57 protein-coding genes, 1 tRNA gene and 4 pseudogenes (2 of these 62 running past the window's edge) are annotated in these 57,671 nt (G+C 39.9%); 12 read left to right on the top strand and 50 right to left on the bottom strand.

The window, feature by feature from the left end; all coding sequences use genetic code 11:
- The 5 genes from HMPREF9708_RS05460 to HMPREF9708_RS05440 all read right to left on the bottom strand — a co-directional run.
- A protein-coding gene (locus tag HMPREF9708_RS05460) for a GNAT family N-acetyltransferase (protein WP_006309259.1) crosses the window boundary here: on the bottom strand, nt 1-402 show its 5' portion. 123 nt of this gene lie to the left of the window's left edge; only the first 402 of its 525 coding nucleotides appear in the window; its start codon is at nt 400-402; the stop codon falls past the left edge of the window.
- Between the two features lie 405 nt (nt 403-807).
- Nucleotides 808-1,956 carry a Fic family protein gene (locus HMPREF9708_RS05455; RefSeq protein WP_006309258.1) on the bottom strand — a complete coding sequence of 383 codons (1,149 nt, stop codon included), beginning with the start codon at nt 1,954-1,956 and terminating at the stop codon, nt 808-810.
- A 1,009-nt stretch (nt 1,957-2,965) separates the two neighbouring features.
- Nucleotides 2,966-4,579: an ABC transporter permease gene (locus HMPREF9708_RS05450; protein ID WP_006309257.1), complete on the bottom strand. Its 1,614-nt coding sequence runs from the start codon at nt 4,577-4,579 to the stop codon at nt 2,966-2,968.
- A gap of 25 nt (nt 4,580-4,604) precedes the next feature.
- Entirely contained in the window at nt 4,605-5,486 is an 882-nt protein-coding gene (locus HMPREF9708_RS05445; protein ID WP_006309256.1) for an ABC transporter ATP-binding protein, read from the bottom strand.
- A gap of 84 nt (nt 5,487-5,570) precedes the next feature.
- Entirely contained in the window at nt 5,571-6,203 is a 633-nt protein-coding gene (locus HMPREF9708_RS05440) for a TetR/AcrR family transcriptional regulator (protein ID WP_232215548.1), read from the bottom strand.
- A 349-nt stretch (nt 6,204-6,552) separates the two neighbouring features.
- Between HMPREF9708_RS05440 and HMPREF9708_RS08540 the strand changes: the two genes are divergently transcribed.
- The gene (locus HMPREF9708_RS08540) at nt 6,553-6,666 is read left to right on the top strand and encodes a hypothetical protein (RefSeq protein ID WP_332244885.1); all 114 of its coding nucleotides are present in this window, start codon (nt 6,553-6,555) and stop codon (nt 6,664-6,666) included.
- A 222-nt stretch (nt 6,667-6,888) separates the two neighbouring features.
- Here HMPREF9708_RS08540 and HMPREF9708_RS08640 read toward each other — a convergent pair.
- The 8 genes and pseudogenes from HMPREF9708_RS08640 to HMPREF9708_RS05405 all read right to left on the bottom strand — a co-directional run.
- A pseudogene (locus tag HMPREF9708_RS08640) lies at nt 6,889-7,115 on the bottom strand (nucleotidyl transferase AbiEii/AbiGii toxin family protein); the annotation flags it as partial.
- A gap of 181 nt (nt 7,116-7,296) precedes the next feature.
- Entirely contained in the window at nt 7,297-8,355 is a 1,059-nt protein-coding gene (gene arsB, locus HMPREF9708_RS05435) for an ACR3 family arsenite efflux transporter (RefSeq protein ID WP_006309254.1), read from the bottom strand.
- A 144-nt stretch (nt 8,356-8,499) separates the two neighbouring features.
- Nucleotides 8,500-8,820: an ArsR/SmtB family transcription factor gene (locus HMPREF9708_RS05430; protein WP_006309253.1), complete on the bottom strand. Its 321-nt coding sequence runs from the start codon at nt 8,818-8,820 to the stop codon at nt 8,500-8,502.
- Nucleotides 8,821-9,380: 560 nt separating this feature from the next.
- Entirely contained in the window at nt 9,381-9,986 is a 606-nt protein-coding gene (locus HMPREF9708_RS05425; RefSeq protein WP_006309252.1) for a CadD family cadmium resistance transporter, read from the bottom strand.
- Nucleotides 9,987-10,415: 429 nt separating this feature from the next.
- Nucleotides 10,416-10,730, bottom strand: a complete 315-nt coding sequence (locus HMPREF9708_RS05420) for a hypothetical protein (RefSeq protein WP_006309251.1) — start codon at nt 10,728-10,730, stop codon at nt 10,416-10,418.
- Between the two features lie 750 nt (nt 10,731-11,480).
- Entirely contained in the window at nt 11,481-12,095 is a 615-nt protein-coding gene (locus HMPREF9708_RS05415) for an ABC-2 transporter permease (RefSeq protein WP_006309250.1), read from the bottom strand.
- Nucleotides 12,096-12,956, bottom strand: a complete 861-nt coding sequence (locus HMPREF9708_RS05410) for an ABC transporter ATP-binding protein (protein ID WP_006309249.1) — start codon at nt 12,954-12,956, stop codon at nt 12,096-12,098.
- A gap of 3 nt (nt 12,957-12,959) precedes the next feature.
- Nucleotides 12,960-13,334: a GntR family transcriptional regulator gene (locus tag HMPREF9708_RS05405; RefSeq protein ID WP_006309247.1), complete on the bottom strand. Its 375-nt coding sequence runs from the start codon at nt 13,332-13,334 to the stop codon at nt 12,960-12,962.
- A 348-nt stretch (nt 13,335-13,682) separates the two neighbouring features.
- Here HMPREF9708_RS05405 and HMPREF9708_RS08635 point away from each other — a divergent pair, with 348 nt between their 5' ends.
- The 3 genes from HMPREF9708_RS08635 (at nt 13,683) to HMPREF9708_RS08175 (ending at nt 15,108) form a co-directional block, all read left to right on the top strand.
- The gene (locus HMPREF9708_RS08635) at nt 13,683-13,967 is read left to right on the top strand and encodes a transposase (protein ID WP_006309246.1); all 285 of its coding nucleotides are present in this window, start codon (nt 13,683-13,685) and stop codon (nt 13,965-13,967) included.
- A 71-nt stretch (nt 13,968-14,038) separates the two neighbouring features.
- Nucleotides 14,039-14,269, top strand: coding sequence for a hypothetical protein (locus HMPREF9708_RS08630; RefSeq protein ID WP_006309245.1), 231 nt, complete (start codon nt 14,039-14,041; stop codon nt 14,267-14,269).
- Entirely contained in the window at nt 14,173-15,108 is a 936-nt protein-coding gene (locus HMPREF9708_RS08175) for an IS3 family transposase (RefSeq protein WP_332244884.1), read from the top strand. The genes HMPREF9708_RS08630 and HMPREF9708_RS08175 overlap by 97 nt, the downstream gene beginning before the upstream one ends.
- A 306-nt stretch (nt 15,109-15,414) precedes the next feature.
- Here the strand turns inward: HMPREF9708_RS08175 and HMPREF9708_RS05390 are convergent, their stop codons facing one another.
- From HMPREF9708_RS05390 to HMPREF9708_RS08535, 12 genes and pseudogenes are all read right to left on the bottom strand, one after another.
- The gene (locus HMPREF9708_RS05390; RefSeq protein ID WP_006309243.1) at nt 15,415-15,582 is read right to left on the bottom strand and encodes a hypothetical protein; all 168 of its coding nucleotides are present in this window, start codon (nt 15,580-15,582) and stop codon (nt 15,415-15,417) included.
- Nucleotides 15,583-15,676: 94 nt separating this feature from the next.
- A complete protein-coding gene (locus HMPREF9708_RS05385) occupies nt 15,677-16,795 on the bottom strand; it encodes an alpha/beta fold hydrolase (RefSeq protein ID WP_006309242.1) in 1,119 nt (372 codons plus the stop codon).
- The gene (locus HMPREF9708_RS05380) at nt 16,792-17,049 is read right to left on the bottom strand and encodes an AbrB/MazE/SpoVT family DNA-binding domain-containing protein (RefSeq protein ID WP_006309241.1); all 258 of its coding nucleotides are present in this window, start codon (nt 17,047-17,049) and stop codon (nt 16,792-16,794) included. The genes HMPREF9708_RS05385 and HMPREF9708_RS05380 overlap by 4 nt, the downstream gene beginning before the upstream one ends.
- Before the next feature lie 1,165 nt (nt 17,050-18,214).
- Entirely contained in the window at nt 18,215-18,802 is a 588-nt protein-coding gene (locus tag HMPREF9708_RS05375) for a DJ-1/PfpI family protein (protein WP_006309116.1), read from the bottom strand.
- Nucleotides 18,803-19,504: 702 nt separating this feature from the next.
- Nucleotides 19,505-19,663, bottom strand: coding sequence for a class I SAM-dependent methyltransferase (locus HMPREF9708_RS08695; RefSeq protein ID WP_408610319.1), 159 nt, complete (start codon nt 19,661-19,663; stop codon nt 19,505-19,507).
- A 134-nt stretch (nt 19,664-19,797) separates the two neighbouring features.
- Nucleotides 19,798-20,535 (bottom strand): class I SAM-dependent methyltransferase, encoded by a 738-nt coding sequence (locus tag HMPREF9708_RS05370; RefSeq protein ID WP_006309240.1) that lies wholly within the window; start codon nt 20,533-20,535, stop codon nt 19,798-19,800.
- Complete coding sequence (locus HMPREF9708_RS05365; protein WP_006309239.1) at nt 20,516-21,385, bottom strand: nucleotidyltransferase domain-containing protein; 870 nt, start codon at nt 21,383-21,385, stop codon at nt 20,516-20,518. Before HMPREF9708_RS05365 ends, HMPREF9708_RS05370 begins: the two co-directional genes overlap by 20 nt.
- Before the next feature lie 15 nt (nt 21,386-21,400).
- Nucleotides 21,401-21,742 carry a hypothetical protein gene (locus HMPREF9708_RS05360; RefSeq protein ID WP_006309238.1) on the bottom strand — a complete coding sequence of 114 codons (342 nt, stop codon included), beginning with the start codon at nt 21,740-21,742 and terminating at the stop codon, nt 21,401-21,403.
- 474 nt (nt 21,743-22,216) lie between these two features.
- Nucleotides 22,217-22,627 (bottom strand): hypothetical protein, encoded by a 411-nt coding sequence (locus tag HMPREF9708_RS05355; protein ID WP_156798783.1) that lies wholly within the window; start codon nt 22,625-22,627, stop codon nt 22,217-22,219.
- A gap of 239 nt (nt 22,628-22,866) precedes the next feature.
- Nucleotides 22,867-23,838 (bottom strand): hypothetical protein, encoded by a 972-nt coding sequence (locus tag HMPREF9708_RS05350; RefSeq protein ID WP_006309225.1) that lies wholly within the window; start codon nt 23,836-23,838, stop codon nt 22,867-22,869.
- 231 nt (nt 23,839-24,069) lie between these two features.
- Nucleotides 24,070-25,971: a purple acid phosphatase family protein gene (locus HMPREF9708_RS05345; protein WP_006309223.1), complete on the bottom strand. Its 1,902-nt coding sequence runs from the start codon at nt 25,969-25,971 to the stop codon at nt 24,070-24,072.
- 215 nt (nt 25,972-26,186) lie between these two features.
- Nucleotides 26,187-26,381 (bottom strand): annotated as a pseudogene (locus HMPREF9708_RS08535) (hypothetical protein); the annotation flags it as partial.
- A 340-nt stretch (nt 26,382-26,721) separates the two neighbouring features.
- Here HMPREF9708_RS08535 and HMPREF9708_RS08425 point away from each other — a divergent pair.
- Nucleotides 26,722-26,868 carry a hypothetical protein gene (locus HMPREF9708_RS08425; RefSeq protein WP_198004256.1) on the top strand — a complete coding sequence of 49 codons (147 nt, stop codon included), beginning with the start codon at nt 26,722-26,724 and terminating at the stop codon, nt 26,866-26,868.
- A 336-nt stretch (nt 26,869-27,204) separates the two neighbouring features.
- Here the strand turns inward: HMPREF9708_RS08425 and rlmD are convergent, their stop codons facing one another.
- The 10 genes and pseudogenes from rlmD to HMPREF9708_RS05290 form a co-directional block, all read right to left on the bottom strand.
- Nucleotides 27,205-28,611 (bottom strand): 23S rRNA (uracil(1939)-C(5))-methyltransferase RlmD, encoded by a 1,407-nt coding sequence (gene rlmD / locus HMPREF9708_RS05335; RefSeq protein WP_006309221.1) that lies wholly within the window; start codon nt 28,609-28,611, stop codon nt 27,205-27,207.
- A 1,352-nt stretch (nt 28,612-29,963) separates the two neighbouring features.
- A pseudogene (locus HMPREF9708_RS08160) lies at nt 29,964-30,125 on the bottom strand (transposase); the annotation flags it as partial.
- Nucleotides 30,126-30,486: 361 nt separating this feature from the next.
- Nucleotides 30,487-31,485 carry a linear amide C-N hydrolase gene (locus HMPREF9708_RS05325; protein ID WP_232215547.1) on the bottom strand — a complete coding sequence of 333 codons (999 nt, stop codon included), beginning with the start codon at nt 31,483-31,485 and terminating at the stop codon, nt 30,487-30,489.
- A 22-nt stretch (nt 31,486-31,507) separates the two neighbouring features.
- The gene (locus HMPREF9708_RS05320) at nt 31,508-32,428 is read right to left on the bottom strand and encodes an alpha/beta hydrolase (RefSeq protein WP_232215546.1); all 921 of its coding nucleotides are present in this window, start codon (nt 32,426-32,428) and stop codon (nt 31,508-31,510) included.
- Nucleotides 32,429-32,559: 131 nt separating this feature from the next.
- Nucleotides 32,560-33,204 carry an HAD hydrolase-like protein gene (locus HMPREF9708_RS05315; RefSeq protein WP_006309217.1) on the bottom strand — a complete coding sequence of 215 codons (645 nt, stop codon included), beginning with the start codon at nt 33,202-33,204 and terminating at the stop codon, nt 32,560-32,562.
- Between the two features lie 8 nt (nt 33,205-33,212).
- Nucleotides 33,213-34,103 (bottom strand): nucleoside hydrolase, encoded by an 891-nt coding sequence (locus HMPREF9708_RS05310; RefSeq protein ID WP_006309216.1) that lies wholly within the window; start codon nt 34,101-34,103, stop codon nt 33,213-33,215.
- A 76-nt stretch (nt 34,104-34,179) separates the two neighbouring features.
- Entirely contained in the window at nt 34,180-34,707 is a 528-nt protein-coding gene (locus tag HMPREF9708_RS05305) for an ECF transporter S component (protein WP_006309215.1), read from the bottom strand.
- Between the two features lie 12 nt (nt 34,708-34,719).
- On the bottom strand, nt 34,720-35,205 hold the full coding sequence (locus tag HMPREF9708_RS05300) for a DUF1893 domain-containing protein (RefSeq protein ID WP_083826864.1): 486 nt from the start codon (nt 35,203-35,205) through the stop codon (nt 34,720-34,722).
- A gap of 299 nt (nt 35,206-35,504) precedes the next feature.
- Nucleotides 35,505-36,071 (bottom strand): hypothetical protein, encoded by a 567-nt coding sequence (locus HMPREF9708_RS05295; RefSeq protein ID WP_040447798.1) that lies wholly within the window; start codon nt 36,069-36,071, stop codon nt 35,505-35,507.
- A gap of 126 nt (nt 36,072-36,197) precedes the next feature.
- A complete protein-coding gene (locus HMPREF9708_RS05290; RefSeq protein WP_006309212.1) occupies nt 36,198-36,566 on the bottom strand; it encodes a DUF3021 family protein in 369 nt (122 codons plus the stop codon).
- Between the two features lie 345 nt (nt 36,567-36,911).
- On the opposite strand from HMPREF9708_RS05290, the gene HMPREF9708_RS05285 reads away from it, so the two are divergent.
- Nucleotides 36,912-38,252, top strand: a complete 1,341-nt coding sequence (locus HMPREF9708_RS05285; protein ID WP_006309211.1) for an MATE family efflux transporter — start codon at nt 36,912-36,914, stop codon at nt 38,250-38,252.
- A gap of 199 nt (nt 38,253-38,451) precedes the next feature.
- On the opposite strand, the pseudogene HMPREF9708_RS05280 reads toward HMPREF9708_RS05285, so the two are convergent.
- The 3 genes and pseudogenes from HMPREF9708_RS05280 to HMPREF9708_RS05270 all read right to left on the bottom strand — a co-directional run.
- A pseudogene (locus tag HMPREF9708_RS05280) lies at nt 38,452-39,057 on the bottom strand (CadD family cadmium resistance transporter); the annotation flags it as partial.
- A 90-nt stretch (nt 39,058-39,147) separates the two neighbouring features.
- Entirely contained in the window at nt 39,148-40,374 is a 1,227-nt protein-coding gene (locus HMPREF9708_RS05275; RefSeq protein WP_006309208.1) for a helix-hairpin-helix domain-containing protein, read from the bottom strand.
- A 65-nt stretch (nt 40,375-40,439) separates the two neighbouring features.
- On the bottom strand, nt 40,440-40,973 hold the full coding sequence (locus HMPREF9708_RS05270; RefSeq protein ID WP_006309195.1) for a TetR/AcrR family transcriptional regulator: 534 nt from the start codon (nt 40,971-40,973) through the stop codon (nt 40,440-40,442).
- Nucleotides 40,974-41,084: 111 nt separating this feature from the next.
- Between HMPREF9708_RS05270 and HMPREF9708_RS05265 the strand changes: the two genes are divergently transcribed.
- Together HMPREF9708_RS05265 and HMPREF9708_RS05260 are read left to right on the top strand one after the other, a co-directional pair.
- A complete protein-coding gene (locus HMPREF9708_RS05265; RefSeq protein ID WP_006309193.1) occupies nt 41,085-41,786 on the top strand; it encodes an ABC transporter ATP-binding protein in 702 nt (233 codons plus the stop codon).
- A 16-nt stretch (nt 41,787-41,802) separates the two neighbouring features.
- Entirely contained in the window at nt 41,803-45,393 is a 3,591-nt protein-coding gene (locus HMPREF9708_RS05260) for an FtsX-like permease family protein (protein WP_006309180.1), read from the top strand.
- A gap of 88 nt (nt 45,394-45,481) precedes the next feature.
- Here the strand turns inward: HMPREF9708_RS05260 and alr are convergent, their stop codons facing one another.
- Complete coding sequence (gene alr, locus HMPREF9708_RS05255) at nt 45,482-46,654, bottom strand: alanine racemase (RefSeq protein WP_006309179.1); 1,173 nt, start codon at nt 46,652-46,654, stop codon at nt 45,482-45,484.
- Nucleotides 46,655-46,780: 126 nt separating this feature from the next.
- Between alr and HMPREF9708_RS05250 the strand changes: the two genes are divergently transcribed.
- Nucleotides 46,781-47,905: an HAD family hydrolase gene (locus tag HMPREF9708_RS05250; protein ID WP_006309178.1), complete on the top strand. Its 1,125-nt coding sequence runs from the start codon at nt 46,781-46,783 to the stop codon at nt 47,903-47,905.
- 151 nt (nt 47,906-48,056) lie between these two features.
- Here HMPREF9708_RS05250 and HMPREF9708_RS05245 read toward each other — a convergent pair whose 3' ends face one another.
- Nucleotides 48,057-48,479, bottom strand: a complete 423-nt coding sequence (locus HMPREF9708_RS05245; protein WP_006309177.1) for a cupin domain-containing protein — start codon at nt 48,477-48,479, stop codon at nt 48,057-48,059.
- A gap of 435 nt (nt 48,480-48,914) precedes the next feature.
- Between HMPREF9708_RS05245 and HMPREF9708_RS05240 the strand changes: the two genes are divergently transcribed.
- The 3 genes from HMPREF9708_RS05240 (at nt 48,915) to HMPREF9708_RS05235 (ending at nt 50,112) form a co-directional block, all read left to right on the top strand.
- Nucleotides 48,915-49,238: a hypothetical protein gene (locus tag HMPREF9708_RS05240; protein WP_006309175.1), complete on the top strand. Its 324-nt coding sequence runs from the start codon at nt 48,915-48,917 to the stop codon at nt 49,236-49,238.
- Between the two features lie 129 nt (nt 49,239-49,367).
- A complete protein-coding gene (locus tag HMPREF9708_RS08690; protein ID WP_198004233.1) occupies nt 49,368-49,667 on the top strand; it encodes a S24 family peptidase in 300 nt (99 codons plus the stop codon).
- Nucleotides 49,597-50,112 carry a hypothetical protein gene (locus HMPREF9708_RS05235; RefSeq protein ID WP_006309174.1) on the top strand — a complete coding sequence of 172 codons (516 nt, stop codon included), beginning with the start codon at nt 49,597-49,599 and terminating at the stop codon, nt 50,110-50,112. The genes HMPREF9708_RS08690 and HMPREF9708_RS05235 overlap by 71 nt, the downstream gene beginning before the upstream one ends.
- A 335-nt stretch (nt 50,113-50,447) precedes the next feature.
- Here HMPREF9708_RS05235 and HMPREF9708_RS05230 read toward each other — a convergent pair.
- The 10 genes from HMPREF9708_RS05230 to HMPREF9708_RS05190 form a co-directional block, all read right to left on the bottom strand.
- A tRNA-Lys gene (locus tag HMPREF9708_RS05230) sits at nt 50,448-50,520 on the bottom strand.
- Between the two features lie 148 nt (nt 50,521-50,668).
- A complete protein-coding gene (locus HMPREF9708_RS08300) occupies nt 50,669-50,839 on the bottom strand; it encodes a hypothetical protein (RefSeq protein WP_156798781.1) in 171 nt (56 codons plus the stop codon).
- Between the two features lie 160 nt (nt 50,840-50,999).
- Nucleotides 51,000-51,446 carry a hypothetical protein gene (locus tag HMPREF9708_RS05225; protein ID WP_232215545.1) on the bottom strand — a complete coding sequence of 149 codons (447 nt, stop codon included), beginning with the start codon at nt 51,444-51,446 and terminating at the stop codon, nt 51,000-51,002.
- Nucleotides 51,447-51,668: 222 nt separating this feature from the next.
- Nucleotides 51,669-52,865, bottom strand: coding sequence for a metallophosphoesterase (locus HMPREF9708_RS05220; RefSeq protein ID WP_006309172.1), 1,197 nt, complete (start codon nt 52,863-52,865; stop codon nt 51,669-51,671).
- Nucleotides 52,866-52,873: 8 nt separating this feature from the next.
- Nucleotides 52,874-53,659 (bottom strand): phosphonate ABC transporter, permease protein PhnE, encoded by a 786-nt coding sequence (gene phnE, locus HMPREF9708_RS05215; RefSeq protein WP_006309171.1) that lies wholly within the window; start codon nt 53,657-53,659, stop codon nt 52,874-52,876.
- Nucleotides 53,659-54,438 (bottom strand): phosphonate ABC transporter, permease protein PhnE, encoded by a 780-nt coding sequence (gene phnE / locus HMPREF9708_RS05210; protein WP_006309170.1) that lies wholly within the window; start codon nt 54,436-54,438, stop codon nt 53,659-53,661. The genes phnE (HMPREF9708_RS05215) and phnE (HMPREF9708_RS05210) overlap by 1 nt, the downstream gene beginning before the upstream one ends.
- 4 nt (nt 54,439-54,442) lie before the next feature.
- The gene (gene phnC / locus HMPREF9708_RS05205) at nt 54,443-55,261 is read right to left on the bottom strand and encodes a phosphonate ABC transporter ATP-binding protein (protein ID WP_006309169.1); all 819 of its coding nucleotides are present in this window, start codon (nt 55,259-55,261) and stop codon (nt 54,443-54,445) included.
- An 86-nt stretch (nt 55,262-55,347) separates the two neighbouring features.
- Nucleotides 55,348-56,265 (bottom strand): phosphate/phosphite/phosphonate ABC transporter substrate-binding protein, encoded by a 918-nt coding sequence (locus tag HMPREF9708_RS05200; RefSeq protein WP_006309168.1) that lies wholly within the window; start codon nt 56,263-56,265, stop codon nt 55,348-55,350.
- A gap of 488 nt (nt 56,266-56,753) precedes the next feature.
- A complete protein-coding gene (locus tag HMPREF9708_RS05195) occupies nt 56,754-57,521 on the bottom strand; it encodes an ABC transporter permease (RefSeq protein ID WP_006309167.1) in 768 nt (255 codons plus the stop codon).
- A 1-nt stretch (nt 57,522) separates the two neighbouring features.
- Nucleotides 57,523-57,671: the end of an ABC transporter ATP-binding protein gene (locus HMPREF9708_RS05190; RefSeq protein ID WP_006309166.1), read on the bottom strand. The gene runs 649 nt beyond the window's last position; 149 of the gene's 798 nt are visible here — the last part of the coding sequence; its start codon lies off the right edge, out of view — the gene reads right to left on this strand; its stop codon occupies nt 57,523-57,525.

Genomic DNA, 57,671 nt, shown 5'->3' with positions numbered 1-57,671 from the left:
CGAGGTATTTCGAGCATCCAGATTTGCTTGAATTCTATGAACTTTATATTCATCAAACAGATTTTTTATGACAGCTTGAACTGATTCTTTTGCATAACCTTTCTTAGCATATTCTGGATTAAAAACAAATCCAATCTCTACTGTCTCTTTCATATCTGTGTACCAAACAGAAATATCTCCTATTACCTTCTCATTTAAGACAATAGCTAAATTGAGGGGGGAATCTTCGTTTAGTTTGTTGTTATCTAGTTTTTTACTGAATTCAATTTGTTTATTACCAGTATCCCAAGCATCTTCTAACAAATACTTACATACATCATCATTTGAGTAAATTTCATAAGTGTCGTCAAGATCATTTTTATTAAATGGACGAATATATAGGCGTTCTGTTTGTAATTCCATTTTTCTCTCCCCTTACGCTATTGCATCTAATAAATAAACGTTCTAAATTTTAGTACTCAATACCACCGCCTCAGCAGTTCGCTGTTACCGCTTCTCTTCATCGCTACCTTCCTTGATCAACGACAGCTTCTACGCTTTGCTTGGCATGTCATCTCTGTAATTCCCTTCACTCAAAGAGGTTTGAAATATTGCATAGGTCTCCGTAATGACTTTTTTCCTTACTTTAAACGACGCTACCTTCCGAATAATTTACCTGCAACTCAATTCATTCAAACAGCTACAGCACCGTAATTTTTGGGCAATTCGTACATGGGCAGGACACTCTATCCTTAATGTTAGAAACTAAATGATAAAATCTTTCAGCTCTAAAGAAAGCCCTCCACTCATTTAATTATCTTCATTAAGTTATAGAGAAGTTCCTTCAGAAAGTATATCTACATATTCCCTGTACACATATTGTCTATATCTTTGTTTTTCTTCTACCAGTTCTAATATTCCGATTTCTATTAGTGATGCAATCAGCTTATTGACTGTCGGTGTGCTGAGATCTAATAAATTTTGAATATCTTTAGCTTCCACAAATGGATGTTTTAACAAATAATCATAAATAGTTAAAAGAGAGGATACATTAGCTTTTGTAACGCTACGGATTTTTTCTGTATCTTTGGATTTTAACTGAACTATCGCTTGAATTGATTTAATTGAATCCTCTGATATTTCACACATTCCTTCTATGAAAAATTTGATCCAACCCTCAAACTCGCCCTTAAATCGCACATTGTTTAGTAATTCATAATACTTGCTTCGATTCTTTTTGAAGAAATAGCTTAGATAGAGTATCGGGTATTCAATAAGCCCTTTCTCTTGCAAATACAGGATTATTAATAGTCTTCCCATTCTTCCATTTCCATCTAAGAATGGGTGAATCGTTTCAAATTGATAATGCACTAGTGCAATTTTAATTAAGTCATCAATTCCATTCTCACCATGGATATATTTTTCTAAATCACTCAAACTTCTATCCATTTCATGGGGGGCTGGTGGTATAAAACTTGCAGTTTTTATTGTTGAACCAGAGGGACCAATCCAGTTTTGAGACTTTCTAAGTTCCCCTGGCATTTTCTCTTCACCTCTAACATTAGATAATAGGACTTTATGAGTTTCTCGGATTAACCGCATACTTAATGGTATGTCTTTTAATCTATCAAAGGCGTAATTTGTCGCCTTAATATAATTTACAATTTCTTCTGTTTCCTTCATTTTTTCATTCGCTCTATCTTTTTGAAGTACGTCAACAAGAGAGGCTTGTGTACCCTCTATTTGAGAACTTATTACAGCCTCCTTCTGTACATACATAGATACAAACAAATCAATATCTGGTAAAGTAATGGCCATTCCATCTAATCTACCCAAAAATAAATAGGCTTTTTTAATTAGCCTATTTGTGTCTTCATCAATATTTATATCAATATCTTTCAAATTATTGGGGATAAAGCATTCATAATCACTTGGCATTCTTATTAATTTTCCCGCTCTATTATTTTCTAATCGCATATAAAATTGCTCCTAAGTTAAATAATTTTTACTCATTGAAATTATATCTGTTTTAAGTTAAAAATACAACGTTTTATTTTAATTAAAATGCCTTTAAGTTTCTAAGTAAATATTTTCCCTTATTTAGATGGTTTAGAATGAGTCTTCCTTAAAATATCTTTTACCTCCAAGCCACACCCTCCAAATAAAACGAGTGCTGACGAAGTCAATCAAGTCGTTCTGTCTGCATGCAAGAATATATATACCTTTTGTTTGAGGGATCCTTTTCGAGGAAGACTTAGGGGTTACACAAGATATTTTACGCTATGTTGTACGATATAAAGTTACATCATTCAATCTATTTAGAAACAATTCCACAACGGACATGCTTTGAAGTTGGTTTTACATCGTTAAAATTAATTTTTAATGTCATTAAAGTGTTTGTCATTTTTTATAAAATGATATTTATGGAATAATTCCTTACCATTCGGAAGCTCTGCTCCTACCGTCGCAGACCAACTGTGCGTCTAAACTTAGTCTTCACTTGCGTTTGTTTCGATTAGAGGACACGGCCTTGGCAGCCGAACTCAACCAATCACTTCCTCACTTTGTTCGTCGTTCTTGGGAATTCCGTGCATGGTCGGAACGTCGATTGTCTGCGTCGCTTCGCTCCTTGATAAGTGAGACATAAGGAAGCTCTGCTCCTATCGTCGCAGACCGACTGCGCGTCTAAACTTAGTCTTCGCTTGCGCTCGACTTCGTTAAGACAGCGCATGTCTCAACATGGGACGAGTTGATAGAATTGATGTATTTATGATTTTTAGCGAAACTGTTGTATATGGGAACATAACGACTAGCTTTCTAATGGTCGCCAAAAGAATCGAAATATAATTCTAGTTTAGAATACTTCTATCCTTATCAAATATATGAAACTGTAATAATAAAATTTAATTGCTTTCATCGACTAATGTTAAAACCTACAACACAAGAATTTAAATCATTAGATTACACTATTTACTATTCAATCAATTTAAGCTCCTTCATTCATATCCCTTCTACTATACCCCAAGAAACCTATTACTATTAAAGCAATGCTAATTATAGTAACTGTAAGAAAAACTGATGCTTCAAAATCATCCATTGGCATTTGAGGCATCCAACTTTGTATAGCAGTATTTAAAAACCATTCCGGGAGGTCTATTAAGCCGCTAAAATAATTTAATAAAAAAGAGAATGTAAGATAAATATACACTATTTTACCTAGTTTCGGTGCCCATCCAAGAGCTAACGCTGCCAGACCTATAAAGAATAAAACAGTAGGGAAAAGGTTAAAGCCAGCAGCAAAAAAGTCAACTATATCCATCTCTCCGCTATTCCCCATCGCAGAGATAGCAGTACCTCCAAGACTACCTGCTGCTAATAAAACTCCTAATAATCCGCTTAATATCGATAATCCTATACTAGTCCAATATAATTGACTGCGGGTTACTTTTGTTGCATAAATCTGACTTAAGTGTAATCGTCTTTCTTCAGAAAAGAGTTTATTTACAATCGCAATTGGTAGAATGGAAACTAAACCAATCAAAACCATCATAACTGTGCCTGTGAATGATTCTTCAATAGAAAATCCTGTATGAGAAAACATTTGTTTCATCATTTCATTACTTTCTAGGAATGTCTGCATATCTCCATAAATCGAACCATAGGCAGCACCCATAACAATATATGCGATTAACCAACTAATAATGACACCTTTATTAATATTTATAAATAATCCTCGGACGGACAGCAAAGACTGCTTTGCACTTTCACGCCCTTCTCTTTGCGGTAAATATCCAGCCCCCATATCGCGGCCACCTTCAAGTGAAAAAGCTATGAACACCACTATTATACTGAAAATTAAAGCGAAAATAAGTGGAAACCAATTATTATCTGTAAAAGGAAAAGTTAAATATGTCCAGCCCAAAGGATTCATCATAGATAAGTCAACATTGGAGACATCTGTTCCAGCACGAACAATGTATAGTAATCCTACAATTCCTAATGATGATCCTGTTGCAGCCGATGACGTGGGCATAATTTGTGCCATTATTAGAGCAATCGCAGCACCAATAATCCCTGCCATTCCAATTGATGCCCCGTATAACACGGAACCAAAAATAGAAATCGTATCGGCACCGAAACTTATCATTACTCCTGCAATAAAAAGTGCTAGTATACCATTGATAAAGACTATCTCTGCTATTGCTGCAAGAGAATTTGCTTGACGACCTATTTGAAAGGAACGCAGTAGCTCAGTAAGGCCAAGATCTTCTTCTTTACGAGTATGACCTATCACGTGTAAAATAGACATTATCATCGCAAACAAACCACAAAACAACAACATTTCATGTGCATACATTGCTCCTAAGGTATAATCAGCTCCTGTTTCAACTGGAGTCGGCCCTACCATAGATATCATTGCAGGGTTTTGCAAAGTTTCGAACATTCCGACTAAACCTTGCCCTTTTGCTATTTCTTTGAAAGCTGGAACAAATCCAGCCGAAAACATGCCAAGTCCCAATACCCATATAATATTTTTTTTCCAATCTCGTTTTAAATACTGTAAAAATAATGTGTCCCAACGAGCAAATTTTTCTTTCATAATAATTTTTCCACCTTCCCACGGTTTAGCTTTCATAATGACGCATAAACAAATCTTCAAGTGTTGGCGGTATAGATTCAAACCTTGTGACACCTAATTTGCTAGCTTCAATTAAAATACTATTGAGATATTGATTATCGACAGAGAATGTTGCTTGGCTATCATTTTGAACAAAATCATGTACTCCATCTACAAAAGCCATTTTTGATACGTCTCCACTTGTCACTAAAGTGACAGTAGACCTAGTTAAATGTCGTAATTCATCAAGGGTTCCAGTTTCAACAATTTCACCTTGGCGTATAATTACAACCTTATCTGCTAATCGTTCTACCTCACTTAAAATATGGGAGGACAATAAAATAGCTTTACCAGATGCTTTAATTTTTTCAACTTCTTCTTGGAAAACTTGTTCCATTAGAGGATCAAGACCAGATGTTGGTTCATCAAAAATATATAAATCAGAATCAACAGATAATGCTGCAATCAATCCAACTTTTTGACGATTTCCTTTTGAATACCCTTTGGCTTTTTTCTTAGGGTCTAATTCAAAACGTTTAATTAAATAATCGCGCTTTTCTTTATCTCCACTACCATGTAATTTAATGAAGAGATCGATAATTTCTCCTCCCGTTAAAGATTCCCAAAGGGCAACATCTCCAGGGACATAAGAAATTCGCTTATGAATTTCAAGGCTATCCTTCCAAACATCCTTACCGAATATCTCGGCAATACCAGCATCACGTTTTATAATTCCTAATAGGGCACGAATAGTTGTAGATTTTCCAGCACCATTAGGACCAATAAACCCAACCACTTCCCCCGATTTTATCGTGAACGAAACGTCACGCAATGCTTGAAATTTACCAAACTTTTTTTGTAATCCTTGTACTTTTACTATATCGGTCATAATATAGACACACTCCTTTAAAATTTTTTTAGATAAAAATCTAAAGCTATTATATTTTCATTTCAATACACCTTTAATTTAGTTTTATTTATAAAAGCTGTATTTCAGTAATTCGGCATAAACGTTCCACTCTTCTAGATATTTCTCTCCAAATCTACCAATATCATCAAAGGTAAACAATTCCTTTAGTCCTTTCTCTCCTACACCAAACATCGTCCAATTCAAAATCTCAATTGCTTTTTCAATATCAACTCCTTCTCTGAATTTAGAGTAATCAATGTCTTTATATAATTTAATTATGGCTTGATTATAGATTGGATTGAGCCTTTGTTTAATGATATCCTTTACTTCTACAGACTCCTCTTGTTTAGTTGATGCCAAGAATTCAAATGCCTGTGGGTACTTTTGTTGAACATAGAACTTTTGTAAAGCAACTCTTTCGATTCTTTTAAATAAATCAGTTTCAGACAAATCAATTTCTTCATTTAGATTCACGATTGCTTTACTACTATACTCAATCAAGTACAAGTAAAGATCCTTTTTACTGTTAAAATAGTTAAACAGCGAGCCTTTTGAAATATTAGCTCTTTTTACAATTTCGTTAGTAGATGCTTTTTCAAAACCATTTCGAACAAATTCTTTTATAGCTGCGTTAATAATTTGCTTTTGTTTTTCTGGTTTTAAGTTATTAAATTTTGAATAAATGATCAAAACCACCTTTCTTTATAAACCGATGACCCAACTGGTCATTTAGAGTATATTAAAATTGACCGATCCAGTCAATATGAAATGAAGCAATTAAAAATAACATATACTTAAAAATAATATTCATTTACATCCATCTACATAATATGATAAAAATAAAAATTCACCTTTGTTAGATAGGTATTTTTTAAGCTTTAGCATTGCTCTTCACGTAAATTCACCTCAAAGCCTGATTATGTTTCATTTGATAAGATAGGATGTGAGATTCCTTAAACTCTTATCATCTATAATTGATAAGGAATCAATAATTTTAACAATGAATTTGAACTTTGAAAGATGGGAGTAGGTTTTTAAAGATTCTATTCTTACTGGGGCTATCGTTGATAGACTTGCTCATAGGGCCCATATTATGGATATGTCTAGGGAGAAAAGTTATCGGATGGAAGATACAGTAAAGTGGTCAAAAAATATATAAAATATATTTAAAACGCCTTTTCCCTAGGGGGAAAGGCGATGTGGATTAATTTTTTACTATATGTGGACCACTTTTCGATAATAAATGTGGACCATTTTTCGGTTGACATTTACATATTTTGATTGTTTTTTATATAATTGACATTAAAAAAAGAAGTAGAATGATTCCACTTCTCATACTTAATATTTCTTGTCTATGATTTCCCAGACAGTGTCTGTTAAATTACATCTCATTAATCTTATTTGATAAAATTGATACCACATCAATAACCTTATCAAAAGTCAAATCTCCAATATACTTATTTTCGCTGAGATATATTCCCCAAAAGGATCTTAGTTATGAATCTTCTTTTATGTCTCGATTATTTCCTTATAGTCTTTCGTTATCTCCTGACTTCCTCTTTTGTTTGAAGTTCTTTCTATTGCTTCTTTTAAAACTTCATTGTTAATCTAATAATCAATTTTATAATTACGTAAATTTCAAGTATAAGTTAGCCACCTGGCTAACTTATACTTAAAATTTACGCTTTTTTTATTTAATTGTTCTCACATCAATTGTAACGCTACAGTACAATAAAACACAAAAAGTGCAACTAATTTTATAGTCGCACTTTTTCCTAATGTTTTAACTTTATTTAGTTCTTTCAAGGCTTGGGAAGGAGCTTTTTGTATTATTAACTATCCTTACTAAAAGTAGCATTACGGGAACTTCTGTAAGAACCCCGACAGTTGATGCAAGAACAACAGGAGAATCTACACCAAATAGGGCTATGCCTACAGCCACTGAAAGTTCAAAAAAGTCAGATGCTGCTATTAAAGAACAAGGCGCTGCTATCTCATGAGGTAGTTTCCTTAATTTACTTACAAAATATGTTAGAGAGAATGAAATCACATTTTGAAGTATTAGTGGAACTGCTATTAAAGCTACATAAAGTGGGTGTTCTACTATCATATCTCCTTGGAAAGTAAATATAATAATGAGGGTAAGAAGAAGTCCTATAGTAGTTACTCCGTCAAACTTTTTAATAAAGTTATTTTCCAGGTATTCTTCTCCCTTATTTTTTATTATGAAGTATCTTGATAAAAAGCCGGCCACTAAAGGAATAAGAACAAAAAGTATTAATGACATTAAGAGAACATCTGCTGGTAGACTTATTCCCTTTAAACCTAAAAGGATCTGTACAAGTGGTACAAATAGGAAGAGTATCAAGATGTCATTTACCGATACCTGTACAAGGGTTTGCGCTGGGTCTCCATTGGTAAGACTGCTCCACACAAAGACCATGGCTGTACATGGGGCTGTACCTAAGAGTACTGCACCTATAACAAAATCATTGGCAAGATCAACAGGTATTAACTGGCTAAATACATAATGGAAGAAAAGTGTAGCCAGACCAAACATTAAAAATGGTTTGATTGCCCAGCTTGCTATTGTAGAAATAATTATACCTTGGGGATTTTTTCCTACATTTTTTAGTGAATTAAAGTCTATTTTAACCATCATAGGGTATATCATAAGCCACATTAAAACTGTTAAGATTATGTTTTGACCCTTAAATTCCATTGACTGTAAGAAAGATTGGACAGATGGCATAAATTTAGCAATAAAAATACCTGCAGCCATACAGAGCAAAACCCATATACTTAAATATCTTTCAAAAAAACTAATTTTATCGTTTGTTTCTTTCACCAATTTCACCTCTTTATTTATCTGCCTATTCTTATAATAGGTCTTTTAAATTGTCTTCTTTTAAATCCTCTGGCATCCACTCAACAAGAGCTGTGTTAGATTGAGATGTTTCATCTATTGTCTTAATCCACTGCTTTTCTTGTTCTACTCTAACTTTTCCTTACATTTTTTACAAATACAGTCTTCTTTATCTTCAGTAATATAATCTAGGAAGTCTTTAACCTCTCCTATTCTTTCAAGGTTTAGAGTATATCTCACCCAAGCCCCATCTCTTCTTCCGTTAACAAGGCCTGAATCCGTTAAGTTTTTCATGTGATAGCTTAGGGTTGATTGAGAAATACTCAAACCATCCAAAATATCACAGGCACAAATCTCGCCACATGAGAGCATATCAATTATTTTTAGCCTGGTTTCATCAGACAAAACCTTGAATATAGGCGTGAACACTGCATATGATCTTTTCATAATTCCCTCCTTTCTTTATTTGATATATAGATACACTTCAATGATATCGATAAGTTTCGATTTCGTATTTAGTATACACCCCATATCGATGCTTGTCAATGTTGTTAAAAAACTAATTTTAAATTTAATGCTCAGAATTAAATACTCATTATTTAAATTTACCTAATTTAATTAGGCTTGTTTGCCATACTTATTATTATTTAATTGTCATTTGTTATTTTACTGTTGACTTCATATAATTAGTCTATTGCATTTAGCTAATCTGCAAACGTGTTTATGTTTTATAACTTATTAATTAATGTGTCAAATACTAATAACTTTTCACTCTCAACATCGATTCGTTTTATACGCTCTAAAAATCTGGAGAAAAATGTATATTAGGGTCTTTTATATTAAGGAGACGTCTTATATCATTAGTCATGCACAGAGTCTTTTCTGTTTTTTGTTAGCACTTTAGATATATCGGACTTCTGTGTTTTTGTGTATTCAAAAATAGGGTTGATAGAAGAATTTTTCTTCCATCAACCCTATAAATTATAGAACCATATAAAAATAGATTATTAGCTTGTTATTAGAGATATGAGAAAATTTATCGTTCCATTTTCAATCAATATATATAGACCGAGTCCAATAAACACGACTGGTACAATTATTTTTTCGTACTTTTCTACAATCTCTCCGATAGCAGAAATTGAGGCGAGTCTTTGAGATAATTTGCATAGAACTAAAATTCCTAACGCAAATATTACTAGACTTATACTAATCTCAATCAAACTCTTTCCTGTAAAATAGGGAATATAAATTCCTAAATTATCTCCACCCATTGCCACTGTTAAACTTGTAAATGCTATGATTTTTGATCCATCTCCGGTAATTTTTCCCTCGATGTCTTCTTCATCAATATCTTCATCCACAAAAATTGCTCTTATACCAAGACCTAGTGGAATTAGACCAAGGAGTCCGATCATCCAATCTTGTGGAATAAAATTTAAAAAGTAAGCGGCAATAAGACTAACCAGTACAAGCAGTCCTGTACCAAAATACTGTCCTGCATAAATTGATTTCAAACCTTCCTTGCCTTGACTGGCGAATAAAATAGTCAAAACAACTAGGTAGTCAATTGATGTAGAGACAAAAACTAATAAAGCGGATACTATTGTTTCCATTATTTCTCCCTTCAAAATATTTAATTTTTATAGCCAACTAAAAATTGACTGCAAATACATTGTGCCTTGGCAATTGCCAATGGAGACATATGAAGAAATAATTTCACAATTTTCCCACCTTTCTTTAAAATACTACTAAAATTTTACTTACATTATCGGATTTTGTCAATTATGCTGACAAATATCCACGCAAATGATAGAGATTGAAATTATATAAAATTAGATATACCAAATATTATTTATCTAATATTGAATCATCTCATTCACTCTTTTCTGAACTGCGAAGTAATCACATCCAGCTTGTAGATTAAGTCCGTGACCAGCAGATGCTAGATGGGTAATGGCTACAGGAATTTCACCTTGATTCCATTCTTTAAAGTCTTCATTTGTTTTAAGACCTCTTACATCAAATTTATCTTTTATTCTTTTTTAATCTGACTTATACCAATAAGCTATTAAGACTGGTTTTACATTTGCACCTTCTATTAAATCTTCTAAAGCATCAAGCTTTCTATCATGAATATAAATCATATTTTTATCTTCATCATAAACAGAATCTGATGCCATTTGCAATAACTTATTAGTAAGGGCTGCAGCATTGACTGCATCTATATCTTTATCCTTAATACTAACTACCAAGTCTTTCTTTAATATATCGTAATTATCTCTTTCTGTATCTGATAGGTATACAGAGACTGCATTGTTTATTTTCTCTGGCATTCTTAGGTAATCTTCAGCTTTCATAAAAGCTGTGGTCTTTGATATTTTTACTAATTATTTCACTGGTCAAGTCCTAATATCTATCCTGTCTACATACCCTTACAAATTTTACTATTAATATGTTCCCACAAGGTGCTCTTTCAATAAAAAATAGCTTTTAAGTTTTCTTTAAAATCCTAAAAGCTATTAATTTCAACACTTTTATAGCTTATTATTCTATTTTCTTGACATCAATACTACAGTCTCGGCGGTTCGCTGTTACCGCATCTTTACCTCACTGCCTTCCTCAACAAGTGAGACATAAAGAAGCTCTGCTCCTATCGTCGCAGACCAACTGTGTCTTTAAACTCAACTGACGCTTACGCTTGTTTCGTTAAGAGGATACAGTCTTGGCAGCCGAACTCAACCAATCACTTCCTCACTTTGTTCGTCGTTCTTGGGAGTTCCGTGCATGGGCGGAACCTCTACTTGTCTGCGTCGCTTCGCTCCTTGTAAGCAATACTACGGCCTTGTCAGTAGCTATCATCGAATCATTTCCTCACTTTGTTCGTCATTCTTCGGATAGCCTTGACGGGGCAGGACATCTACTTATACTTCGACGACATGTCGTCTCGTACAAGTAGTGTCACTGCCTCCACATGTGTCGATTAGAAGCTATGAATTGATTTTGATAGGGTGGTAGGGTGGTTTTACTGATATTAACTACTCTCATCAGTCTACTGAAAAGTCACTCCAAACCACTCTGAAGGATACATAAGATTCCAATTAAATGTATTATAAATCCTTGCTCTCATAGACCTTAACAGTCAAGAACAATAATAAAGCAGATACCACTAGAACGATTAAAGCAGAAGATAGGATTAGAGTAGCTGGTTTTATTGATGAAAGCCACCTTAATGCTCCTTGAATAAATGCGCTATTTGCTAATGTCCACCCAAACATTATTATTACTAGGAAAATTATGATAGTAACATAACTCATGAATACAGGGCCAAAAATAATGTACAACAATTGATAACCTAAAATTAACAGGATAGCCATGACTACAGTTAAGAAAACTTCTTTGATGCTGTTGCCTTTTAAACTTGGAAGTATGCTGTTTAACAATATTATAAGTGATAAGTTAATACCGACTTGTAAGAAATGAAAAATAGTTTTACTTACTACTACTTCAAAGCGGCTCACTGGCATACTTTGAATGAGGGCGTGATATTCATTTTTGTCTTCCAGACCATCGATATTTCGCATATTAAACATGGACAGCAGTAAGCCTAAAATTAAAGGTAATTGATCATTACTCACTACAAAGGAGACTAAGATAAGAATAATCAATGATAAAATTAATAGTTTTCGACTTACTATCCAATCTTTAACTAGTAATGCTCGCATTTAATTGTCTCCCTTCAAGTGATAAATCATAATATCTTCCAATGACGCTGGTTCAATTAGAACCTTGTCACCATAAATTTCTTGAAAAATTTTTGCATCTTCGCTCAAACCAGCAAAGCCAAACTCTCTCTCTGTATAACCTATTAATAAGTTTCGCATCTCTGAATCCAGCAATTGAAGTGGACCCTTGATGAGATTGTAATTTTCAAGCAAATAATTTTTAGAATCCTGAATTAATAATCTTCCATCATTAATAAAGATAATATAATCCGCAATTTTTTCCAAATCGGCTAGGATATGGGTGGAGAATAATATCGTCTTTTCTTGATCTTGGATAATATCATACAGTAAGTCTAGAATCTCCAACCTTACGACTGGATCTAATCCAGATGTTGGCTCATCCAAGATGATCAGATCCGCATTATGGCTTAAAGCAACGGCTAATGAAAGTTTAACCTTCATACCTGTAGATAAATCTTTTACTTTTTTCTGCAAAGGCAGCTCAAAATCACGACAGAGAGAGTCAAATTTATCTTTATCCCATTTAGGATAAAAACCGTTAACTAAGTTGCCAATAGAACAAACATTCAAATTTTCATAATAAATATTTTCAGCATAAACAAAACCTATTCGCTCACGTGCGGCTTTTCCTTCATTTTCATGATCATAGCCTAAAAGATCTATTTGTCCTGTATCCGCCTTAATCAAATCCATTATCAATTTAACGGTTGTTGATTTCCCAGCTCCATTGGGCCCTATAAATCCCGTAATATAGCCTTTTGGTATCCGTAAATTCTTTAAATCAATTTTAAAGTCACCAAGTGTTTTGGTAACATCTTTCATTTTTATCGCATATTGCATTTTTTATTCCTCCACTTTTTCACTGAACCGTTGAACTATTTCTTCAGAACTTAGGCCTATACTTTTTGCTTTTATAATAACTTGTTCGATACCCGCATCTATTTCTGCTAGAATTTTTCTTTCAATCAAATCAATATCCAAATCGGCTACATACGTTCCTTGACTTGGGATGGACATCAGAAATTTTTCTTGTTCTAAATTTTCGTATGCTTTTTTAACAGTAATAACACTGACTTCTAAATCTTTAGCCAACTGTCTAATAGATGGTAAACGTTCTTTTTCCTTTAATTCACCAGATATAATGTTACGCTTAATTTCTTTTATTATCTGTTCGTACAATGGGACTTTAGAAAATTTCGAAAGATTAATATTAATCATTTAACTTCTTTCCTTCACACTTTGTGTATATACTATATATACAAAGTGTACAGGTTTGAGTTTCTTGTGTCAAGCATTTTATTAACAAATAACAGAATCAAAGGGCACCTTCCGCCTGAAAGAAAATTTACTAAAAGTTTAATACCTATTTGTCCTCGAATTACACAAATGATTTTATTATTTTTGTTCAATTTATTCATATAAAAATGCTCGATGTAGGTTTACACCAAATAAATTCAAAAAAGACTATTTATGCATATCATAAAAAGAGAGACACAGAACTACACCATTCCCATGTACTGACCCCCTAAAGTTGGACCGAATTATCCAACCTTAGGGGGTATTTGTATGGCTAAATATAGTTTAGAATTTAAAATGAATATTGTTTCCGAATATCTTTCTGGAACCATGGGGATTAAGGCATTGACGAAAAAATATAAGATTAAATCCTCCCAACAATTAATAACCTGGGTGAACGCTTATAAAACTCTAGGAATAAAAGGGTTAATGCGCTCTCGAAAAAATAAGACATACAGTGTAATCTTTAAGTTAAAAGCAATAATTATGTATGAAGTCAGTGAGAAATCCTATCAAACCGTGGCGAATGAATTGGGATTGATAATCCTTCACTGATTGCTAGATGGCGTCAAGAGTACAATAACCATGGGATTGAAGATCTTTCACGCAAACAGGGGAGGCCACCAATGTCTAAGAAGAAACGAATGAGCACAGAAAAACGAACTTCTTCTATTCCATTAAAGTTAACGGATCTAGGGCGGGCAAACAAACGAATTGAAGAACTTGAGTATGAATTAAAGATGCAAACTATAAAAAATGAATACTTGGAAATGCTAAGGAGCTTGCGGCAACAGAAAGCAATGAAGACAAAGCAAGAATCATCCACAAGCTCCGACAACAAGAAAGATTTACTTTAGCTGAGATTCTTGCGGCGATTGATTTTCCTAAATCCACTTATATGTATTGGCAAGCTCATTGGAAAAAGCCAGATCCGGACCAAAAAGTCAAAGACGCCATCTTGTTGATTCGTAAGAAACATCCAAACTACGGCTATCGTCGGATTCATGCGACCCTTGTTAACCAAGGGTGGGCCATTAATAAAAAGAAAGTCCAACGTCTCTGTCAAGTACTAAAGATTCAGGTTAAAAGCTTCGGACGTAAATATCGAAAATACAATAGTTACAAGGGGGTCGTGGGACGGATTGCTCCTAATCGGGTAAATCGAAGATTTGAGATGTCCATCCCTAGACAAAAAATTACTACGGATACGACCGAATTCAAATATTATGAAGAAGATCATTCTGGTAAACTTCAAGTTAAGAAAATGTATTTAGACCCTTTTATGGATTTGTATAATCTAGAAATCCTTAGTTTTAAAGTATCGTCTCAACCTAATCGGATCACCATGATTGAGGCGTTGAAAGAAGCTTTAGAAGCATCGAAAGAATGCGCCTATCGAAGAACCTTCCACTCAGATCGTGGCTGGGCTTATCAAATGAAGGAATATCAGGCGTTACTAGTAGAACATCGAGTATTCCAAAGTATGTCGCGTAAAGGGAATTGTTATGATAATGCTCCAATTGAAAATTTCTTTAGTATGATGAAACAGGAGATGTATTATGGAAAAAAATATCGAAGTTATAAAGCGCTAGAGACTGCAATCACAGATTACATTCATTACTATAACGAAGAACGAATTAAAGAAAAATTGAATTGGCTAAGTCCTGTTGCCTATAGAAAAGCACAGGTGGCTTAAGGATTTCTCTTTAAGTCAAAAAAGAGACAAACACAAAATTGTGTTCATCTCTTTGGTCCAACTATTTGGGGTCACTCTATTCTATATTCTCTTTTATTATTTCTTTTAATTCACTGCTCTCAGAAATAAGCTGATTGATGACTTCACAACTGCTTCTTGTAGATCTTGGCTCTATATTTTTAAGTGTGGGATGTAAAGAAAAACAGAATAAACAAAAAGAGCAGCCTTTTAAGCTACTCTTGTAGAAAGTACAAAATGAGTTAATTATATTTTTTGTGTTTCCTCATACCAGCCTAAAAACTACTCTTACATCCATGTAGTTTTTTGAGTCTTTTTGACGTATCCTTCTTCATCTTTTTCAAAGACAAAATGCTTATAAAACTGCTTAAAATGCAGGATTTCTAAATTTACATCTTTTGTATCAACGCTATAGTCTCCACATGTACCAAGACCACCCTGACGATAACGATACATTTGGAAGAGAGCCTCCACGCTCGTTGCACGATAGAAGTTGGCAAAAAATGATGTTACCGGGTAAATGTCAATGCCCGTTCAATGGGCATATCCGCTACTTCTGCTGCTTCATCTCCATCATTGCATCAACGAACTGTTCCGGTAAGTCAGCATGAATATCGTGACTTGATTCATAACCAGATTTAAGCGTACTGTTTTTGATTAAAGTATGAACTTCTTCTGCATCTTTTTCGTCCATGGCAGATAGTAATATTCCTTTTTCATCATAATAGCTCGGCGCAGTTTCCTTTGAAGGCGCAACATGAAGAATGATCGTCGGGCATTCTATTTCGCTCAACATCTTTTTCTGGTCAACTCCATAAAACCAGGAAAAATCGTAAAAAGTCTCCCCAAATCTTAAATCATAGTTTCCTGTTCCGTCCTGCATATTACGCGTTAAGAATATCATTCCATTCAGGCCGATTTCAGGAGGATAATACCAAACAATCGGCATTTTACCACTATTTTCCCTGATTCTCTCGGAAAAAGGATTTTTGATTATAAAGTCCCAATTATCTTTTCCATCTTTATTGAAAAGTGATTTCATGTAAGTATGATCAAGATAATATCTCGTATAATTCTTCTCCTTTTGCTGCGAAAAAAAATCATGGATCGTCTTAAACTCAAGATATGAAAAGGTGTTTTCAGCTCTAGCTGGCTCCGTAGAAAAGAAAGGTCCATCTTCTAGTAGAAGTCCTTTCACCTGTTCTTTGTCTTTTGATGCTACGGCCGCACATATTAACGCTCCAGAAGAATGCCCCGAAAGAAATGTTTTTTCACGGATTACATCTCTCATAAAATCAATCAAATCATCACGAATGGAAATAAGTTGATACTTGTCTGGATTTTTAGATGATTTCCCATGTCCGTAACAGTCTACTGCAAAGATGTGAAAATGATTTGAGAGTTTCGGTAAAACTTTTGCATAATCTTCTTTCGATACCATCTGACCGTGAATTAGTAAAAGCGGCTCCCCATTATTAGGACCTTCTAAGTATGATATCTCACTGCCATCGGTCGTTTTGTATACTTTTTCTGTAAATCCTAATTGCTTCCCTGTTTTCTTCATAAACAGATCGTTTCCATAGTCAAAGTAAATCGTTCGATATGCAAAGCCCACTAAAATTATAACTATCACTATCAAAACAACCATAATGATTTTTAATCGTTTCATAATATTTGCCCCTTAATTGCCTGTAGCATCTCCGCCATTTTATCACCGCTTATCAATGCTATTCCTTGATCTTGATCACCCAGCAGGAGGATTGTATCACCGCTTTCGATATGGAACAATTGCCTTGCCTCTTTTGGAATTACAATCTGTCCTTTAGTGCCAACTTTTGCAGTCCATGCATAAAACCCCTGTTCGTTTTTCTCAGTTTTATTCTCATATTCCAAGTTGGCATGACTCTGTTTGCTTTTTTTCATATCTTTATCTCCTTGACATTCAGTATTCTTTGTTATACATTTCATACAAATTATATCATGCATCATTGCTTTTTCAAGAAAAAATTAGTAAATATCAACTCGACAATTTCGTAGCAATTTCAAATGCTTTCTATTTTTTACAGATAAATCACCCCGTCATTTTCTGACGAGGTGATTTATCTTGATATATTCTTTTTATGCATCGACTTCTATCGCAAGTCCTGATTTGAATTCCACTCTCCAGTAGTCAGAACTGTTTTTTAACAATATAAAAACGGGATCAGAATAATGCTCCTTTTCTTGACAATACCATCACCCCCCTTTTTTTATTTCAAGGCTTTTCTATACCGTTTCGTCCTTCACTCTTGACATCAATACTACACTCTCAACATGTCTTAGGTATAAAATTTACATTGTTCTGCCCTGTCCTTCCATTCGTTGAAAAAAATAGGACTTAGGAAGTGATAATTCATAGCGTTTATTTTATAATGTGTGGACTGTATATATAGAAAAGGAGACGAGTTTTATGTGATTTATAGGTATTTTAGTGACACAAGTGGTCATCTCGTATTTATGGATATATTTTAGTGCTTTTTTCGATCTAAGTTTTGGTAGGTTTATTTTCTTATTACCTCAGGTGGCACTTATATCAACCATCATTCTATGGTGGCTGGACAGAAATATAAGAAGACGGGGAATCTTTAACATAATCTTTATTTGAACCCACCTCTTGTCTTAAGTGGTGTCCTTCTTGTCCTTAGATAGTCTGGACAATTTTAAAACTTCGTTGGATTTCATATTTTGTTCCCTTTCAAACCTAAATCTATTTATTTATTCAACCCCTTAAATTATGAGCCTGAGACTCCTGCAGATATCATCCATTTCGAACCACTAAGCCATCAAAGTGACAATTAGATTCGTCGAAAAAGAGTCTTTCAATTTATGATTATTATATAGAAAAGAATATTTCATAGCCACTTCTTAAATAGATAAAAATTATAGAATTCATTCAAATAATAGGATATAATCTCATCACATATTTTTAGGTGAATTAAGCTTGGCGATAGGGGTTAAACTGCCTTTAAGGATCGTTTAAAGCTAAAATACATTTTATTTAATAAGAAGAAATCCAGCTGTAGGATTGATTCCTAAAGCTGGATTTTCATTATTGTCTACTAAAGGGATCAAAGTTTTGATCTTCGTTCCAAATATATTCTATTTTATTAGAAATTTCTCTTGCCTCATCATAGCCAAGGAGATCAGAAACGAAGCTCAGAGCCATGTCCATACCTGCTGAAATTCCAGACGCTGTATAGAACTTTCCGTCTTTAACCCATCTGGCTTTTTTCTTCCACTTAACCTTTGGGGCAGTTTCTCTAACCCAATCTAAGGCTCTTTTATTTGAAGTGGCTTCTTTTCCATCTAATTGCCCTGTCATTCCCACTAAGGCTGAGCCTGTGCATACTGTTAGAACATATTTTGCCGACTTGCTTAAGATCAATAATTTATCCAAAAAGGCCTGATCTTTAACTAAGGTTCTAGTGGCAAAGCCTCCAGGTATTAGTAAAACAGAGTTTGGCTCTAAAACTGGACTAAGTTCTGCTGAGACTTTAAAGCCATGGGCACTAGTTACTTCCTTTGAAGTTAAAGAAATATAATGAAGTCTTGTACTTTCAAGTTGACCTAAGATTTCAACAGGTCCAAAAAGGTCTAAAGTTTCAAATCCATCAAATAACAAAAAATAAATATCCACTCTAAACACCTCCCTTTGTTTTAAAATGATTTATTTTATATTTTTCTATAGCTTTTTTAGTTGAGCCTATAGTAGCATGTTTTTAAATTTATATCAAAGACAAGTTTGATCTGGATAGTGTCAGATTGTTATGAGTTGAGAATTTTCTTCATTAATATTTTTCTACTCCATACGGTACAGTATCTTTCCTTCTGCAAAAATCCACGTATCTGGGAGGGTGCAAGTGGGTGCATTTTTCCCTTAAAAATCTAAAATATTTTCAAAAATTCAATTTCTCATAGCTACTAATAGGTTAGCTCATCTATAAATATTACATACTTTCTTCTTTTCTATATCAAGTTCTATCTATCTTGTCTACTCAGCCTATAAATTTCTATCTTATTCACATCCCCTACAATCTCTACGATTAAAATGTTTTCTCAAGATATATTTTAAAAAAATGGCTTTTAAGATTTCTTCTAAAATCCTAAAAGCCAATGATTTCAACAGTTTTATAGCTTGTTATTCTATTCCCTTGTCATCAATACTACGCACTCGGCGGTTCGCTGTTACCGCATCTTTACGTCACTTCGTTCCTCACTCTGCGACAGCTATCGCATAAATCATTCATAATTGATGACTACGTCGTTAATCACTCCTTGTCATCAAAACGACTGATTCAACATGTGTCGAGTTGCCTTGATAGCTATCAAAACTACATTCTCAACCTCTAAGGTTATGGGGAACATATTCACGCTCGTAGATGGAAACATATCCAAGATTGGTTGTCGTTTGTGGGAACATATCGACAGCTGTGATTTGAGAAGCTGTGTTTTTTGCAAGGGTTATTGTCTGACCTCCAGTTCCACAGCCGATGTCCAATATTTTAGTTTTTTCATTCTAATAGGAAATGTAGCATCTTCACTGCCCGGTCCTTGACGTTCGTTATCTCTATGACACTCTATGATTAATTCTAATAACTCCATTTTAATTCTCAGGTAAATATTGTTTCTATATTATTTGCATCCTTTTCTTGCAGATATAATCAACATCATGGGACGACGCATTTCATCCTCCATCCCTGGAATATCCATCATGTTTTCTGGTGGCTGTGGTTCCTCAATCTGATTTATTATAAAACCTTTTGAAAGCAGTGTATTTAAATATGTGGTCAATGTTCTATGATATTTTGTAACTTTTTCTCCCAGAAATACAGCTGTCCGTTTTCCCTCATAATAATAATTGTCCACCGGGAAATGCAGTATTTCTCCCTTTTCGTTGTAATGCCAGTCCTGTGTTCCATAGGAAGTAAAAATAGGATGTTCAACTGTAAAAATAAGTGCTCCATTTGGTTTTAACATTTTATACAAGTTATTAATCAAATCCTCATAGTCTTCTATATAATGAAATGCCAATGAACTGAGTATTACATCAAAGCTCTCATCTGAAAAACTTATATCTTCTATAGCACAACATCTATATTCAATCTGTGAGAAATGCGTTTTCTCTTTTGCTACTTTGAGCATTTTATGAGAAATATCAACACCTACAACAGAAGACGCTCCGTGTTCCATCGCATAAATACAGTGCCATCCATAGCCGCATCCTAAATCAAGCACAAGCTTATCTTTAAAATCCGGCAGCAGCTTTCTCAATGTTTCCCATTCTCCTGCACCGGCTAGTCCCTGCTGTGATCGACTCATTTGACTGTATTTTTGAAAAAATATATTATCATCATATTTGTTTTCTTTCATCTGAATTCCCCTCGTTTAAAAAGTTATTCATCTCCGTTGCAATTTTTTTCACTTCTTTATAAAGCTTCTCGGTCAGATCGTAGCATTCAAAAAGTGAAAGACCGAGTACTTCAAAAATATGATTAACCCTTTCAGCATATTTTTCAGGTTTATATTCAAAGGTTTCAATCAGTTTTATAGCTTTCTTTTCGTTAATGCAATAAGCATTATTACATGCAAATAGTACTTGATTTAAGCATGAAATAATACGAAAAACATGGCCTGCAATATAATATTTATCCTCTGCTCCCGCATTTACTTTTACAAACATTAAAGAGAACTCTGCTTCAAATATAAAAAAGTTTATCAAGTTCTTCTTTAGAGCACCAGGGTAAATTTCTGCCTGATTTTTTAATTCGCATAAGCTTTCATTCTTAGTATATAGTATCTTGCTGATCGCCAATTCTCCACGATACATAGCACTTATATATCCATGGGGATGCCCCGTCTGATAATTAGTAGTAACAATTCCTTGCTCCGTATCTTTGATTATTTGTTCCACCCGTTTTATATCACGTAAAATCAAGTCAACATGATACCCATTTATAACTAACCATCCGCCGCCATTAATCCAATCACCCCACGCTCCGGGAGGTACAACAAGGTTATTTCTATTCTCATCATCCAACTCTGTAGCAATTTGATTAATCGCTGTAATGTCAAATGATTCTGATTTGTAATAGATTCCGATATCTATATCAGAATCCTCTGTATGGGTACCTCTTGCACGGGAGCCCCCTAATACAATGCCTTCTATGCAAGGCAAAGAAGATAATTTCTCTGTTACTATTTGAATTACATTATCTACCATACGAATACACTCCTTTTATCGATTATAGACAAAATACTTGTCTCCTCTCTTTTTCTTTCCGTAGTTCCTCGGGAAGCAATCCTTCCTGAGCAGCCAAACATACTGGTCGATTTGATTCAGGCTAAATTTATCCAAGTCATAGAAGGCACGGAAATCAATCAGTATACCTTTTAATTTAACATAGTCTTTCAAATCACCATCTTGGAAATCTGAGAAGTTATCACCATTTCTTAAATAGCAAAGCACCTCATCGACGTAGCTATCATAAATCGGAAAATCGAGTGGATTGTGATGGCTACAATACTTTGAAGCAACGTAATAAAAATTCTTCTCTATAAATAATAGCAATCTTGTCAATTCACCAACTCCATAACCGTATTGGCAGATGACTTTTTAATTTCACCAATCTTGGATAACTTCCCTCAAAGCAAAAATCCGTGATTATCCTTCCGGCTTAGAACCAGATCTCAAATCACGGAAAGCCTTTATTTACTTATCATATTACACGCTTACTTATCCACCCGTGACATCAATACTACCGTCTCCACATGCACCGTCTGCGGGAAGAGATCAACCGGTTGGATATGGCGGATCTAAGACTATCACTACTTTGATACAATTTAATGCTTGAGTTTTTGAAATCACTATAGTACCTGTTTACACACCTAAATAAAAATGGCATTAAAATGTATGGATATAAAAATAACCCGTACAAAATACTAGTACGGGCATATTCTTAAATATAAAATTGATAAATTCACTATACTTAGATACTATTCGACAAATATAAAAATAGATTATCTAATTTAGAATTTAACTATATTAAAATTATTATTCTTTGATTGTTAAAGTATTCGGGTCTAAACGACTTTTTATAAATTGTAATATTTCTTTTTCTAATTCTAAATTATATTGTTGCAAAAATTCATGACCATGAGCTTTAATTTTTAAATTGAGACTCTTCTGTCCTTTCATTACTATAATATTATTTATCTCACTATAAGGAACTGATAGGATGACTATAGAATTTGTCATAAAAGAATTAATGTGTTTTTCATTAATTCCCATAGCAGAAAAATAAGATAAAAAATAGATTGTTCCATTTAATGAAGTAATAAATCCTAAAACGGATTTATCTTTCAAATACCAAATTATAAATCCTACAAGTAGTAATAATGTAGCAGCTATAATAGATGTTTTTGGTATATTAGCTTTAAATATATTTTGTCTTCTTTTAATCAAATTATAGATAATTATACTTAGAAATATCATGTTTATCAAAATCAACATAGTAATAACCTCTGATTCTACAATACTACCATATATAATTCTAATATACCGTAACCAGACTCATTTTCAATAATCTAGAGTTGACAAACATATGTTATACATACTGAAACTTCTGATGCCCTAGACTTTTTGTTTTCGTAGCAAAAATAGTACTGATGGATGTTTTGCTAACAAGATTAATTATGACATCATTATTCATAAGCTAAACCGATACTGATGCCATTATAATCATAATAATAATAGACTTCTTTAGCAGCCGATGTTTCTGATGTTGAAAACCATGCATTGGTGATGATGCCAGATTTTGAGTCATAGTTGATGCTATGAGGCTGGCCAAGAATGCTGAGAATTTCTTGGTGATTGAGTCCGGCTTCATGGGCCAAACGGTCCAATTGTTTTTTTGTTTGTTCAATGGGTTGCTTCATTGATGCTTGATCACCCGATAAGTAATTGATGTCCGTAATAATGTTTCCTTTAACTGTCACAGCATATTTATCATGGTTTTCACCGGGAAATTGATAGACAATGACATCAAAAATATAACTGACTGATTTTGGTGACTCCAAGTAGTCTGCCAATACTTCAACTTTTGTATGTTGTTTATCTTGATAATTTTCTCTTAAAAGAGATGCGAGTTCATTAAATTTATCAAATGTGACGGGTGGAGTGTCTAATTCAAATGATTGTTCACCTAGCCCTTCAAAGTAAGTCATTTTTTCTAAATCATAAGCTAATCTCAAAACAATTTTTTGTCCGCCATCTTCAAGCGTAAAAATATGTTGTTTGATTTGGTCATTCATTTCAATCACTTCATCTGGTTCACCTAATAGTACTTGAATTTGCTCTTCGGTGATACTATTTTCAGTGTTAGCGTTAAGATAAATCGTTGAAACAATTGTATGAGCCTTTTCTTCTAAACTTAACTCGGCCCATTGTTCGTTAGTAGGGAATGTGGTGCTAGTTGGAGCAATAAGCTCAGTTTCATGAGCTTGTGACGTGATTTCAGTTTCATCAGATTGATAAGTTAGTCTAGACTCATCAGTATAAGATATTTGTTGGGACGCGTTAATCGTGGTGTTTTCTGCTTCCACTAAAAGTGAATTTATTTGTGAGACTGCGATTATTACAAACAGCGCACATAATATTTTATTTACGAATTTCATTTTAATCCTTCCTCTATATAAAGCAAAGGAGTGGACAAGAAGTAGAAAATCGGATGATTTTCGCTTCGTCTGCCCACCCCACACAGTCCAGTAGGTATCCAACTAGTTATTAAGACACGTTCTGTTACCACTCAACCGTTGTACGATAAATTAAATAAATAGGATCCAAAAGAGTAAGAAAAGTTTTTGCCCAGTTTTTGTCCTTTTTACTTCTAGTATAGATAGGAAAGATTATTGGGCAGATGTTTCCTCTGTAGTTGATTCTTCCTTTTTGGACTCAGTTGAATCTTCAGCAGAAGTTTCATCTTCTTTTGATTCAGCTGATTCTTCAGCAGAAGCTTCTTGTTTATTTGATTCAGTTGTCTCTTCTTCAGTGTTTTCTGCTGCATCTTTCGTGATACCGAATTCGTAAACTAATTCTACTTTACGTTCTTCACCAGCTAAAATATCACCAGAAACTTGATAAATTTTAACGTGTAATGAATTCCCTTCAACAGTATAGGTTGCGAAGTTTTGCACAGAGCTATCACGCCAGTTAGAGTGAGACTCAGCAAAAGCTTCCGTTTGTTGTGGTTGGTTACCGAATGCGAATAAGCTATTATAATAATCAACATCTTCGGTGGTCATCCAATCTAAAGCCGGACGAACTTTATGAACATGGTCTACACCTTTAGAGTAAATATCATCATATGCTTTAGTACCACCAGTATTAGGTAATACAAAAACTGTTGCTTTAGGATCTACATAGTAGTCAACGCCATCTTTTTCGATTGTTTCAGCATCAGCGATGACACCATTCGAGAAGTTTTCTTCAGTTGGTACAAAATTTAATGGATAGGTTGCTGATAATACATGGTCATGTCCTTGTAAAGCTAAATCAACATCCAATTCATCAATTTGTTGCATGAATTCTTCACGAACGGCTTGAACATCACTATCTTGAAGTGAATGATACGACTTAGAGAAGATAGGTTTATGATAAGCTAAAATTACCCATTTGGCACCATTTGCACGTGCTTCTTCAATATCTTTACGAGCCCATTCTAATTGAGCTTTACCAAAAGCTTTTTCATCGGGATTGTCTGTATCGTCTGCTTTATTATCATTCGAGTTTAATACTGTAAAATGAACACCATTGTAATCAAATGAGTAGTATGAACCGCCACTAATCGCATCATTAGCTGCGTTCACATTAACATGCTCATTAAATTGAGTAATATCTGGATCAGGGTATTCACCAAACTGTTTCATTGTGTATTCATCGTGGTTACCAGAAGCTGAAACGAAGGCGTAATTTAAATGAGTAGCTTTTGATTGTTCCATCAGGTCTACCCACTCGTCTTCTACTTCAGCTGTTTCAACAAAGTCACCGGTATGTAAAATGAAATCTACATTATCAGTACCCACTTCTGCAACGGCGCGAGCAATAGTATCAGCAGCAAATGTTGCTTCGTTACGAACGTTTTCGTTCCAGTACGCATTTTGGGTATCGGTATATTGAATAAAAGTAAATGATTCATCCGCTTTGCCAGCTGTTTTGAATTTTCCAACCTCGGACATTTCGCCTGAAGCTGAACCCAATTGGTAGTAATAAGTTGTGCCCGGTTCTAAATCGGTAGCTTCTGCTTTATAAGCATATTCAACAACATCAACAAGCCCTGCTTGACCTTTTTTGTCACCTGAAGTCCATTCTGGTCCAGTTTGATTTTCATCGGTGAAGTAACCATTAATTTTTGGTTCGCCATTTTCATCTTTTTCAATATTTCCTTCTTCATCATAAGCAACGTCAGCAAAGATTAAGAAGCCATTTTCATCACGTTCTAAATAGCGATTAGTTACTTCTGTCGCTTCCGCAGTGAATTCCATCGGTTCGCTCATATCTTCAGATTTTGAAACTAATACTTTAGCATCATCAAATTTCGAAGTAGTGAACCAGCTAAAGGCCATTGAAGTTGATGGGTCATTTTTAATAGATGTAATGACACGGTTAGGAACATCATTTGACTTAACTTCAGCAACAGCTGGTTTCTCAGCTAAAAGTTCCATATCTTCTGCATAGGCAGCCATTGGAGCTAATATTTGAGTAGCAGCAAGTAACGATACAACTAATTTACTAACCTTAGATTTAAGCAATTTTACTCCTCCTAAAAATATCAATATGCTTTACGCACTTTAATTATGGCAAAGCAATATTAATTTTATGTAAATTTTATGTAAATATTAAGTAAAAATCTAATCAATTATTTTTTTAAATAGATTTTGATAGGTAAATAGATAATCTTTGAAATTTACTCTGAGTTTTTTAGTGCATTTAAATCGCATAAAAAATTTAAAAGATACCTTTTAAAATTGATTGTACGAACATCCACATCATACATTGTGGTCATCATCTTCTGTGTCAGCCATATATTCTCATCCTCATAGCGCATCTCAATACTATCCTGTTGATCACTAACAGAGGCAACATAGGTTAAGTATTCTGCTGCGCTGGAACGAATTGTGGCAAGGATATGGGCCTCTCTCGCAATACATTCGTATATCACAGGGACAAGCTGTTCCAGAAGCTCCGCTCCGAGCTTAAGGACTACATCTAATATGAATGGTCGTCCTCTAATTCTTCATGGGACGACTTTTCTTTTCAAAAAAGTTTTTATATTTTTTCGGCCAAACGGCCATCTCACCTCCATTGAGTAGTGTAAGTCGAAACAAAGCGACCTACAGAAAGCGAGGTGAACATCGTGAATCAGACTTTTCACAACAGAAGCGACACTGACGCAGAAGTGATTGCTACTCTCACTGCAATCAGTCATATATCCGCAAGAATAGCGAGGACTCTCAGAATCATCGCCGCACATAGACAATCCGAGGAAGGAGAAACAGTAAATGTCAAAAATGAGCGATATGTCTATGACCATCGAAGAGCTGAGAAATGCTGCCGCTGCTATTAACGATGCAGCAAACTGGCTCGCACAGCATCCTATTTCTACTACTGTTTTGTATGATATCAATTTATCCACCCCCCACGAATAATATCCCTTTTCGTAGAAATATTGTGTGCTTGAATTCCACTGGTTTGCATATAATAATTCATCTGTCATAATGATTCCTCCAATCTATGTTATCTATTCCACTGCCAAGTCTGCCCCATAGTATCGAGCAGCTTGAACTGCGGTCGTCACTGTTATCTAAATCACTGCCACAACCTCTGATATCTAATCCGCAGCCTAAACCCTACCACCCATTTTTCGAGTCTCGGCAAATTCGTTTAGTAGATATGTTTCCATATAAGAAAACCGAGCTTTTCGCAAGGATGCTCTGATAGCACTTACCTCGCAAAAAGCCCGGAAATACGCCACTTTTTGGCCCTTATTTATCTTTTCTTGACATTAATACCACACACTCAACATGCAAGGTATGGGGAAATTGGTCAATGGGTTGGATGGTTTGGACCTGGTAGCCTTGTTCTGCGAACCATTTTAGGTCTTCGGCTAAGGTGACGGGGTTACATGAGATGTAGACCATCCGCTCGGCTCCAAAGCGAGCGATACTTTTGACTAATTTGCGCCCGCCCCCTCCCCGTGGAGGGTTGAGCAGGAGAAGGTCACAGCTTGGCCATTCTGCTTTTAGCTGTTCAAGGCCTTCATAGGCATCACCGACTCTAAAGGAGGTATTGGTAAGTCCAGCTTCACAAGCATTCCCTCGGGCGGACTGGATCGAAGCTTCAACGATTTCGATGCCGACTAATTCTTTGACTTTGGCTGCAAAGGGCAAAGAGAAGGTGCCGATTCCGCAGAAAAGATCCACAACACGCATCTGGTCATTGACCTCAGCCAGCTCTAAGGCACATTGTACCATTCGTTCAGCTTGACGAGAACTGGCTTGGAAGAAGGTGTTGTACTTGAGCTGATAATGGTAGCCATTAAGAGAGTCATTGATATAATCACTTCCATAAATTAAGCGTGGCCATTCTTCTTGTGCTTGACCATACATGGCTGGCTTTTCCAACCAGATTATCGATTGGATCTTTCGGAATGCTTGCGTCAATCGATTCACTAGGTCTTGGGCCACTGGCTGATAGTCTGCTAGGCGGCCATTTGCGACCAAGACAACCATTACTTCTTGACTAGCATGGGAATACCGCATCATTAAATTTTTGAGCAGACCTTGACGGGCATCTTTATCATAGGAGGATAAGTGGTGGTCTTGCTGCCAAGTTGAGACCACTTTCTTAATCGCAACCAGAATTTCAGGGGCTATATAAGAATCTTCCAGGTCAATCACTTTCTTGTAATTGCCGATCTCATGCATTCCTAAGGCCCCGTCTTTGCCGAAGGTCAGCTCCATCTTATTACGATACCGCCAAGGATCATCCATACCAATAATCGGTCGCATCTTGTCAGCCAGGTCGAGATCGTGCTTCTTAAATTGCTTCTTAATCAAGTGCTCCTTGAAGGTCAATTGGTCCTCATATTTCATAAATAACAGGGGCGTGCCGCCAGAATTAGCGATAGAATTGGCAATCGTCAGATTCCGCTTAGGGCTGGGCTCCAACAGTTCATCATAATAAACATGGGCCTTCCGTCGCCCCTTAGCATTCTCAACGCTCACCCGCACCTTATCCCCCGGCACGGTATTAAAGATCAGTAAGTTCAAGCCACGCCCGTTAGATCCCCGGTCTGGTGCGTGCACATACCGCGCTACGCCATAACCCTTATGATTGAGATGCGTCACCTCGACATCCAGAACCTCCGTTGGATACTGATTCTTTCTCATGTTATCACCCTCTATTTATTATTTACTGGCTGACTATTTGTCTGATCGACCTATCGATTTAATCGATACAACTCGCAATCTGAAGCATATAAGTCTGACATTTTATCTATTTTATCAAATAAGCCATCTCCTCTCAATCTGTGAGCAGTCAACTTGAGACCTATTACGAACCAACTGATCTTACACTCATTTGGCTTCTTTAAAATAAACATAAATTAACCTTCATCTTCTAAAATAAACCGAACTTGAAGGTCGAACTCACTTTATCTCATAAAATAAAACAAACTTGACCGACTGATTCGCTTTATCTAAGAAAATAAAACGAACTTGAAAATGTACTGACCCCCTAAAGTTGAACAGAATTATCCAACTTTAGGGGGTCAGTACATTTTGGGTCGATTTTTTGCTTGTTTTGGCTATTTGAACACTTGGCTTCTGTTCAATGGACTAGCTTGCACAGAAAGGTCGGTTTGTGCTTGGCGGAAGGGGTCGACCAGATCACTTTGGATTACAAAGGTTGCAGCTAGGTAGTCACCAGTTTATCGGAAATAAGGTAATTAGATAGACCAAGGCGAATTTGGACTGGATATAGCGGGCAATAACTACACGTAGCAGTGTATCCAGCCAAGATAACTCTTGACCATCGAGGTGGATGACGTGGATGGTCTTTATGATACGAAAAATGGTATTTTATGCTAACGATCAATTGAGTCTTATTTTGTCAAATTAAGTGCACTTTATTACAAAAAAGCAATTGACAAACATTTAGGAGAATGAAATACTTAATTTGTCGGATGTTTCTTTTGCATGAAGAAAGAAGAAAATGATAAATATGGTTAAGAAACTAATCAAGTTATGTCTTGCTGTCTTATCATTTGTATGCCTCATAAGTGGTAGTTTTGAGAGCGTTCGTGCACAAGGTAATAATATTGCTATAACAATTGAGGTGATGTCAGTATGGAGATTCTATTTTCCTATTTACTATTTATTTTAATTGTAGTGATACTCATGAGAATCTTTGTCGCGTATTCTGCATCAAGTCCATGGTGGACATCACACAAGGGCTTGCGAATAACGATCATCGGTGTTTTTGTTATAATCATTATCGCAACTATCTTGCCAGGGATTGCTTATATGTTGCAAAACTAGGCGAGCGAGTTAGGGTATTATCATGGTCTGGCGGTGAGGCTTAATCCGCTGCTATGTCTCGGAGAACTAGTAATAGTATGCGGACTTAAAAAGTATACTCCAACATAAAAATCGACCGTAAAATGGTCGATTTTTGTGTGTTTCTATGTCTTTTGCCTCTTTGTCAAATAGGGTTGATGATTAAATTTCAAGAAGTTAGGCAATTAATAGTTGCTTAGCTTCTTTTTATCTTTTCCTGAAACATAGAGTCGGAAGATTAGAAGAATTCTGTACCTAAAATGCCTATAATTGCGATAACCGAAGGCGGTCCGTTTAAGGACTTTGAACTTGTTGTTAATGCCTTCAATTGGTCCGTTCGTCAGTTGTGGATGGCGAAAAGTTTAGTGAATGTGGTCTGTGTATTTCATAAAGCTTCGAATGACTCGCTTTAATCCCTTCGGTAAAGGTTGAATGTTGGATTGATTAAGTAAAGTCTCACATTGGTCAAAGTTTCTTTCTAAGAACAAGGGTCATGGACAAGGTGATAGGTGTGCTTTAAGGTGTCATCTTGATCTTCGTTTTATCCTGGAAAATAAAGCAAAATACGAACCCTTCTTCGCTTTATCTAAGAAAATAAAACCAACCTTAACCTAAGTCTCACTGCAACCCCTCCCTCTTCTCTTCCAATCAAGCAAAAACAAGACAAAGAAGCCAAACGCATCGGCGTTTGGCTTCTTATCAATCTTCTTATAATGGATGTCCAACAAAACGTTCGGGGATGTAGAGGGACTGCTCTTGATCTAAGTCATGAATATCCTGGAAGGAGACTTGGTAGACTGTGGGGTTATCGGCCGCTTGCAGAGTTAGAAGACGTGACTGGCTGTCGTAGGCGGAGATATACTGGGTGAAAGTGATGGAATCAAACCGCTTGTTTTTGATAAAGCCTTTGGGTAAGGCCACTGCACTTAAGCATCGATAGAGATAGCCTAGCGCATCTTGGCCATCGCTAGCTTCAAGGGAATTCTGACTGAGATAGAAGGCCTTGACGAATCGGTCCTTAGGATCATAGCCACCGGGCAAGTCTTTGGCGCCATTGAAAGCATCTAAATCTTCAAGCGAATCAATCACCTGCTTGAGATAGCGTTCTTGAGAAGGATAGCGGGGGGCATTGGTCATCACCTGATAGGGATTCTCATAATACCTTAGCCCTTTTTTCTCAGGTTCGATAATAATACAGCGTTGGTTGGAATCAGCTAACATGAAGTGAAAATCAGGCGTAATCACCTTGTCCCCTCGAAAGTCACGAGAGGGCAGGTGCAGGTGGGGTAAGGCTTCGATCACTTCATCCACACTAGCAAAATTAGCTAAGAGGTAGGTTAAGAAGTGGTAAGAGGAGACATTAATCTTATTGGAATCTACTTCCTTGGGAAAAAGACCAAAACCACCATAATCATTGGCTACCCCCATCAAGCCCTGGTCATTGATCCCATCCTTCAAAGGAAATAGGTTGCGAAAACCCACTCCCAGGGTTCGATATTTGCCGGAGAAGGTTCCCCCTAAGAGGTTATCGGCACTCTTTGCTTGACGCGGTTGGTAGAGAATATTATAAGGACCTGGCCTTTCCAGGTCCATGGTCCGTCCCAGGACAGACCCACCAGGATAGTCCATCTTAATTGAAGTGCACATGGTGATACTCCTTTCGACTGATTCATCCCTTTGAGCGACTTGATCCAAGCGGTTATCCACTAGGCCGAGCGCGGCCGGCCGCTCACTTCCCAATTGACTGGAGAAAGTCCGCGATGATGGCTTGATAGGCAGGAAGACCCAAGGTCAAACGGCTGCCAGCATGGACAGCATTTTGAACTTCTTGATAACGGGTATAGGCTGGATTGCTTTCGGCCATGGCGATACTGTGTTGGGGGAGGATAAAGGAATCGCGACCGCCATGAATGAAGAGGATCGGACACTGGTTGTCCGCTATGGCCTTAATGGGACGGGTATCGCCCAAACGAAAGCCATATAAGAGCCAAGTTATCAGGCTGACACCCGGTAGGAAGATTTTGGGCTGGTAACGTCCATAAGCTTCAAGAATCAATTGGCGCAAGTCGGCAAAGCCACAATCCGCTACCACAAAGTCCAACTTGGGCTGGTAGGCGAGTACCGATAAGGAAGTCGCTGACCCCATTGACTCACCATGTAAGCCGAGTTCGATGGAAGCCCCATAACGCTGGTAACAATCCTCAATGATAGCGAGTAAGTCCTTCCCCTCTAGGTAACCGAGAGAGACGGCTGTGACAGGGTTCTCTCCATGTCCTCTTGCATCATAGATGATACAGTGATAGCCCAGCGATCGATAGACCGGCACATATTTGGCAGCGCCTAGACGGTTGGAGGTATAGCCGTGGGAAATAATCACATAGCGGTTTGAAGGCTGATCGGCTAGAATCCGTTCGACCTTCAAAGGGTACCCTTTCCATCCCTTGACCTGGTAGGTTTCGCGCGGTAATTGGTCAAAGTCCAGCCACATCTGCTTGTCTTCCTCATATTGCCGTTCTTGGTCTAAGCTGACCGTCTTAGGAAAGGCGAGCATCCGCGCAAAATAATAGGAAAAACCTAAATAAACGATGATCGCTAAGATGAGGACTCCCGCGATCCCCCAAGCAAATACCTGCCACATTCGATAGTTCACCCTTTCAAATTGTTGCCATTCAACACCTAGCCCCTAGCTTTCCAGTAATCCACCCCAGTGTTCGTAATCACCGACAACCGTTTCTAAGTCATACTCAAGCGTATTTTTTATAGATGATCTACTCACTTTTCCTACTGAGGGAAGACCTGTAACAGGCCGGTAGGTTGCGCGATGATGTAATCGGCCTTGGCAGCTTGGAGCTCTGCTTGACTGCCATAACCATAGAGGGCCCCAACGGTTGTCAGACCCAGTTGATTGCCAGCTAAGACGTCAAACTTACGATCCCCCACCATTACGACCTGGTCCGAAGTGGGGTTCCCCAAAGCTTGTAAGACATACCGGATCACATCCAGCTTGTCGGAGCGAATGCCATCAAAGGTCGCGCCCCCAATATAATCAAAGTAATCAGTTAAGTGGTAATGCGTTAGAATCCGTTCTGCAAAGGCTTCTGGCTTGGAAGTCGCGAGGGCTAGAATCTTACCCTGGGCCTTCAATTTGTCTAAGACCGTCTCGATACCTGGATAGACCGTGTTTTCAAATAAGCCGGTAGTTCCATAATACTCACGGTAATAGCCAATCGCCTGGTGGGCTTGCGTCTCACTCATATCGAAAAATTCCATAAAAGAGTCCAACAAAGGTGGCCCAATAAAGGGATAGAGCTGACGACGGTCTTCCACTTCAAGACCAAAGTGTTTCAAAGCATAAAGGACACCACTGGTAATACCGATACCCGGATCCACAAGGGTGCCATCCAAATCAAATAAATAATACTGCATCAAGTTCCTCACTTCCTCATCAAGTCCCAGATCGCCTTGGAATCAACTGCTTGGGCCCAGTGAACAAGGGAGCCCGCTTGCTTATCTTGTAGGATGGCAGCTTGTTCATTAATTGTCAAGCTAAGCGCCACCTGGTCAAAGGCTGAAGGCTGAACTAAATAAGCGGCTGCCATAAGGTCAAAGAGCTTGATGGCTTGTGGCTCTTGTCCTTTATGCTGGTCAAGTAAGAAGGGTTGGACGAAGGGTTGAATCGCTTGCCAGACTGGCCAGTCCCTGAGTGCATCCATGGTAAAGGCCACTTGCTTACCAACTTCTAATGGAATAATGGTCTTAGGGCATCTGACCGCCAAAACTTGTTGACTTGCTTGCGGGTCAAAGCCGAAGTTAAACTCCACCCCATCACCGTAATTGCCCCGATCCAAACAGCCTCCCATCATCACGATTTGGTCAAGCTTGTCGATTAAGTCGGGAGCTTGGTCGATTACGTACTGAACATTAGTCAAAGGACCCAAAGTCAGTAGGGTAATTGGGCCTGGACTGGTCCTAAGAAGCTGGATCAATTGATCAAGAGCCTCATCCCCAACTGAGGAACGCTCCTGATCGCAGCTGGGGGCTGGCTTGCGGTCAGCTTCTGATCTGGCACCTAATCGCCCTTGGTTTTTCAATCCAGTGTGGCTAGTGATCATATACCGATTCTTCCGGTCTAAGCCCTTGAAGATAGGCGCCTTTAGGTCCAATTGGCGGGCGATGTTGACCAGATTTTGACTGACAATCGGCAAGCAAGTATTACCCCCTACTGCTGATAGGGCCACAATTTCCCACGAGCAAGTGGCTGCTAACAGGGCGATCGCTACCGCGTCATCCAGCCCTGGGTCCGTATCAATCCAAACACGTCGCATGATGAGACCTCCTTATTCCGTCCATTCAAGCCAACCAACAAAAAAGGCCAAGTTTCAAACTCAGCCTTTGACTTATTTAAGCCACTTCAAATTCTGGCATGTATTTCTTCAAGAGGTAACCGCAAGCTGGAACGATCAGGAGTTGAAGCACAATACCTAAGATGCCCGTTGAGATTGCGCTCATGAAGTAAGGAATTGGCTGCATGAATTGTAGGTTGAAGCCAGCAATCAGAATGGCCACCACCAGGGCTGCCACCACTCGCCCAACGATCATAGATGTGATCAGGGCCAGATAGACATTCCAGCGGTACTTGTGAACCAACAAGGACATCACGAAGCCATAGCAGGCTAACTCAAAGACCATGATCACTAATATTGGATAAACCGGTGGCATCCCCGTTAAGAGGCTACTCAAGATCGGTGTCAAAGCCCCCACCCCGAGGGCGTAAACAGGCGATAGGACTAAACCAGCGATTAGAACCGGTAAGTGCATGGGTAAGAAGACGGGACCTGCCCCACCGAAGAGATGGAAGACCATGGGCAGAACGACTCCCATTGCGATAAATAGGCCACTGAATACTAATTGTCTCGTTTGATTTCTCATATTAATTTCCTCCTAATTTTTGTGCTTTTTTAGGTCTACTTGATCAAAGAACGCCTGAATCTTAGCCATCATTTCTTGGTTGCTTGTAGATCCTTCGGCAATCTTCTCCATGGGACAAAGGTCGTCTTGTGTACGGTTCATAATCTTGTCCACGATTCGATCTGTCTGATATTTAATCCCCGCTTGGTCTAGAATCTCTCTCGCCTTGGCTGACATGGTATAAGCAAATACTTCTACAATTCCAACTTCCTGGTACAAACGCGCCGCCGCTTGACCCGTTAACTTATCCGCTATGACACTGCCCGCCAAGTCCTGACCCACTTCCTGAACCAGGTCAAACAAGGGACGCAAGCCACCCCCATGACGAACATACAAGACCTCTTGATCCCGCACAACTACCAAGGCTGCTACTTCTTGCACAAGCACTTCTTTAGCTAATTCAATCCCCTTCATCGCTTCCTCCCCTCTATCTGGTTCTCCCTGATAAACGTCCGACATTAGGCCCTGCGCTTTCGCTTCAGTTGTCGAGGCTTATCGAGGGAAAGACCGTCCAGTCGCATCACTTGGTTGATAATAATCTTCCCAAATTCTTTTGCAGTATACCATGTAATCGCTATGACGACAAGATTCTAATCTATCATGCGATAGGCTTTATTAAACAAAAAGAAGCCGTTAATGACTTAACCGCTTCTTGATGGTCTCCTCCTTGCTAAAGATTCACACTTAATCAAGTCAGAAAGCCTTCTTAATGGAGGCAAATAATATGATAGATCTGTCTAGGATCCATACTTCATCCTCTAACGCCTAGTAGGATGGGATCCGAGATTTTGGTTGAGACTTAACGTCATTAAATAATTGACCTGTAGAATGGCTAGCTGCTGGTAAGTCAGCCAGGACACATGCTGGAAGATTGCGGCAAGGATTTCAGTCTGAGCCACATCCTTTACACTCTTTGGACCGGGCTTCTTGTCATGGCTCATAGCTTCTAGCTTATCCCCGGTTCGAGGAGACGCGCTGTGAATCATGAGTGGCTGCCATCTTTCATTTTTAAAGATCGGAAAAAGGTCATGGCGCTGTTTCAAATAATCGCCCTTTTCCTCTTGTTTCTCGCCTGTCTTTGACTCCTTCCGATAGATGATCCTCATTTGCATGATAGGATCGCACTGATTCGCCAGCGATAAATCACCCTGACCAGTTCCTGTAGCTTGTGAACGGCTGGCCTTCACCAGTGCCGTTCCTTCTCGCAGTTGATTGTTACGCCCATGCATCGCTTCCTTCTCCCCTCTACACACTTTCTTGTAGTTATCTTCCCCAGAAGTCCGATGCCAAACATGATACCTCGATAAAATTTGGGTTTTGGCCATTCCTCCTTTATTGACTATTTCTAGCTCTTATAAATACAGCTAAAGGCTGTCAAATGCGCTAAATCGAGTCAAAAAAGATGCGATTGAGGAGTTGATTGAGGTTGAGGAGAAAATCGCAACCGAATCTTACCGCTTAATAAAAGTGGAATAGAGATAAAAGCCAGCGATAATAGCCAGTCCCACTAAGTAGAATATCCCTAGGACAATGAGAGCGTCTACCCAGGTCTTCACCCTAAACCAGCCGGATACAAGGAGGAGTGGATAGACGGTGACCAGCATGGCAAGATGGTGAACAATCAGTTGTTTTTTGAAGGTCCACCCTTCGATTTCATAGAGGACAGACGCAGCGGCAACCACCGTCATAATCAAACCGGATATGAAGACACCTTTCACTTCTTGGGGGGCTTTGCCTTGATTTTTCATTAGGAGCGAAATTGCGGACATCACAACCAAGGGCCCTATCCCACGAATAAACGCTTGTATCAAATAGTTCATCATAATTCCTCCTTCATTCATAGCCTTTCATTTACCAATCTCCAACAGCTTTTTCTTCCTCTTAATCTTATCAAAAAACAAGAATGATGTGAATTGTTAGCGCTTTTAAAGTCGGGTTGTGTCAATCCGTTTAAAAGCAGGGCGTAGCGAAGAATCTTCACTGGGGACCGCCCGGAAAAAAATCGCTTCGGAGATCGGTACCTCTAATTAATCATTGGGACTGACTTTTTAATGATCACTACGAAAGATAAGCATAATCATAGCAATCATTCAATCATTCCGTTACCATGGAAGTAATCGTGTTTTTCAGTTGAAATCGAAAATAAATTTAGAATGAAGGGAATTATGGAAGCAAAAAAATATTACGCCACGGCCCTACGAATGGCCTGGCCTTCAGTGTTGGAAAGTTTCTTTATCGCTTTAGCGGGGATGATTGATACCATGATGGTTGGTAGCATCGGAAGCTATGCCATAGCGGCTGTAGGATTGACGACCCAGCCGAAATTTATTGCCTTGGCGATCTTCATCTCCATCAATATTGTGGTCTCATCACTCGTCGCTCGACGCCGCGGGCAAAAGGACCGCAAAGGAGCCAATGAAGTCCTGGTCTCGGCTATGACGCTGGTCTTGGTCCTTTGTATCTTTGTCAGTATCTTAACGGTCTATTTTGCCAGTGACCTGATGCGGTTAGCAGGCAGTCAACCGGATACCCACCAAGCAGCCATCGATTACTATGTGATCATTATGGGTGGAATGATCTTCAACGTGGTCGCCATGTGCATCAACGCCGCCCAAAGAGGGAGTGGTAATACCAAAATTGCCTTTATCACCAACCTCACCTCTTCAATCGTCAATATTTTCTTTAATTATGTCCTGATTAATGGTAAATGGGGCTTCCCGGCCCTCGGGATTCAAGGAGCTGCCCTCGCGACCGTGCTGGGAACTGTAGTGGCTATGATCATGAGCATCCACTCCTTAATCCGCCATGATACCTTGATTAAATTACAATACATCCTCAAGGAGAAGTTACGCCCTAAATGGGAGACCAGCCGGCATATATTGAAATTGTCTTCAAATATCTATTTAGAAAACCTAGCCATGCGGATCGGTTTTCTAGCCACAGCGCTCTCAGCAGCCAGCTTGGGAACCCGTGCCTTCGCTGTCCACAACGCAGGGATGAACCTCTTAAGTCTCGGCTTCTCCTTTGCGGATGGGATGCAAGTAGCGGCAGTCGCCCTAACTGGTAGGGCTCTGGGTAGTGGCGACCGGCAAGAGGCCATTAATTATGGCCAAGTTTGTCAACGAATCGGCTTTGCCATGTCCGTTGGTTTATCGATCTTTGTCCTCTTCTTCGGTCACAATATTATGGCTATCTACTTCAAGGATCCAGAATTAATTGAGACCGGGGTCATGGTAACCCGGTTTATGTTAGTGATCGTCCTCTTACAGATCTCTCAAATCATCTATGCGGGTTGCCTTCGTTCGGGTGGGGATGTTAAATATACCCTCTTTGTAGGGATTCTGTCTGTGTCCATCATTCGGACGCTGGTGACACTCAGCCTGGTCAACATCTTCCATCTGGGACTTGTCGGAATTTGGCTGGGGATCTTCTCCGACCAATTCACACGCTTTATATTCAACCGCCACCGCTTCAAGCAGGGCAAGTGGACCCAGATCCGAATCTAAGGCTCTATCTACTTGGGGGATCACCTTGTAACATGCATGACCAGTTAGAAATACTTGGGCTACTAAGCAACAAGTCCATTACCAAAAACAAAACACCGAATCCGAAATCTATACTAAAGGCCATTCGCCTTTGGATGATTTCACATTCGGTGTTTTTTATTTTCATTAATATGTTGTAGCCACTGAAGCGATCAGGGGCTTAGGCAAAAAGATTCCATAGGGCTTGGAAGGTTTGATTCTCCCAGAGAATATAGGTACCTAAACCGATAAAAACAACAGGGACAATAATCTGCTCGTACTTCTCCAGCGTCTCTTCCATAAAAGAGAGGCGGGCCAGGCGTTGGCTCAGCCAGCACAAACTGACTGTAAAGATGGCGAATAAAATAATGGCCGTAATGATTTGCCCCAGCTCAATCGAAGCAAAGTAGGGAATATAAATGCCTAAATTATCTCCCCCAGAAGCGATCGTAATTAAGGCCACTGTCCAGAACATCTGGTTAGAAGGTCGGGCGTTGAGTTGGTCGATAATCTCCTCTTCCTCGGCTTCCTCTTCTCCTTTAACCAGGTAGCGAATCCCTAAATACAAGGGAATCAAGCCCAAGAGGCCGATCATCCAATCTTCCGGTACAAAGTGGACCAGATAAGCAATCACCAAACTCACTGCAACTAGAATTCCTGTCCCGAGAAGCTGTCCCCAATAAACTTGGGAACTCTGGCAACGGTGGTGAGCCTGACTAAAGATAATCAATAGAATGACCAGATAGTCAATACTGGTCGATACATAAACAGCTAAAGCTGAAAAAACGTCTCAAGCAAGTCTGCTTCCTCCTCTAATCATCTATGATGGGTGGAGGGCTTCAATCTCAAAGTCTAGAAGCCCTCCACCCCTTTCTAATTATTTAAATTGAACACCGTTTGCTTTTAATTTTTCCAGGGTCGACGGCCCAACCCCATCAATTGCCAGAATGTCCTCCTGTGAAAGGTCCTTAAAGTCTTCGATATCTTGATAGCCGGCTTCTTGTAATAAATGAACATATTGGGGGGCGATCCCTTGGAAGACCTCCGAATTTGCTTCAGCGGGAGCTGGCTTATCTTTCGACTTTTTAGCCTTAGACTTTGCTTTCTTGTCACTTGCATCAGGCTTTGTCGCTGATACTGCCTGATCGTCTTCTGCTAAAGCTTTTTGGCTGGTCTGGCCGGACTTGGCTGATTTTTTCTCTTGCGGGTCCGCTTGTTCCACAGTGTCCTTGATAAAGCGGTACATCAATTGAGACTGTTGCAGGAGGGTAGATACTTCCATCAAGCCTACGGCAAAAGCCTCGGGACTATTCAGACTGTAAGACTCTTCTAAGGTATAATCAAAGACACAATCAATGTCATAAAATTCTTCTTCAAAGAAGAGCCGGCTGGCTGGACTCAATTCAACTACTTTCTTAATCAACTTGGCCGCAAAAGCTTCATCACCTTCTAACCACATGGCGACGATCATCATCGCCATCAATTGGATATCCTGGTGGTCGCGGTCATATTTCTTATAGTGGGCCCGGGCCTTACGGAAGTCAAAACTATTCACATAAGCTCCCATCAAGCCATAACGGACTCCCAGCGGGTCACGGTCATCCAACTTCAAAAGCTGCTTAAAGTAGTTGATCGCCTTATCATACCGTAATTCCTTCTTATAATAGCCTGCCACATGGGCCAGACAACGGAAATAGGGGCGATTATCAATATCGAAATAGCCGCTCTCTGCTAATTCACGCCGGTGGTTGCGGTAATAGGCTTCAAGATCCGCTTCCAGCAGGGAAATATAGGTCTGGTCATCCTCTTCTTCTTCGAGATAGATGGCTAGCTTAATATCTAAATTGGTTGGGTCTAATTCCAGAGCCTTCTTCAACTTGATGAGAGCCTGGTCCGGGTCGTCGGTCATGGCTGCATCTTGGTACCATTCCATGGCTTCGATCCGGTCATCGGACATGAAGGCACTCTCGCCTTCTTCAAGGCTGGTGTTATATTGTTCGATAAAGGCTTGGACCATTTCTTCTTCTGAATCATAATCATCGCGGTGAGTGGCCTTAAAGTTCTCTAACCGCAAAAAGATATCTTCCGTATTCATTCCCATCATTCCCACTCCCTTTAGTTTAAATTAATCAAACTTATTCTACCTTACCCACTGGCCAATAGCTAGTCTTAGAGGGTCCACAAGAACATCTTCGCCACTTCCTCAGGACTCTCCACCCCACCCTTCTTGACCCAATGGAGGATGATGCTGATACAAGAAGCATAGAAGACCTCGCGGGCGTAATCTTCTGGCAAGTAGGCTTGGTCTGCTAAGCGAGATTTCAAGTCAGGTACCCGGTCGACGATCTGATCGAGAAAGACATGTAAGATATCCGTCAGATAGCTCGGCCGATTGATCGTCATCGCATGGATAAAATCAAAATCATCCTTGACAAAGGTCATGACCGCCACCACTTGCGGGAGCCACTGGTCCTTGTCCGTGCCGAATGGTAATTGGTCCATAACCTGGTCAAAGATCTCTTGAACCATCTGGTCAATGAAATGGGCCTTGTCCGTGTAATGTAAGTAGAAGGTCCCCCGGTTAATGCCCGCTTGTCGGGTAATATCGGATACTGTAATTGCATCAAAGTCCTTCTCCCGCATCAGCTGCGTCAGGGCCGCTTTCAATTCGTCTTTGGTCTTCGTTTGGCGAATTTGCTTCATGACAGCCTCCTTTCACCGGTCAATCTGCTTGAAATTTATCTGACTTTATTATAAAGTAAGGTCAAGAATAAATCAACACGTTGTCTATTTAAGTAAAGTGAGGAGAAGACCATGGCCTATATTGAAATGAAGCACTGCTTCAAACGTTACCAATCCGGAGAAAGTGAAATCATCGCCAATAACGACCTTTCTTTTGAAATTGAAAAAGGTGAATTAGTGATCATCCTCGGTGCTTCAGGAGCCGGCAAGTCAACCGTCTTGAATATCCTGGGGGGCATGGATACCAGTGATGAAGGGGACATCCTGATCGATGGGCAAAATATTGCGACTTATAACAAGCAAGAATTGACCTACTACCGCCGGGATGATGTCGGCTTCGTCTTCCAATTCTACAACCTGGTTCCCAACTTAACCGCTAAGGAGAATGTCGAACTGGCTTCTGAAATTGTCAAGGATGCTCAGGACGCAGAAGAAGCGCTGGAGTCAGTTGGGCTCGCCCACCGAATGAACAACTTTCCCGCCCAATTATCAGGTGGTGAACAGCAAAGGGTCTCCATTGCTCGGGCCATTGCCAAGAAGCCGAAGCTCCTCCTATGTGATGAACCGACAGGGGCGCTCGACTACCAAACGGGTAAACAGGTCCTCCAGATCTTGCAGGATATGTCCCGCCGTGACAATGCGACCGTGATTATCGTCACCCATAACCAAGCCCTGGCACCCATTGCGGACCGGGTCATTCATATGCATGACGCCAAGATCAAGTCGATCGAATTGAATGCCCAACCCCAATCTATTGCCAGCCTCGAATATTAGAAAGAAGCGTGGACTCATGCACAAGCGAACCCTCAACCAAACCATCCTGCGTTCCTTTACCGAATCTAAGGGACGGTTTTGGTCGATCTTGCTCTTGATGGCGCTAGGAGCCTTTGGCCTAGTCGGGTTAAAAGTAACCAGCCCGAACATCGATGCGACCACTTCCGACTATATGGACCGCTATCAGGCTATGGACTTAGCGGTCTTATCAGATTATGGTCTAGATGCCAAAGACCAAGCCGAACTGGAGGCCCTGGCCCCTCAAGCCCAAGTTGAATTTGGCTACTTCTTAGATACGGTGATCAAGGACCAGTCGGATGCCATCCGGGTCTTCTCCCAAACGCAATCCATCTCCCAATTCGAATTGGTTGAAGGCCAATTCCCCAACCAGCCAGACCAAATTGCCCTGGCTTCCTTTATGCGAGGCCAGTATCAAGTGGGAGATACCATTGAGTTGAGTGAAGCAACCTCGAATGCAGACCTGCCGGACAAACCATCCCTGGATGAAGAAGCGACCGAATCGGGCGATTTCTTAAAGTCCCACCGGTTTACCATCACTGGTTTCGTCAATTCACCCGAAATAATCTCCAATGTGGAGCTCGGACCTGCCGCTTCAGGATCAGGGACTCTAGCTGGCTATGCAGTAGTTCCAGCCACTTGCTTCGACATGGAAGCCTATACCATCGCCCGCTTGTGCTACCAAGACCTGCGCGGCCTGCCTGCCTTCTCCGATGACTACCGTGACCGGGTCCAGGACCACCAGGCTGACCTAGATACAAGGCTGGCAGATAATGGACCCGACCGGCTGATCACCCTTCGGCAGGAGGGAAAAGAAGCTATTCAAGATGGGCGAGACGAAATCGACCAAGCCAAGGAGGACCTAGCCGAGGCCAAGGACCAACTGCAAGAAGGCCAAGAAGAGATTGACAAGGCCAAGCAAGAAATTGCAGACGGGGAAAAAGAATTAAAAGAGCGCCGGCAGGAAATAGTCGATGGCCAAAAAGAAATTGACCAAAATCGGGCCACCCTCGAATCAAGCCAAAAAGAATTAGATGCGAAACGCCCACAGCTCCAAGAAGCCGCTGACCAACTGGCACAAGGAGAAGCAAAACTCCAAGCGTCTAAGAACGAACTCGACCAGGCCAAGGCTCAGATTGACCAGGCCGACCAAGAATTAGCCCAGGCCAAAAAAGAACTCGACCAAGCCTACCAAGAACTCATCGGTCCCCTTAATGAATTAAACCAAGCCAAGGACCAGCTAGATGCTTCCAAACAAGAACTGGACCAGGGCTGGGACCAATGGAGTCAAGGCCAAGCACAAGTCCAAGCCCTAGCGGACCAACTGACAGACCAAGGCCTTGACCCCCAGTCCAACTCGGACTATCTCACACAAGTAGCGACCTTAGAAGCGCAATACCAGGCCTTAGAGACCGCCCAAGCGGAATATGATCAGGGCTTGGCCCAATACCAGACCAACAAGGCCCAATTTGATCAAGCGGCCGCTCCCTACTCTCAAGGAGTCTATGACTATAATGCCGGTTACAATCAACTGACCAGCCAAAAGGCTGCCTACCAACAAGGTCTCAAAGAGTATCAAGCTGGTAAAGCCGAACTCGCCAGCAAGCGTCAAGACTATCAAGACGGCTTGGACCAAGTAGAAGCTGGTCAAGCGGAAATCGACCAAGGCTACCAAGACTTGCAAGAAGCGCAAGCGGAAGTAGACCAAGGCCAAGTTGATTTGGAAGCAGCCGAAGAAGAATTAAACCAGCACAAGGCAGACCTCAAAGAAGCTGAAGCGGAATTAGCCGATAACCAAGCCAAGTATGACCAAGAGGAAGCTGACGCCTTGGACGACATCGCTCAAGCCGAGGAAGATCTCGACCAGGCCCAAAGTGACTTGGATAAGCTAAATGAACCCGCTTACCATACCTATACCCGCCGGACTATCCCTGGGGGCGAAGGCTACTTGATGGTCTACCTGTCTGCCAACGGGATCTCCCAAGTCGGCAATATGTTCCCTGTCGTTCTCTATCTGGTAGCCTGTCTGGTCACAGTCACCACGATGACCCGGTTCGTCAGTGAGGAACGGACCAATGCAGGAATCCTCAAGGCCCTAGGCTATGGTGACCTGGATGTGGTCAAGAAGTTCACCCGCTACGGCTTTACAGCTGGTATTCTTGGGACCCTCCTCGGCGTCCTTGCTGGTATGTACCTCCTGCCCTATCTCCTGGATAAGACCCTCTTATCGGACACGATCCTACCCAGTATGACCCTCGACTTCCACTGGCCCATCACAGTCTTCGCTATCTTCTGTGCAGTCCTCGTCGCCGTCCTGCCTCCCTTATGGATTGCCTACCAGGAATTAAAGGAAGTCCCCGCCCAATTGCTCCTACCCAAACCCCCTGTTAAGGGGTCCAGCATTCTCTTAGAGAGGGTCCCCATGATCTGGCGGCGCCTGAGCTTTATCCAGAAGGTGACTGCCCGCAACCTCTTCCGCTATAAGAAGCGGGGCATGATGACCATCATCGGGGTAGCTGGTTCGGTCGCCCTCCTCTTCTCTGGATTAGGTCTCCAGTCCTCGCTCTCCAAGATGGCTGAGCGTCAATTTGACGACATCATCGGTTACGATGCCTTAGTGGTCGAGAAGGAAGACATTGACGCAACCGCCCGTCAAGAACTTCAGGCCAAGCTGAACCAAGCTGGCATTGACCGCTATCAACCGGTCTACTCGAAGTCCTTCACCAAATCCATTCCCGGTGTGGAAGATGAACAGTCCATCCAGTTGTTGGCGATTGAAGGCGACACCTTCGACCCCTATATCCAACTCTATGATCCACAGAAAGACTCAGAGACGAGCCTTAAGGTCCAAAGCGATGGGGTTCTGATCAATGAGAAGCTAGCCAAGATCTTGAATGTCGAACTTGGTGATTCCTTCACAATTGAAGATTCACTCCGCCGGACCTATACCCTTAAGATTGCGGGCATCACTGAGCTCTATGCCGGCCACTTCATCTACCTCAATGGGAACTATTATCAAGAAGTCTTCGGCCACCCCCTCCAGACCAATAGTTACTTGTTGACCGTCAAGGACCAGACAGCTCAGAACATCCAGGCGATCGCTTCGGACTTTATGAGTCTAGAGGCCATCCAAGCAGTCGTCCAAAATACCAGTGCCATTCACCAGGTGAATACCCTGGTTGATTCTCTCAACCTGGTCATGAATGTCTTAACCATCGCCTCCATGCTGCTGGCGGTCGTAATCCTCTACAATCTGACCAATATCAATGTCGCTGAGCGGATTCGTGAACTTTCAACCATTAAGGTTCTTGGCTTCCTCAACCGAGAAGTCACCGCCTATATCTACCGCGAGACCATGATCCTCTCCCTACTCGGGGTAATCTTGGGGCTATTGAGTGGTAAACTGCTCCACCGCATTCTCGCTAAGACCATTGCGCCAGCCGAGATGATGTTCTCCTTAGATGTGGGTCTTCGAACCTATGCTGTTCCAGTGATTGCCATCTTTGTTATCCTGTTGGGGCTCGGTTGGGTCGTTAACCGTCGCTTGCGTCATGTTGATATGTTAGAAGCCTTGAAGTCCAACGAATAATTACCCTTTCTAGTTAAAGACCCCTTAAGTCGAGCCCAATCCATGGGAACACTTAAGGGGTTTTTGCTTGGTGTATAGAGAAGAATCGCTACATCCGCAGTAAGAGTTCGCGGTGTTGGACTTGGCCTTGTTCCAAATAGATCCGGGGAACTCGCTTGGAGACACTACAGGTCAATTCATAGGGGATCGTCCCGGCCAATTCAGCCATCCGCTCAATCGGATTCAAAGGACCAAAAATCTCAATCTCACTGCCAACATCGACTGCTAACTTGTCGGTTAGGTCCACCATACACATGTCCATACAGATCTGACCTAGGACTGGAACAGGTCCTTGAACACTCATCAATTCATACCGGTTCGATAAGTTACGGCTAAAGCCATCCGCATAGCCATAAGGCAAGACCCCTACCCGGGTATAGTCGCCTTGCGTCTGGTAAGTTCCGCCATAAGAAATTAAGGTCCCAGCCGAATAAGTCTTGACGGTGCTGACCGTGGTCTTAACCGCCATGACAGGTTGGAGACCCCAAGCCTTAGCATGCGGTCCATAGCCATATAAGAGTAGACCAGGTCGCACCATATCCAGGTGGGTCTGAGGATAAGAGACAGTGGCCCCGGTATTGGCACAATGCTTAAGGGGAAACTTCCATCCCAAGCGGTCCTCAACAGTAGTCACTAAGTTCATAAAGAGGTTAAATTGCTCCAAGGTATAATCATGCGCTCGCTCATCCTCTTCATCCGCCATCGAGAAGTGGGTAAAAATCCCTTCCGCTTCAAGCCCTGGTAACTGAGCCGCGTTGACAATCCCTTCCACTCCCGTCTTGAAATGGTCGCCATCACAGAGATAGCCTAGACGGGACATCCCCGTATCGACCTTGAGGTGGATCTTCAAACGGCCACCATATTTAACAGCTTCCTCACTATACTCAAGCGCCTTTGCTTCACAAGTCACAGCCTGGGTAATATTGAAGCAGATCAACCGGTCCACTTGTTCCTTAGGTGTGTGCCCTAGGATGAGGATCGGCATGGTAATCGAATTAACCCTCAATTCAATCGCCTCATCAATTGAAGAGACCGCTAGGTACTCCACCCCTAAATCCTGCAAGTGCTTAGCCACCGTCACAGATCCATGGCCATAGGCATCTGCCTTCACCACCCCAATGAACTTCACATCTTGTCCAATATGCGCCTTAATTTGTTGATAATTATATGTCAGGGCGTCCAAATTAATTTCCGCCCATGTCCGTCTTAATGTCGATTCCATAATAGAGACCCTTTCCTAGTATTTCCTCTCTATTATAATCCACTTTGACCTGATATGAAGCATAATTTTCACGAAGGCTTAGGCGGTTCATGCTATAATCAACTTAAGCAGACAAGGAGGAGACCTATGAAACCACTTAAGCCCTTAAAATGGGAACCTACCCTCTACCAACGACTGGCCCAGCTTATTCAAGACCACGCCCAACCCCAAGCAAGTGATCCGTCCCAACGTGCCTACATGGTCTTTGACTTTGACGAGACCTGCATCACAGGAGATATTGAAGACCACTTTATGACCTACCTGGTCGACCACTTTGCCTTCAAGTTAGACCCTGATCAGTTGCGACAAGTACTCACCTGCCAACCTGAGATCCTCAATCGACAACTACCTGGTCAAGCGGCGATTCTTCAGGACCTGGTCGACGATCTCTTAATCAGCTACCAAGAAGTCTGGCAGCAAAAAAATAAGGGGCAGGCCATTCCCCAGCCGCAAGACCCTCACTACCAAGACCTAGCTGCCAAATTGACTTTTTATTACTTCACTGCCATGCGACATATGACCTTCGCGCCCAACCAATGGATATCCACCTACTTCTTCACTGGCTTCACCCAAGACGATATGGCCCATCATGTTCAAGTCATGCTCAAAGAGCCCCGCTATCAAACCCGGCAAATCCGCCATTGGACAAGTCTACCGGACCCAACAGGTCTGATTGGTCCGATTGAAGTCTCATATCAAGCTGGGATGGTCTTTTGTGAAGAGATGATCAACTTATTTCAGGCCTTAATCAGCCACGGGATTGATCCTTATATAGTCAGTGCGAGCCCTCTTCCCTTGGTGGAAGCGGTCGTCGCTCGGAGTCCATTGTCCGCCATAGACAAGTCACAGATCTATGCCATGCAGACCCAATTTAATCCTGCAGGCCAGATTCTCAACCAACTGGATCCTACCGCCCATACGAGCCATGGGCCTGGCAAGAGCCAGGTCATCCGGGACTGGATCAGCCCCCGCCATCAAGGCAAGAGTCCTTTGGCCATCTTCGGTGACAGCATGGGCGACTATGACATGTTAACCCAATTCGACCAGACCACGACCCGTGTCCTCTTCAACCGCCATCTGAATAACCCAACCCAAGACCTGGCCCAAGAAGCTCAGCTTACCTACGGTCAAGCAGATGCCAAATTCTTCCTACAAGGCAAAGACTACCGCACCGGCCAATTCTTAAACCAAATCCATTCGATCTTCGCTTAATAGTCCATAACATTTCGACCAACTAGTAAAATAAGACACCCGAAAAGCAAGTCTTAACAGGCACTTTTCGGGGATTTTGTTTGAAGAATGGCCACACTGGAAAATAAAAAAACTCAAGAGCAGCAAGGCTACTCTTGAGACTCTTCAACTCTTAATGTTCGTTTGGATCATTCTCAGCGTCTTCGTGCGTTGGGTGGACAGTACCTGCCACATGGTCTGGTCCAGCATAAATGGTATATAACTTCAGTGGCTGGTCCCCAATGTTGGTAACATTATGCCAAGTATCTGCTGGAACAAAGATCGCATCATCATCTGACACTTCTTGTTCAAAGGTCAAATTGTCTTCCGCATCCCCCATTTGGCAAAGCCCTTTACCTGATTCAATGCGTAGGAATTGATCGATACCATGGTGGATCTCAAGACCAATATCATCACCTGTCGCAATGGACATAACCGTTACTTGTAACTTGTCACCTGTCCAGATCGTCGTCCGATAGTTTTCATTCTCAACTGAATAATCTTCAATATTGACGATATAAGGCTCTTTGCCATGATCTTTATAATCAAATGCCATCCCTTATGCACTTCCTTTATTAATATTCGACGAATCCGTCAAGAATTGATCCTCAACGATCCGACTATGTTCACTTTATCACGATAAGATAAGAGAAGCAAAGAAAATGCTTCCAGGAATGATTGGTCGAGAACTGCGGGCAGAGATACTAGTTGGGGGCTTTACGTGACTCGCCCTGACTTCATTAAGTCTTGGACGGTCTCATATTTTACTACTATTATTTTTTGATAATGGATGCCATGGTATGGGGGGATTATCCGATAGGAGTTGAACGAAGTATATTTATGTTCTTAAATATATAAAGCTGAATAGCAATTAGCTAATCTATAAACGGATTATCGCAGTTATTTAAGATTAAAATTATTTTATATATAAATTTTAGTTTTAAACAATTTTTCGTGTGGTATCATATGGATAGAAAGGGGTGAGAAAAGAGTGATCGTTGAAGATAAGCTAAGAGAAATGATAAACGATCGATATGGCAGCGTTCGACAATTCGCTATTCACGCCAACCTACCATATACAACGGTTTTATCAATCTTAGATCGTGGTGTCTTAAATGCCAAAACATTGAATGTATTTAAAATGTGTGAGAATCTTTCCATTGATATCGAATCATTAAAGGACGGAAAGATAATAGCGACCAGTGATCAATCTGATTTATCACTTATCTACTCCCAACTCAATCCACAACTTCAACGTAAGGTTTACCACTTTGCTGAAAACCTGCTTAACGAGCAGAATAATCATATCGGATAAAAATCTGAACTTTACATTAAGAGTCTAACTGAAGCCAGTAAATTAATAACTGGTGACACCAGTTACGAAACGATATCCGCTAATTTGCCTAAAGGTGCAAACCGAGGTTTACTGAAACGTGAGGACTTTATGGAACCTCTAATTAAAGAGAATTTAATTATCTTCTATAAGAAGCAACCTGCTGTTGAGAATGGCGAAGTGGACATCATGGAATTAAATGGTCACGATGTAATGTGCAAGAAGTTTTATTTTAATGGTAAGAAAGCAATTCTTAAATCTACCAATCAAAAGTGTAAAGATATTTTCCTGAAAGTGATATTAGGAATATTGGGAAAGTTATTTTATAGGAGGATAAATCATGAAGAAAAATTTATTACTATTAGCAACTTTATTCACTTTAGGAGGATTTGCTCCGTCTGTATCAGCTGAAGACAATCCAAACCAAGCGCGAATTGAAGAGATTGAAGCTCAAATTAAGGAGCTACAGGCTGAATTGAAAGAGTTGAAAGGCGATGAAGAAGGCGAAAACCAAATAGTCCTTGACAATGAGCTGTTTAAAATTACCTATAAAGAGTTCAAAGAAAAAGATGACCGTTTAGAGTTTATCTTTGAGGTTGAAAATAAAACAGATGAAAATTATACATTCCAAACTGAGTTAATTTCTATTGATGGATATATGGTAGATGATACAAACAAATCAATGTCCGATAGCGTTGCTGCTGACAAAAAGGGGAAAATAAGATTAACAATTAGCGATCATACAGATGAGGGGCTTCCTGAACCGACTGGAGATTTAGAATTAACTCTACGTACCTTTGTGGATGGCAATTATTCAGATGTTATGAGATATCCAATTGCCGTTGAATTAGATTAATAAAAACCACTCCCTACATCCAGGTAAATGAGTGAGACAGAGCCCGTGCAAGGGCTCTTTATGTTGCAATTTTATCAAAATAAGAGGAGTGAGCAACACGGATTGAGGAATTACCAAACGAAATGGTTAATTTATATAAAACAACTGGTAAGGATAACTGTATCTCTATTATTCTAGACAATAATATCGCACAAGCTAAAAGCACCAGTTATAATATTAGATAAAAATTACAAGATAAACTTTGGATAATTTGCCCCTTATCTGCCCCTTTTGCAAATTTAAAAACAAAAAATACGCTTAACGTTTTCCGAAAACATCAAGCGTATCAATGGTTATGTCCCCTGTAGGACTCGAACCTACGACCCTCTGATTAAGAGTCAGATGCTCTACCAACTAAGCTAAGGAGACTTTTTGTGAACAAAAATCATTGTACTACTAACCGAGATTGAATGCAAGGATTTTTTAGATGATTTTTTAATTTCTAATAAATATCAGAGGAATCGTTATAGCGCATAATTGTAACCCCCCACTGATTTGTGGGGGGCTACTCTCGATTTTACATTTTAGTCCGGGAATCTTCTTCCTTAGACAATCGTCTTTCCTTGATGAGCAAATTAATAATCACTGCAACAAGCACTGGGATCCATGCATACGCCCAAAGCTTCCAGACAAACCCCATTAACAAAGCAATCAATGCAGCAACTACGTATAAAAGACTGGTTTTCAATGATTACACCCTCCTTGATCAACCTTCAGTGATTGCGGCTCAATTACGAGATACTTGACTAACAATTACCTCACCAAAATTATAGTCCCATCTTTTTGATTGAACAAGCAGATTGCTTAGCCTTGGATAATCGTTACTAGGTTTCTCTGAATGATAAGGACTAGACAATCTTTGAAGGAACTTTCTCCTGGAGGAAGTCAAGCGCTTGAGGGGAATAATTTTGCCGGACCGTATAGGTATACGGGCGCTTTTTGCTATCAAAGGAGACTAGCAAGCCATTTTTCAAATCAATTTCGATGGATTGAATATTTTCCCAGGGAATGCAACGTAGCCAGAGGTTACGACCGGGCGAGTAGTAGATGCCACGCTCATGAATGCCGCGTCCCGTCCAGACTGAAAATAGATATAGTCCGCACATCAGGGCCAGCCACACGTCAAAAACACTGCGACCGACAGTCAGCGCAACCCAGACCAGGATAGCCATACTGATCACCATGGCCCCCTTCAAAGGTGCAGTCATCATTGCTGGATATTGGCACTCACTCCGTATCTTAAAATTTCGAATACTCAAAATACCTATCACCACACAGAGCGCAATTACTAACATACTTCGATCTTGCATCATCCGATCTCCTTCTTAATTCTAGTTCTTAAAGCACAGACCCTATCTGGATCGACCGTTCAATTGTAGCACAGAATTAGGAGGAAAGCGGATGGATCAACTAAATCTTAACTTATACAGGATCAAACAAAAGCTAACCGCTCTTTCGTTTGGCTTCTTATGGATCTTTCCGTCTCACTCCTCACAACCAACTATTCATAATGAATCTTAAATCCTTTTGAAATGGTCTCTCTGCGCCAACACATAGTCTTCTAACACAGGGGTGAGTATTTTTTCTCTTATTCGGTAGCTTGGTAAGAGTGAATCGGTTGCAATCACAGTGTAGACCCTATCTTCTTCAATTTGGTCAATGGGTTGGGACACTCTCTGCATTGGATGAGTCTCTTCATTCTTCAAAATGCAGTCTATAAGCCGCCAGCCTTCAATGACGTATTGCTGAATAGGAAAAGGTAAAACCAGCTGCTTACTTAAACCACTCAGAGTCCTATCCTCTCCGAGATCCATATAAACGAGATCCGCAGGATAAGTCGCAACCAGATACTTCATAAAGTCCTCTTGATCAACCGAGATTTGTAGCCATTCTTGATAAGCCCCTTCATAGATCGGTTTAAGCAGGCAATTTTCGCGCATCAAGCTTTCTGCCTTATGAACTTGATTGGTTAATAACCTGCCTCTGTCGAAAGTCTGCTCGCCATAATACTTGCCATAACTACCTACTTGTACCATCGCAACTCCATTAGAATGGACCGCTTCCTTGACAAGATGTTGATGGCCGCATATTAAATTATCAATTTCTGGGAACTGATGCATCAACTGATAGGCCTGATCTTCCTCACTTGGATAATGCCAGAGCTGCCCGTTCGATGGATCTTGGACGATCCCACCATGATAGGCCAAACAAAGGTGGTCATACTTAAGATCAGCTTGATCAATGTCTCTGAGAACCTCTCTGAGACTTTCCAAAGCCGAACTGACAATGCATTGGCTTAAGACTTCTGGTCGCGTCAATCGACTAAAAGCTGAAGTCATTAAGCCAATCACTAAAATTCGAGTGCCATCTCGCGTTTCTTTAAGCATATAGGGTTTAAAGATCCTTTTTCCTTGAGGATCATAAAGATTAGCGCAGATATAATCCGCCTTCAAAACATGGACCTGTTGAATTAGCCAGTCGAGCCCATAATCTAGATCATGATTACCTGGAATCATCACATCGTATTGGATAGAGTTAGCAAGGTGTGTAAGTGGACTAATTGAATAGTTCAAATAACAAAAAAGAGAGAAAAGATTCCCTATTAAAAAATCTCCATTATCAATCAAGAGATCTGGCTGCAACTGCTTTAAATCCAATACTATATTCGGATATTGGGCATGCATATCACTGGTCGAAAGGATTGAGTAGGTCATGATACCTCCTATTTCATAAGTTGTCGAATTTGTGTCGAAAGGAGATCAATACAGATGACGACCAAAATAATTGCTAATAAAATGATACTCACTCGCCCCCAATTTCGCTGCTGTAGAGCAAAAATAACAGGGGCTCCGATTCCACCCGCGCCAACCAAACCAAGTGTTGTTGCACTTCGCACATTGATTTCAAAATGATTGATCACATGTGAAGCCGACATAGCTATCACCTGAGGAATCCTCGCATACTGAAAGCTCTGAAAGGCTGAAGCCCCAGAAGCTCTCATCGCCTCGACTGGCACTTCATCCGATCGGTCTAATTCTTCACTCACCAATTTACCCAGCATGCCGATGAGTTGAATCCCCAAAGCTAGCGCACCTGCAAAGGCCCCGGGGCCAACAATTCGGACAAAAAGAATAGCATAAATGAGGGCTGGAACAGATCGTAAGAGATTTAAGACGAGGCGACCAATCAAGGGGATCCACTTCCAATTGCCCCAGACAACATCTGAAGCGAGAAGAATAAAAGGAATGGATAGAATGACCCCTAAAATTGTGCCGTAAAAAGCAATAGATACCGTCTCGAACATCAAATAGACCAGGTCCTCCCCTGAGCGATCATAGACATAAGTCCAATCTGGATTAGCAAGGCCTTTAACCATATTGGCTAAGTCATTCAAACGCATATTAGCAAGGTTCGAATAATCTAAGGACCAAAAAGCATAAATAATAAGACTTAGTAAGACCACTAATAGGAAGTGATTGACAAGTTTTTTAATATGGTGGCTAGCCATTATAGCACTTCCCTTCGAATATACTTACTAATAGCATTTGTAATGAAGATCATCAAGAGAATCATAAGCATGATTAAACTGACTCGACCAAATTGAAAGAAACTAAGCGCCGAATTTAACATCACACCAATTCCTCCTGCTCCAACATAGCCGAGTACAGCTGAGGCACGGACATTCACTTCAAAGGCATAGAGAGCATAACCATAGACCGCATCCTTAACCTGAGGCCAAACCGCAGTGATGGCCAACTGAAATCGGGTCGCACCAATCGATTCATTTGCCTCAATAGGACCGTAATCAATTGTCTCAATCGATCCAAATATGAGTTGCGACACCATACCAAAAGTAAAAACGGCGATGGTCAAAACCCCTGTTAATTCCCCAATTCCGACTATGGCCACGAAGATAGCAGCCAATAATAAATTAGGAATCGTTCGGATCAGGCTAAAAAACGTTCGAAATATAACCGTTACAAAAAGATTACGAGTAACTAGCTGCGTCCCTAAAAAAGCAGCTGGAATTGCTAAAATAACACCCAGAAAAGTACCTGCTAAGGACATTAAGAGGGTCTCAATCATGGGATCAATGAGCTCAGGTAGGTAGGACCATTCAGGGTTTAGGAAACCACTTAAAAAGACTACTGCTTGTGAATGATTATCAATCACGTCATTCCACTCGACTTCAATGACCGATCCTGCTCCGATAAAGAGCAAGATTACTAGGCCTAGGATTGCAAGCTGCTTTGGTAGCTGATCATGGATCGTTTCTTTCAACTTCATGACCCTACACCTCCTGGGCTGGTTCATTAATGAGGGGGGCTTCGCTCACGTCTGGATGGCTTGCTTGGTCTGCAGCATCATTTAGAATCTCTGCTCCATAAATCTCACTTAACTTCGCATCTGTTGCAAGTCTAGCAGGACCATCAAAGACTATCTCCCCCGCCCGCATACCAATAATCCGACTAGCATATTGACGGGCGAGCGGAATAGAGTGAATATTTACTATAATTGTGCGATTAAGTTCACGATTCAAGCGCAAAAAGTCATTCATCACGGTCCGAGCCGTTACAGGGTCGAGAGCAGAGACAGGCTCATCGGCTAAGATGATCTCGGCTTCCTGAACAATCGTTCGAGCGATCGAGACTCTCTGCTGCTGGCCACCACTCAAGGCATCCGAGCGAACTTTTAACTTATCTGACAGGTTTACCTTCTTCAAAGCTTCTGCAACTTTATCATAATCTTCCTTCTTGAAGAGACCAAAGAAAGATTGCAGATTATTATAAAAACCTAATCGCCCGGATAACACATTCTTTTGTACAGTATTCCGCTTTACAAGATTAAACTGTTGGAAGATCATTCCGATATTTCGACGGATTCGACGCAGTTGTCTGGGTGAAGCTTTAGTTAAAGACTCCCCATTGATTAGGATTTCTCCTTCTGAAATCTCATTGAGCCGATTTAAACTTCTTAAGAGGGTAGACTTTCCAGCACCGCTCAAACCGATAATACAAACAAATTCTCCTTGATCGATCTTCAGATTTATATTCTTAAGACCGACGACCCCATTATTAAAGACTTTTGTCACGTTATTGATTTCTATCACAATCAGAATCTCCTTTATCTAAATAAGTAGCGACATAATCATTATGTCGCTACTTACTTTACTTGATGATTTGGTTGGCTATCTACTTATTCCGCAGCAATTTTTGTATAGTCTTCAACCGTATCATAAGCTGCTTCGTCCGCTTCGGTATAACCGATGTGGCTCCAGAGTGACATGATTTCTTGACCTTCTTCAGTATCTCCCATGGTTAAGAAGGCTTCTTTGATTTTTTCTCTTAATTCATCATCCATAGAAGGTTGAACCGCAATCGCATCGTTCGGAATATCACCTTCACTTAAATAGATCACCTTGAGGTCTTTCATCAGATCATTATCTGGAAAGGCCTTACCAAAGACGATACGCGTTCCTTGGAATGAGAACATGGCATCTTGTTGACCATTTAGAATTGAAGTGATCATACTTGGAATATCGTTAACAGTTGTTAATGTTAAGTCTTTAACATCGATACCCTTTTCTTTCATTTCTGCAATTGGATAAATAAAACCTGAAGCAGAAGCTGGGCTCAAGGTTGCGATACGCTTACCAACAAGGTCTTCAAGTGTTTCAATCTCACTATCTGCCTTAACGAGGACTTCCGCCTTGAAAGTGCCTGTTGTCTCCCCCTCAAGCGGAAGACCTGTTTCTGGATCAAATTTACCTAATTCTGAAGTTAGAATCGCTTCAGCAGCATTTAAATTACGTGCTTGCACATAGGCAGCCGGCGGCATGATTCCCAGGTCCACTTGACCTGACGACATGGCTTGAACAATGGTTGAGTAGTCTGTTGCCAAGGTTACTTTGACTTCACGACCTAATTTCTTAGACAAGTATTCTCCAAGTGGCTTAGCTTTCGCCTCCATCGACCCATCATTATTGGTCGGAACAAATTGGACTTGTAGAGGCTTTTGGTCTTCCGCATGAAGGACTTGACTGGAAGTCGTACCTACTACTAAACAGAAAACAAGCGTCAGACCTAATAACATATTTCTAAACAAATTCTTCATGCATTCAATCTCCTTTATTTGTGATCAAAATTATCTTACCAGAGAAATGTTAATACTACGTAAAGTTTATGTAAATTAGAAGTAAAAAAAGCCATCCGCTCTTGCGGTTGGCGCTTATTGATTTTTACCTGTAAATCACTAATATGATAGAGAAGTTATTGTTAATCCGATTAGAAAGAAGAGCCATTTTTGATAAGAGATTCTAACTGGTAAATCTTTCAAAAAATTTGGCACAGATAGTTTTATTTGATTCCCAAAATTAAATAAAAAAACAAACCCTACATTTTTTCATGTAAGGTTCGTCTCGAATCTGAATCTCTTATTCAGAAGTTTTTTGATTATTCCCTTTGTTAAATGAGTTGATATGGGATACATCATTTATCCTACAATTCACCCTGTTCCTTAAGACTGAATCGATTCACATCTTAAGATTTCACCCAAAGAGATCGATCATCTTACAAGACTAGAAATAACACTGGTCTAGATGTTTACTTGTCATTGATTGTCCATCGAAGTGTTCGCTCTTTAGCTTTCTCGAATGCCAGCATGACAATCAAGAGGATAAAGATCATAAATAGTAGACCGGCCCATGCATAGTCATACATTCCATAATCTGTATATTTCTTGACGAAGTAACCCATTCCTAGCTGAGTTCCATACATCTCCGCAAAGACTAGAATCAAGAAAGTTCCCCGAATCGAAGTGACCAAACCTGAAAAGATGGAAGGCATTGCAGCCGGATATAGGACCTTGAACAGGCGCTTAACCCCTTTTATTTCCAGCGTATCGGCAATATCTAAATACACACGGTCTATCGTGATAATTCCATTAATCGTAGCAAACAGCGTTGGCCAAATGATATTATATGCGATCAAAAAAATCGATGCGAGCTTGAAATTTGGTGCTAATACCAAGGCAAAGGGTGATAAAAGAATAGAGGGGACCACACTCACTGTATAAATAATCGGATACAATACACGGCGACAGAAAGGACTTAAACCCATGATTGTCCCCAAAGCCAATGCAATAATTAAAGCAATAATTAAAGACGGAATCATCAAACCGAAGGATCCAAGCATATTATCAAAGAAAGTTAAATTAACTTCTCCAAAAGCTTTTATGATTTGATCGACAGGTGGAAATAAAAGCTTATTAACATTATCATTATTAGATAAGTAGACATATGTAAAATACAGTCCTAAAAACAGGAGGCCGGTGACCCAATAATTCTTAATGAAACGAATAGTTTTCTTCATCTTATTGATCCTCCTCATCAACCCGTTTGGAGATATCCAAATTAATGTAATAAAGAAGCTGATTACGAAGTTCTAGGATCGCTGGATCTTCATATAAAGTCGCACGATCTTCCCCTTTCAATAATGGAACCTTCACATCGTAGAGGATAC

It is taken from the genome of Facklamia languida CCUG 37842, assembly GCF_000245795.1.
GTDB classification, from domain to species: Bacteria; Bacillota; Bacilli; order Lactobacillales; family Aerococcaceae; genus Facklamia; species Facklamia languida.
This window is presented reverse-complemented; position numbering and strand designations above follow the sequence as displayed.

Coding starts and splice junctions, on each gene's coding strand:
- HMPREF9708_RS05270 (WP_006309195.1), bottom strand. CDS start 40,973: ATGAAGCAAATTCGCCAAACGAAGACCAAAGACGAATTGAAAGCGGCC.
- HMPREF9708_RS05410 (WP_006309249.1), bottom strand. CDS start 12,956: ATGCAATATGCGATAAAAATGAAAGATGTTACCAAAACACTTGGTGAC.
- HMPREF9708_RS05380 (WP_006309241.1), bottom strand. CDS start 17,049: ATGAAAAAAAGCAAACAGAGTCATGCCAACTTGGAATATGAGAATAAA.
- HMPREF9708_RS05425 (WP_006309252.1), bottom strand. CDS start 9,986: ATGGAAACAATAGTATCCGCTTTATTAGTTTTTGTCTCTACATCAATT.
- HMPREF9708_RS05225 (WP_232215545.1), bottom strand. CDS start 51,446: ATGTTAGTAATTGCGCTCTGTGTGGTGATAGGTATTTTGAGTATTCGA.
- HMPREF9708_RS05350 (WP_006309225.1), bottom strand. CDS start 23,838: ATGAAATTCGTAAATAAAATATTATGTGCGCTGTTTGTAATAATCGCA.
- HMPREF9708_RS05365 (WP_006309239.1), bottom strand. CDS start 21,385: ATGGTAGATAATGTAATTCAAATAGTAACAGAGAAATTATCTTCTTTG.
- HMPREF9708_RS05420 (WP_006309251.1), bottom strand. CDS start 10,730: ATGAAAGCTGAAGATTACCTAAGAATGCCAGAGAAAATAAACAATGCA.
- HMPREF9708_RS05285 (WP_006309211.1), top strand. CDS start 36,912: ATGGAAGCAAAAAAATATTACGCCACGGCCCTACGAATGGCCTGGCCT.
- HMPREF9708_RS05265 (WP_006309193.1), top strand. CDS start 41,085: ATGGCCTATATTGAAATGAAGCACTGCTTCAAACGTTACCAATCCGGA.
- HMPREF9708_RS05430 (WP_006309253.1), bottom strand. CDS start 8,820: ATGAAAAGATCATATGCAGTGTTCACGCCTATATTCAAGGTTTTGTCT.
- HMPREF9708_RS05405 (WP_006309247.1), bottom strand. CDS start 13,334: ATGATTAATATTAATCTTTCGAAATTTTCTAAAGTCCCATTGTACGAA.
- alr (WP_006309179.1), bottom strand. CDS start 46,654: ATGGAATCGACATTAAGACGGACATGGGCGGAAATTAATTTGGACGCC.
- HMPREF9708_RS08630 (WP_006309245.1), top strand. CDS start 14,039: ATGTCTAAGAAGAAACGAATGAGCACAGAAAAACGAACTTCTTCTATT.
- HMPREF9708_RS05290 (WP_006309212.1), bottom strand. CDS start 36,566: ATGAACTATTTGATACAAGCGTTTATTCGTGGGATAGGGCCCTTGGTT.
- HMPREF9708_RS05310 (WP_006309216.1), bottom strand. CDS start 34,103: ATGCGACGTGTTTGGATTGATACGGACCCAGGGCTGGATGACGCGGTA.
- HMPREF9708_RS08425 (WP_198004256.1), top strand. CDS start 26,722: ATGTCAAAAATGAGCGATATGTCTATGACCATCGAAGAGCTGAGAAAT.
- phnE (WP_006309170.1), bottom strand. CDS start 54,438: ATGAAGTTGAAAGAAACGATCCATGATCAGCTACCAAAGCAGCTTGCA.
- HMPREF9708_RS05305 (WP_006309215.1), bottom strand. CDS start 34,707: ATGAGAAATCAAACGAGACAATTAGTATTCAGTGGCCTATTTATCGCA.
- HMPREF9708_RS05455 (WP_006309258.1), bottom strand. CDS start 1,956: ATGCGATTAGAAAATAATAGAGCGGGAAAATTAATAAGAATGCCAAGT.
- HMPREF9708_RS08690 (WP_198004233.1), top strand. CDS start 49,368: ATGGAACCTCTAATTAAAGAGAATTTAATTATCTTCTATAAGAAGCAA.
- HMPREF9708_RS05295 (WP_040447798.1), bottom strand. CDS start 36,071: ATGGCCAAAACCCAAATTTTATCGAGGTATCATGTTTGGCATCGGACT.
- HMPREF9708_RS05370 (WP_006309240.1), bottom strand. CDS start 20,535: ATGAAAGAAAACAAATATGATGATAATATATTTTTTCAAAAATACAGT.
- HMPREF9708_RS05445 (WP_006309256.1), bottom strand. CDS start 5,486: ATGACCGATATAGTAAAAGTACAAGGATTACAAAAAAAGTTTGGTAAA.
- HMPREF9708_RS05200 (WP_006309168.1), bottom strand. CDS start 56,265: ATGAAGAATTTGTTTAGAAATATGTTATTAGGTCTGACGCTTGTTTTC.
- HMPREF9708_RS05390 (WP_006309243.1), bottom strand. CDS start 15,582: ATGTATCGTTATCGTCAGGGTGGTCTTGGTACATGTGGAGACTATAGC.
- HMPREF9708_RS05235 (WP_006309174.1), top strand. CDS start 49,597: ATGAAGAAAAATTTATTACTATTAGCAACTTTATTCACTTTAGGAGGA.
- rlmD (WP_006309221.1), bottom strand. CDS start 28,611: ATGAGAAAGAATCAGTATCCAACGGAGGTTCTGGATGTCGAGGTGACG.
- HMPREF9708_RS05220 (WP_006309172.1), bottom strand. CDS start 52,865: ATGACCTACTCAATCCTTTCGACCAGTGATATGCATGCCCAATATCCG.
- HMPREF9708_RS05260 (WP_006309180.1), top strand. CDS start 41,803: ATGCACAAGCGAACCCTCAACCAAACCATCCTGCGTTCCTTTACCGAA.
- HMPREF9708_RS05300 (WP_083826864.1), bottom strand. CDS start 35,205: ATGTCGGACGTTTATCAGGGAGAACCAGATAGAGGGGAGGAAGCGATG.
- HMPREF9708_RS05195 (WP_006309167.1), bottom strand. CDS start 57,521: ATGAAGAAAACTATTCGTTTCATTAAGAATTATTGGGTCACCGGCCTC.
- HMPREF9708_RS05415 (WP_006309250.1), bottom strand. CDS start 12,095: ATGCGAGCATTACTAGTTAAAGATTGGATAGTAAGTCGAAAACTATTA.
- HMPREF9708_RS08635 (WP_006309246.1), top strand. CDS start 13,683: ATGGCTAAATATAGTTTAGAATTTAAAATGAATATTGTTTCCGAATAT.
- phnE (WP_006309171.1), bottom strand. CDS start 53,659: ATGGCTAGCCACCATATTAAAAAACTTGTCAATCACTTCCTATTAGTG.
- HMPREF9708_RS05385 (WP_006309242.1), bottom strand. CDS start 16,795: ATGAAACGATTAAAAATCATTATGGTTGTTTTGATAGTGATAGTTATA.
- HMPREF9708_RS05245 (WP_006309177.1), bottom strand. CDS start 48,479: ATGGCATTTGATTATAAAGATCATGGCAAAGAGCCTTATATCGTCAAT.
- HMPREF9708_RS05250 (WP_006309178.1), top strand. CDS start 46,781: ATGAAACCACTTAAGCCCTTAAAATGGGAACCTACCCTCTACCAACGA.
- HMPREF9708_RS05275 (WP_006309208.1), bottom strand. CDS start 40,374: ATGATGGGAATGAATACGGAAGATATCTTTTTGCGGTTAGAGAACTTT.
- HMPREF9708_RS05315 (WP_006309217.1), bottom strand. CDS start 33,204: ATGCAGTATTATTTATTTGATTTGGATGGCACCCTTGTGGATCCGGGT.
- HMPREF9708_RS05450 (WP_006309257.1), bottom strand. CDS start 4,579: ATGAAAGAAAAATTTGCTCGTTGGGACACATTATTTTTACAGTATTTA.